Genomic DNA, 53,119 nt, shown 5'->3' with positions numbered 1-53,119 from the left:
GTTGAGAATTCTGCAGCGGACAAGCGGGACGTGACGTACGTCTGCGAGGCGATGAACAGGCAAATCGAAAATGCAATCGTCGTCGTCGCATTGGCGATTTGATGCCAGACACCCATCGATCCCTCTCGTTCCAGACAGTCCCGCATTCAGAAGCGGCAGGGAGGCCATTCGTTCCTTCGTTCGGGAAAAATCGGCAAGGGGTGCGGCGGACCTTTTCGGCGGCCAGCGTGTTTGTATGCGGCAGGGACAAACAACGCTGAGGAGCTGAGCCATGAACGGAATTATCTATCTCGTCGGTCTCGTGGTCGTGGTTGGCGTAATTCTGTCATTCCTGGGATTGCGTTGATCCGGCGGATAGCGACCTGCCGAAGCGGGACGCGCCTCGCGGCCTAGTTGAGACGTGCCACCACGATCACCACCACCGGCAACGTCACCGCCGCCAACAACGTCCCCAGCGCCACCGCGCCCGACACCGGGTTCACCAGCCGCTGATACTGAACCGCGAAGATGTACGCATTCGCGCCGGTCGGCATCGCCGCGAACAGCACGACGACGCCGGCCGCGAGCGGCGGCAGGCCGAGCAGCTTTGCCAGCACGAAGGCGGCCGCCGGCATCGCCAGCAGTTTCAGCGCGCTCATCACGACGACGCTCAACATCTCGCCCTTGACTTCGAACCGGAACAGGTTGATGCCGAGCGCGATCAGCGCCGCCGGCGATCCCGCCTGCGCCAGCAACTCGACGGTCCTGTCGACGACGGGATGGAGGCCGAGGCCGGTGAAACGCCAGACCACGCCGAACCCGATCCCCAGCATCAGCGGATTGCGCGCGAGATCCGTGAGCACGGGCCGGATCACCGATAGCGCCGAGCCGGTCTGCTTGCGGCCGACCCATTCCATTTGCAGGATGCCGCTGAGCCAGAGCAGCGGCGTGTTCACCGAGAGGATCAGCGCCATCGGGCCTGCCGCCTCGTTGCCCAGCGCCGAGAGCGTGAGGGGAATGCCGAGCATCACGATGTTGCCGTAGACCGAGCCGATCGCGAACACGACGCCGTCCTCGCGATCCTCGCGCCGCTTCCGCAGCAACGCCGAGAGGATGAGCGCCGCGATCCAGGTGAGCGCGAGCGCGCCGTAATAGGAGCCCCACATCCTGTAGGGGCTGACGCCGGAAAATTCCGAGACGACGATGGTGCGGAACAGCAGAGCGGGGATCGCGATGCTGAAGGCGAACTCGCTGATGCCCTTGTGCGAGGTCTCGGAGACGAAGCGAAACAGCACGGCGGCATAGCCGGCCGCGATCAGCGCAAACACCGGCGCGACGATCAGCACGGTGGCCATGCGCCGCTACGACCCCATCTCGATGATCCGGCGCGCCATCCGCACATTGGCATAGTCGATCATCTTGCCGTCGAGGGTCACCGCGCCCTGGCCCTGCGCCTCGGCCTGCTCCATGGCCTCGACCACCCGCCGCGCGTGCGCGAGCTCAGTGTCGGACGGGACGAACGCCCGCAGCGTCGGTTCGATCTGGTCGGGATGGATCACCTGCTTGCCGTCAAAACCCATCGCGGCCGCCTTGAGCGCGCTGCTTTCGGTCAGCTTGCCATCCCGAAACGCGCCGCACGGCCCGTCGATGGCGCGCAGGCCGAAGGCGCGCGCGGCCACCAGCAGGCGCATCATCGGATAGGCGAACAGATCGAGCGGGGCGGAGGCATAGCCGCTCTGGGCGGAGCCCACGTGGCGGTAGCCGTCCGGCGAGGCGCCGATTTCGGAGGAGCGGGCGCCGATCGAGGCGGCGAAATCGCCGACACCGAGATGAAGGGCGCCGACGCTGTCGTGCGCGGCGGCGAGCGCATCGACATTGACGAGACCCAGCGCCGTCTCGATCAGCAGTTCGAGCGTCACGGGCGAGGGGCGATCCGGCGCGGCCGCGCGCAGCTGATCGGCAATGGCGGCGATGTCGCTCGGGCGTTCCGCCTTCGGCACGATCACCGAATCCAGCCTGGGCAGCGCAGCGAGCTTGCGGATTTCCTGCGCGATGAAGGGGCTGTCGACGGCGTTGAGCCTGACCGCGACGACCTTGCTGCCCCAGTCCAGCGAGGACAGCGCCCCCGCGGCTTCTTCCAGTGCCACGCTCTTCTCGGACGGCGGCACCGCGTCCTCGAGGTCCATGAACACCGCATCCGCCGCCGAGGCAGCCGCCTTGGCGACGAGACGGGAGCGATGCGCGGGAACGGCCAGATAGACCCGCGTCGGCCGCTGAGGAGCCATCGTCATGTCTCCTTTGCGAGACCGAGTTCGCTGAGGATGGATGGGTTGTGCTGCCCGACGCCAGGCACCGGATCCATTCTGGGCGACAGGCCGGGAATGGTGAGGGCCGGCAGGAAGCTCATCACCGGTCCGCACGGAGTGCCAACCGTCTGCACGCGGTCGCGGGAGCGGAGCTGCTCGTGCTCCAGGAAAGCCTCGACCGAATTCAGATGCGCGTTGGCGATCGAGGCCTCGTCGAGCAGCCGCAGCACCTGTTCACTGGTCATCGCTGCAAAACGCTGCTCGATATGGACCTGCAAATCGTCCCTGTTCTGCATGCGCAGCGGATTGGTGCGGAAGCGGGGATGGTCGGCAAAGGCCGCATCGCCAAGCACGACGGCGCACAGCGATCGCCATTCCCGGTCGTTCTGGATGCCGAAGAAGATCGTATTGCCGTCGCCGACGCGGAAAGGGCCATACGGCGCTATCGTTGCATGCCTTGCCCCGGTGCGCGGCAGCGGCCGGCCCGTACTCTGCGTGTAGAAGGCGGGATAGCTCATCCAGTCCGTGATGGAATCGAACAGCGAGGCCTGGAAGGCGGTGCCCTTGCCGGTCCGCTCGCGGCGATACAGCGCCATCAGGACGCCGTTGAGGATGTACATGCCGGTGGCGATATCGACCACGGAAAGCCCGACCTTGGCGGGCTCCGCCTCGGTGCCGTTGATGGCGAGCACGCCGGCCTCGCACTGGACCAGGAGATCGTAGGCCTTCTTGTCGCTGTAGGGTCCGCCCGCGCCATAGCCCGACACGTCGCAGGCGATGATCCGGGGAAACTTCCGCAGCAGCGATGCGGCATCGAGGCCGAGCCGTTCCGCCGCGCCGGGCGCCAGGTTCTGGATGAAGACGTCGGCCTGCGGCAGCAAGGCCTCGAGCACCTTCTGGCCATCAGGGCTCTTGATGTCGATGGCGAGGCTCTCCTTCGACCTGTTGGTCCAGACGAACTGGCTCGACATCCCGTTCATCACGTGATCGTAGTCGCGGCAGAAATCGCCATCGCCCGGCCGCTCGATCTTGATGACGCGCGCGCCCCAGTCCGCAAGATGCCGGCTGGCAAGAGGAGCCGCAATCGCCTGCTCGAGCGAGACCACCGTCACGCCCGACAGTGGCAGCTCCGCCTCATTTCGCTCCATGCAATCGTCTCCGCTCCCGCTTACGCTTTCGACCAGCGCAGGAGACAAGCCGACCACCCCACGCACATCCTGTGATGATGGCATGATGCTCCTGTTTTGCCCGACGAGTCAAATCTCATTTCGTAAAATCCGCAAATTGCGATCCGCAAAGTTCAATGCCACCATGGACTTGGCTACTGTGCATGGGGTTGTTTTCGCGTTTTTGTTTGAGAGGCACCCTGTTGCCGAGACCGCACAGGTCCGGCCTTTCGCATTTCCCCTCGTTGCCAACGAACCCCCGTTCACCCACTATCCGCTCCGACTCGACATTTGGGGGGATCGATGCCGGCGTTCCGCTTTAAGAAATCTCTGGCTGCTGCGATCACGGGGATCGCCCTGGCCGTCCTGATCCATCCGGGTGAAGGCTTTGCCTACTCCCAGGAGGAGCAGCAGGCCTGCACCCCCGATGCGATGCGGCTGTGCGGTGACTTCGTTCCAAACGTCGACGCCATCACCGCCTGCATGATCCAGAAGAAGTCGCAGCTCTCGCCGCAGTGCCGGGTGTTCTTCCGGCCGGGACCGGAGCCGGGCATGGCGGCCGCCCCCCGCGCCGGCAAGCCGACCAGCATCGCGCCCAAAGCCGCGAAGAAGAGCACGAAGACGGCCAAGAAGAAGAAATCCAGCGACGGCTGAACGCGGGCACCGCGTTCCCTTTTCGAAACTCGATCATGCCCGGGCCAAAGCGCGCAGTGCGTTCCAAGTCCCGGGCATTTGCGTGTCCGGCCCCTCGTTCGCTGTGCTTTGAGTCAAACTGAGCGGGGCATCAGCCCCACACCAGCCACCGGACTCGTTTTGTTCGCCTCCGCGTGCGGATGCTTGCGACCACGGGGGATGGAAACGAGTCGCGGAGCGGTTGCGCGGCGAGGTTGCATTCCATTTTTTCCCGCTGGACTGCTCAAAAAACGCACGATTGCTGCTGTGAAGCCGTCGTCGCACGCAGCAGTGTGACTCAAAAGCCAACGCGCTTTGTTATTTCATGGCTCCAGCATGACTTATGATAAATTTTTCTTTCCCGAATCACCGCGGTGATTCATTTTCGCCGCCTGGGGTCAATCTGGAGGCAGAGGTATGAACGTTATTGTTTTTGCATCGCGTAAAGGTGGCTCAGGCAAGAGTACCTTGGCCGCGCATCTCGCCGCGCAGATCAAGGCGACCAAGCCGATCCTGCTCGTCGATGCGGATCCGCAGGGCTCGCTCACGCTGTGGCACAAGCTGCGTGGCACCAACGAGCCGCCGATCAAGTCCGCGGTGAACTCGGTCAGCGGCATCGTCTCCGCTGCCAAGCGCGACGGTTATGAATGGGTGTTGATCGACACGCCGCCGAACCTGTCGGCCGTCGTCGACGACGCCATCCGCAATGCCACCATGGTGGTGATTCCCGCCCGTCCCGGCGTGTTCGACGTCAACGCGGTGCAGGAAACGATCCAGATGTGTCGTGCGGCGCGCAAGCCCTACGCGGTCGTGCTCAACGGTGCGCCGGCGCGCCGCGACGAGTCCGAAAGCCCGATCGTCACCATCGCCCGCGAGGCGCTGGCGAAATTCCGTGCTCCGGTGTGGGGCGGCCAGATCACCAACCGTTCGGATCTGCTGATGGCGCTCAGCCACGGCGAGGGCGCGCGGGAATATCAGGCCGAGAGCCGTGCGGCGCAGGAAATCGCAAGGCTGTGGGCGGCGATCGAACGTTCGGTGAAGGCTATTCGCGGCACGGCGTCGGCTTCCGGCGCAATGCACAAGCAGGCGGCGTAATTTTCTTAAATCATTCCCCGGACGAAAAACGCGCGGACATCCGCGCGTTTTGCGTTTTTGGGCGAGCACGATCCGGAAAAGTGTGAAGCGGTTTTCCGATAAGATCGTGCTCTAAAGAGTGGCTGGAAAGTTACGCCACCATCAGCATGTAGAACACGATCACCGGCGACAGGGTGAGGATCACCGACCAGATGCCGGCGGCCCAGAGAATGTCCTCGGTGGTAAAGCCCTGCTGTCCAGCGTCGTAATGCGACGCCACTTCGTTATGACTATTCACAAACGCCCCCGCGATTTCTTCGCTTATGGGCATGAACGCTACGTGAGATATTTTAAAATTCCGCGTCGCAGTTTCGCGCGCTTTCGAACACAGCTGCTACCACGGATTAACCATCCGGACGTGCTTGCGTCAGGCCAGCCAGACCCGAAATACCAGCACCGGCATCAGGCCGAGCGTCACCGCCCAGAAGCCGAACGACGACACCACCAGAATTCCCCGCATGAAATCGGCCGACGCGAACATGTCTGCCGCCGTCGGGCGGATGCGTTGCCCCATGATCATTCCCCCATTTGAAAAGTCTTTGAACGAAGACGATAGGCGCGTTTGCGTAAACGAGCCGTGGATGCGCCATGCGGCAGCAGCGAAGGCCGTTGGGGCGCGGTTAACCACGCACTCCGCTCTCTCGCTCCCTCTCCCCGTTCTTACGGGGAGAGGGTGGGGTGAGGGGCTATCGCTACGCCGCGACTTCCATCCGCCGCTCGATCTCGCGGTCGAGCTGGACTGCGAGTTCGCTGCCGATCTCGACCATCGGCAGACGCACTTCGGGGCTGTCGATCAGGCCCGTGCGCCACAGCCAGTATTTTGCCGGCGCGGGACTGGGCTCGGTGAACAACAGGCGCGTCAGGTCCGCGACCTCCTGCCAGCGCGCCAGCGCCGCATCAGGGTTGCCGCGCTTCAGCTCGGCATGGACAGCCGCAAACGTCGCGGTCTCGAGATGGGCTGACAGCACGATGCCGCCGTCGGCGCCGTCGCTGATCGCCTCGAAATAATTCGCATCCTCGCCGGTCAGCACGCGAAAGTCCGCAGGCCTGTCGCGCAGCAGCGCGATGGATTGCTCGCGGCTCGCGCCGCAATCCTTCAGGCCGATGATGTTCGGATGCTCGGCAAGTCGCAGCAGCGTCTGGTTGGTGATGTTGACCGAGGTGCGATAGGGGATGTTGTAGAGCGCGAGCGGCCAGGCGGCGTGATCGGCGAGCGCCTCGAAATGCGCCAGCAGCCCGCGCTGCGACGGCCGCACATAATACGGGCTCGCGATCAGATAGCCGTCGATCGGCCAGTCCGCGGTCTCGTCGAGACGCTCCTTCAGCCGCGAGGTATCCGCGCCTGAAAGTCCGAGGCAGACCGGAGTCTTGCTATGGGCGGTGGTCAGCTCGTCGCGCACGATTGCGACGAGGCGTTCGAGCTCGGCGTCGCGCAGCGTCATGCCTTCACCGGAGGTCGCCCCCAGGATGAAGCCGTCAACGGCCTGTCCGCCGTAATGCCGGGTGAGCCGGCGCAGCGACCTCTCGTCGAGCGCGCCGTCGCGAAATGGCGTTATCAGCGGCAGCCAGAGCCCGTGTAAATGTTCCTGTAGTCCGGTCATGTTCCATCTCCTTCTCGGGAAAAATCCTGAGACGAGGGCACATGAAAAAACCCCGTCCAGGCGGCGGGGTTTTCGAAGTTTCGGCTCGCGATGACGAAGGCTGTTAGCGCGTGCAAAAATCCGAGGTCCCCAGATGGGGGCCTTTTTTCGAGGCGATTGCCTTCGACGAGATTGCGCACGACTTCGTGATCATTAGCAAATGATGCGGGGTAAGCATGGAACTGTCAATACACGCGGAAGGCGACGGCCTTATCAGCCAAAAAAAAGCCGGGCTCGATCGAGCCCGGCTTAAGGTATTGGCCACGTGAGGCCGACACAATCACCTTCCAAGAGGGATTACTGAACTCCCGCGCCACTGGAGGAGGGGGACAAATGCGCAACGCGAAGGCTCAGCGTGAAGAGATTATGGGCTAGCTTCGCGCCATGCATCAAGCGTCCAAGCCGCATGTCAGACATGCGGAAATCAGGACGGCCAGCGCTGCGCCTTGCTCACCACGAAGTCGCGGAACACTTGCACGCGCGCGACCGTCTTCAGCTCTTCCGGATAAACAAAATACGTGTCGAGCTGGATCGAATCCGATTCGCCGAACAGCTGAACGAGGCGACTCTGTTCTTCGATCAGATAGTCCGGCAGCGCGGCGATGCCGAGGCCCTGCTGACAGGCGCGGACGAGGCCGAGAATGTTGTTGACCCTGAAATAGGCTTCGCGCGGACCCGAGCCGTTGCGCCCCGCTTCGACCAGCCAGTTGCGGTTCTGAAGATGCGGCGCGAAGTTGCCGTCGGAGAGCGTGATGATGCGGTGGGAGTCGAGCTCCTCCAGCGTGCGCGGCGTGCCGAAGCGCTTGATGTAGTCGGGCGAGCAATAGGCGTGGAAGCCCATCGCAAACAGCTTGCGCTGGATGAGATCCGGCTGTGTCGGCTTGCGCGTGCGGATCGCGACGTCGGCCTCGCGCATCGACAGATCAAGCTCCTCGTCGGTGACGATCAGCGAGATCCGGATTTCCGGATAGAGCGCAGTGAATTCGCCGAGCCTGGGGATCAGCCAGTTGATGCCGACGCCGGGCGTGGTGGTGATCTTGAGATCGCCGCTCGGCCGCTCGCGGCTGTCGGTCAATTTCGCGCGCGCCGCCTGCAGCTGCATGAACACGTCATGGGCGGTGCGGAACAGGAGGTCGCCCTGTTCGGTGAGGATCAGGCCGCGGGCGTGGCGGTGGAACAGCGAGACCGAGAGCTCCTGCTCCAGTGCCGAGACCTGGCGTGACACCGCCGATTGCGACAGGCCGAGCTGCTCGCCTGCGTGCGTGAAGCTGCCCGCTTCCGCCGCGGCGTGAAACACCTTCAGCTTGTCCCAGTCCATATCCGTAAATCCGTCGCGTGTTCGTGCCATGATGCCTATTCCGCTGCCGCGCGCTCGCTGGCGCGCAGGGCCAAAAATCGTTCCGCCTCGAGCGCTGCCATGCAGCCGAGACCGGCCGCCGTGACCGCTTGACGATAGGTTTCGTCGGCGACGTCGCCGGCGGCGAACAAGCCGGGGACCGAGGTGGCGGTCGAGTTCGGGGCGACCTCGACATAGCCCGACGGTTTCAGCTTGATCTGGCCGGCCACGAGTTCGGTCGCCGGGGCATGCCCGATGGCGACAAAGACGCCGTCGGTCGGCACATCGGTCAAGGCGCCGGTCTTGACGTTCTTCAGTCGCACATGGGTGACCTTGTTCGGGTTCTCGGTGCCGCAGATCTCGTCGACGGCTGAGTCCCAGATCACCTTGATCTTCGGGTGCTTGAACAGACGCTCCTGCAGGATGCGTTCGGCGCGGAAGTGATCGCGACGATGCACGATGGTGACCTGCGAGGCATGGTTGGTGAGGTACAGGGCTTCCTCGACCGCGGTATTGCCGCCCCCGACCACCACGACGTCCTTGTTGCGGTAGAAGAAGCCGTCACAGGTGGCACAGGCCGAAACGCCGCCGCCCTGGAATTTCGTTTCGGACGGCAGCCCGAGCCAGCGCGCTTGGGCGCCGGTGGCGAGGATGACGGTGTCGGCGAGATAGACGTCGCCGCTATCGCAGGTCAGGCGAAAGGGGCGCTGCGAGGTGTCGAGCTTGGTCACCAGATCGGTCTTGATCTGGGTGCCCACGTGCAGCGCCTGCTTCTCCATCTGCTCCATCAGCCAGGGGCCCTGGATCACGTCGGCGAAACCCGGATAGTTCTCGACGTCGGTGGTGATGGTGAGCTGGCCGCCCGCCTGGATGCCCTGGATCAGGATCGGCTCGAGCATCGCCCGCGCGGCATAGATCGCCGCCGTGTAGCCGGCGGGGCCGGAGCCGATGATGACGACCTTTGCATGGACAGCGGCGGACATTTCGACAGATGCCTTTCACGGGGGACTGCAGCGCGGGCGCGGAACGTGCCGGGAGGCCTCGCGGAGGCGCTGAAATATCAGAGGTAATCTAAGCCTTCTGGTGAGCTATGCAAGAATTGCATTCCCTGTCGGCGGATTTTTCCAACAGGGAACAAAAGTCGATTGCGCTGCACGCGCAATAAAATTGCGCAGGTCGTGCGGTCTGGGCTATGAGGATTGCGACAGAGCCACCAATACCGCCGAAAAGGCCCAGGAGTTCCAATCACGTGTCGCGGAACCTAGACGAGATCGACCTGAAAATTCTCACCGAGATTCAGGCCGACGGTCGAATCACGAATGTCGAGCTGGCCAAGCGCGTCGGCATTTCGCCACCGCCCTGCCTGCGCCGCGTGCGGGCGCTGGAGGAGGAGGGGTATATCCAAGGCTATCGCGGGCTTCTGGACGCGCGAAAGCTCGGCTTCGACGTCACGGTGTTTGCCGCTGTGCACCTCTCCAGCCAGGCCGAGGCCGATTTGCGGGCCTTCGAGGAGTTCGTCCGCGCCGAGCCGCTGGTGCGCGAGTGCTGGATGTTGTCGGGCGAAGTCGATTTCATCCTGAAATGCGTCGCACCCGACATGGCCACCTTTCAGGATTTCGTCACCCACCTGACCGCAGCCCCGCACGTCCGCAACGTGCGGACCTCGCTGGTGCTGCACAATTCGAAATACGAGGCGGCCGTGCCGCTCGACGTGAGGGGAAGAAGGTAGCGTCTCCTCCGTCATTGCGAGCGGAGCGAAGCAATCCAGGCTGCCTCCGCGGAGAGACTCTGGATTGCTTCGCTGCGCTCGCGATGACGAGGGGTGAGAGATCATCCCGCCTCATTCCCAGCAACACGCAGATACAAAAAAGGCCGCGCAGTGCGCGGCCTTTTTCAGTTCACACGCGACGGCAAATCGCTACCGCCACTCCACCTTGGTGATCTCATAAGCCTTGGCGCCGCCGGGTGCGTTGACCTCGACGGTTGACCCTTTCTTCTTGCCGATCAGCGCGCGCGCGAGCGGCGAGGTGATGGAGATGCGGCCCTTCTTGGCGTCGGCCTCGACCTCGCCGACGATCTGCCACACCGTCTTCTTTTCGGTGTCCTCGTCGACCAGTGTCACGGTCGCGCCGAACTTGATGGTGTCGCCGGACAGCTTCGAGATGTCGATGATGTCGGCGCGGGCGAGCTTGTCCTCGAGCTCGGCGATGCGGCCTTCATTGTGGGACTGCTCTTCCTTCGCGGCGTGGTATTCCGCGTTCTCCGACAGGTCTCCGTGCGAGCGCGCCTCGGCGATATGCTCGATGATCCGCGGACGGTCCTCCGACTGGCGCTTCTTCAGTTCTTCCCCGAGCGCGGCAAAGCCGCCCGCAGTCATCGGTACCTTTTCCATCTCTTCTCTCGTCCTTCGGTCGCGCGCGCCCTGACATGTCAGCGCGCACGCAACTTGATTCGTCAGTCTGTCCGGGGGCTCAACGCGCGTGCCGCCGAACGTTCATATGGGCTTGGCACCGGAACAGAACAACCTTATGGCCGGACAGTTCCTCCGGCCATAGTGGCTTCATCGCCAATCACTTAGCGGTAGGTTGGGGCTCCCGCTCGCGATCAGGTTTCCGAAAAGTAGCTCTGCAGGGTCCGAACCTCAAGGTCCCCGCCCAGATAGGCGCGGATGCCCTGCGCGGCCGCCACGGCCCCGGAAAGAGTGGTGTAATACGGCACTTTATGCAAGAGGGCGGCGCGCCGCAACGAACGGCTGTCGGCGAGCGCCTGCGGGCCTTCGGTGGTGTTGAAGACGAGCTGGATCTCGCCATTGGTAATGGCGTCGACGATGTGCGGCCGCCCCTCCAGCACCTTGTTCACCTTCTCGGTCGGGATGCCCTGGTCGGTCAGGAAGCGGGCCGTGCCAGACGTCGCCAGCACCTTGAAGCCGAGCGAATGCAGCTCGCGAACGGCCTCGGTGATGCGCGTCTTGTCGCTCTCGCGAACCGAGACGAACACCGTGCCCTTGCGCGGCACCCGCGTGCCGCCGCCGAGCTGGCTCTTGGCGAACGCCACCGCGAAGGAGCGGTCGATGCCCATGACCTCTCCGGTCGAGCGCATCTCGGGGCCGAGCACGGTATCGACCCCCGGAAAGCGGGCGAACGGAAACACCGATTCCTTCACGCCGACATGGTCGAACTTCGCCTTCTTCAGCTTGAAATCGGCAAGCTTCTCGCCGGCCATGATGCGCGCCGCGATCTTCGCGACCGGCGTGCCGACCACCTTGGCGACAAAGGGCACCGTGCGCGAGGCGCGCGGATTGACTTCGAGCACGTAGATCTCGCCGTCCTTGATGGCGTATTGCACGTTCATCAGGCCGACGACGTCGAGGCCGAGCGCCAGCTCGCGGGTCTGCCGCTCCAGCTCCTCGATCATCTTGTCGTCCAGCGAGTGCGGCGGCAGCGAGCAGGCGCTGTCGCCGGAATGGATGCCGGCTTCCTCGATGTGCTCCATGATGCCGACGATGAAGGTGTCCTTACCGTCGCAGAGGCAGTCGACGTCGATCTCGGTCGCATCGGACAGATAGCGGTCGAACAGCAGCGGGTTCTTGCCGAGCACGGTGTTGATCTGGCCGGTCTTGTCGTTCGGGTAGCGCGCCTTGACGTCCCCCGGCACCAGCTCCGGCAGCGTGCCCAGCAGGTAATCGCTGAGCTGGTTCTCCTCGCGGATGATTTGCATCGCGCGGCCGCCGAGCACGTAGGACGGGCGCACCACCAGCGGCAGGCCGAGATCGGTCGCGACCAGGCGCGCTTGCTCGACCGAATAGGCGATGCCGTTCTTGGGCTGCTTCAGCCGCAGCTTGTCGAGCACCCGCTTGAAGCGGTCGCGGTCTTCCGCAAGGTCGATGGCATCGGGCGAGGTGCCGAGGATCGGCACTTCGGCGGCTTCCAGCGCGCGCGCGAGCTTGAGCGGGGTCTGGCCGCCGAACTGCACGATCACGCCGTGCAGCGTGCCGTTCGTGCGTTCCTTCGCGATGATCTCCAGCACGTCCTCGGCGGTGAGCGGCTCGAAATAGAGCCGGTCGGCAGTGTCGTAGTCGGTCGACACCGTCTCTGGGTTGCAGTTGACCATGATGGATTCGTAGCCGGCGTCGTGCAGCGCGAAGCAGGCGTGACAGCAGCAATAGTCGAACTCGATGCCCTGGCCGATGCGGTTCGGTCCGCCGCCGAGGATGATGACCTTCTTCTTGTCGGACGGCGAGCTCTCGTCCGCAGGCGCGCCCGCGAATGGCGCCTCATAGGTCGAATACATGTAGGCCGTGGGCGAGGCGAACTCGGCCGCGCAGGTGTCGATGCGCTTGTAGACCGGGCGAACGCCGAGCGCGTGGCGCTTCGCCGTGACCTCCGCCTCCGTCGTCTCCGCGATCACCGCAAGCCGCGCATCGGAGAAGCCCATGGCCTTGAGCGTGCGCATGCCGAAGGCGTTGCCCGGCAGGCCGTTCTTGCGGACCTTCGCTTCCATGTCGACGATGCCGCGCATCTCGCTGAGGAACCACGGATCGATCTTGCAGGAATTGAAGATCTCCTCGTCCGACCAGCCGAGCCGCATCGCCTGCGCGACCTGGAGCAGCCGGTTCGGCGTCGGCGTGCCGAGCGCGGCGCGGATCGCATTCTTGTCGTCGTCGCGGCCGAGACCTTCGATCTCGATTTCGTCGAGGCCGGTGAGGCCGGTCTCGAGCCCGCGCAATGCCTTCTGAAGGCTTTCCTGGAAGGTGCGGCCGATCGCCATGACTTCGCCGACCGACTTCATCGACGTGGTCAGCGTGGTGGAGGCACCCGGGAATTTCTCGAAGGCGAAACGCGGCACCTTGGTGACGACATAGTCGATCGTCGGCTCGAACGAGGCCGGCGTGGCGCCGCCGGTGATGTCGTTGGCGATTTCGTCGAGCGTGTAGCCGACCGCAAGCTTGGCGGCGACCTTTGCGATCGGAAAGCCGGTGGCTTTCGAAGCCAAGGCGGAGGAACGCGACACGCGCGGATTCATCTCGATGACGACCATGCGGCCGTCTTCGGGATTGACGCCGAACTGCACGTTGGAGCCGCCGGTCTCGACGCCGATCTCGCGCAGCACCGCCAGCGAGGCGTCGCGCATGATCTGGTATTCCTTGTCGGTCAGCGTCAGCGCCGGGGCCACCGTGATGGAATCGCCGGTGTGCACGCCCATCGGATCGAGGTTCTCGATCGAGCAGACGATGATGCAATTGTCGTTCTTGTCGCGCACCACCTCCATCTCGTACTCTTTCCAACCGAGCACGGATTCTTCGATCAGCACTTCGTTGGTGGGAGACGCATCCAGGCCGCGCTCGATGATGTCGAGGAACTCTTCCTTGTTGTAGGCAATGCCGCCGCCGGTGCCGCCCATGGTGAAGGAGGGGCGGATGATCGCGGGCAGGCCGATCTCGGACAGAGCCATCAGCGCCTGGCCGAGCGCATATTCCTGGTAGCGCTTGCGGCGGTCGCTCTCGCCGAGCGCCCATTGCCGCTCGAGCTCTTCGAGCGCCGCCCCCGACGCCTTTGCGCGTTCGGCCTGGTACTTGTCGCGGAAGGACTTCTTCAGGGCGGAGGCGTTGGCGAGCCGCGACTTCGGCGTCTCGAGCCCGATCTTGGTCATGGCTTCGCGGAACAGCTGGCGGTCCTCGGCCTTGTCGATCGCGTCCGCGGTGGCGCCGATCATCTCGACGTCGAACTTGTCGAGCGTGCCCTGCTGGCGCAGCGACAGCGCGCAGTTCAGCGCGGTCTGTCCGCCCATGGTCGGCAGCAGCGCGAAGCCGCCGGGAATGACGTGACGTTCCTTCTCGATGATTTTCGCGACGATCTCGGGCGTGATCGGCTCGATATAGGTGGCATCGGCCAATTCCGGGTCGGTCATGATGGTGGCCGGATTGGAATTGACGAGGACGATGCGATAGCCCTCTTCCTTCAGCGTCTTCACCGCCTGGGTGCCCGAATAGTCGAACTCGCAGGCCTGGCCGATCACGATGGGACCGGCGCCGATGATCAGGATGGTGGTGATGTCTGTACGTTTGGGCATCAACTCTCGCCGAAGTGGAATTTGGGCACAAAAAAAGGGCGCGCCTGCTGCGCGTCCCTTTGGCCGAGAGCGCGGTGGTCCCCCCTCGCGCGCGGGGTGGGTCTTAGAACAGTTTTCGGGGCGGCGAAACCCCGAAAAACGCCCATCAACCGGCAATTTTGACCGGTTTTGGCCGGGCCTGCCAGCCCCGGGCGAGATGGACCAGAAGAGCCGCCGAAACGCTCAATCCGCCGACCCAGCCGAGATCGGCCGGGCTCCACGCCGCAAGCACGGCGCCGCCCAGGGCTCCACCGATCGCAAAGCCGAGATACATGGCCGAGGCGTTGAGCGAGAGCGCGATCATCGAGGCCTGCGGCTCGATCCGGATGATGCTGGCGACCTGGGCCGGGTAGAACGCCCATCCCGAGATGCCCCAGAGGAAGATCGCGCCCAGCACCGCATAATGCGCCTGCCCCGGCATCAGCTTCAGGATCAGCGAATCCAGGATCAGCGCGCTGGCCATGCCGGCAAGCCCGAGACCTGCCGTGACGAGCGTGCCGAGCCGGTCGGCCAGGACGCCGCCGAGCATGTTGCCGATCGCGGCGGCGCCGCCGAACACCAACAGCGCGAGGCTGATCTGCGAAGCATCGAATCCAAGGCCGCGCAGCGGGACCGCGAAATAGGTGAATACCGTGAAGCCGCCGAGCGCCCATAAAATCGTGATCAGAAGCGCAACCAGGACATTGCGGTGACGCGCCACCGCCAGCCGATCGCTGAGCGAGGCCGTGTTGCGCGGCAGGCCGCGGGGCAGGCCGAGCAGGAGGCCTGCGAGCGCGACGGCGCCGATCAGGGCGACCATGGCAAAGGTCGCGCGCCAGCCGAGCAGGCTGCCGACGAGATTGCCGAGGGGAACGCCGATGACGGTCGCAACCGTGAGGCCCGAGGTCACCAGCGCCACCGCGCGGCCGCGTCGCTCCGGCGCGGCGACGGCCACGGATACGGCCAGCGCGGTCGGCATGCACAGCCCGGAGCCCAGCGCCATCAGCATGCGCGAGGCCAGCAGCAGGATGTAATTCGATGCCACCATCGCCGCGAGGTTTCCGGCGATGAAGGTCGATAGCGCCAGGGCCAGCACGGTGCGGCGGTCGATATTGTTCAATGTTACCGCCAGGATCGGCGAGCCGACCGCATAGGTGAGGGCGTAGGCCGTGACCAGCTGCCCGGCAGCGGGGACGGAAATCGCCAGGTCGGTTGCGATCGCCGGCAAAAGCCCTGCAATGACAAAGCCTTCCGTGCCGATCGCAAAGGCCGCCAGGGCCAACCAGAACACGCTCATCCGAAAAATCCCTATGTTCAACGTTTGTTGAACTATCAATCGGACCGATTCAGAAGTCAATTGGTTCAAGAACTATTGAACATGGGGGCCATTTCACTATAATCGTCACCATGAGCCGCACGCCTCCCCACCCCACCCGCGAGCAGATCGAACTGCCGATGGTCCTGGATTGCCTGAGCGATCCGATCCGATTGGCGATCGTGTACCAACTTGCTCAGCAGGAACCTGTCAGCAGCGAACTGTGCTGCGGCGACTTCAACGCGCTCAGCGGCAAGTCGAATCTCGCCTATCACTTCGCCAAGCTACGCGAATGCGGCCTGATGCAGACCCGCGTCGCCGGCACCAACCGCTTCATGCGGCTGCGCCGCGAGGATCTGGACGCACGTTTTCCGGGCCTGCTCGATGCCGTCATCACCTCCGCGGCAAAGGACGCCGACCGGCTGCGGCTTGTGTCGGAATGCGAAGTGGTCGATGCAGGTTGAAGCTGAGATTGTTCGCAAATCGCCCGGCTTCGCCCTTCGGGCTTCGCCGCGGCAGCCTTCGCCACGATAGGGCTTGCCGAGCCGAAGCTGGCGGAGCCAGCGAAGGCTGGAGACCCGGCCTGGATTTGAACCAGGATAAAGAGCGATGCATCGCCCTCGCGTAGACACTTCCGCCACCGGGCCGCGGCGATCATTGCCGATCGGGGTGCGACAAGCCACCTCAGGCAGACGTTATGCTTAACGAACCCAGGAAGTTTAGCGAACCCAAGAAGTCTAGCGAACCCAAGAAGTCTAGCGAACCAACGGCGGCCGCGCGATGAACGTCATGCGCCAGCTATTGTGGCCGACATTGCGGTGAGCGCGCTGGACCGCGAAGCCGGCGGCCTTGAGCTTGGCGGTGATCTCCTCCTCGCTGTAGCGCTGCAGCCCGATGCGCGTGCGCAGCTGACGGTAATCCGACAGCGCAGTGCTGATCAGCCCGATCAGCGCATCTTTCAAAAAGCCGTGACGCAGGCCGAAGCTGAGCAGCGCTGTGACGTCCCTGAACATGCCGACATTGGGCTGGAGGATATCGCCCAGCACCAGCTTGCCGGAGGGCTTCAGGATGCGGCGGAAGTTGAGGAGGGCGGCGTCGAGCTCGTCCGGCGTCATGTATTGCGCGACCGAGTTCATCACGACGAGATCGATCGACTGCTCCTGCATCTTGCGGACATCGTCGAGCGAGCGGACGCGGATTTTCGTGTTTGGGGCAAACCGCGCGATCAACCGGCCGCGCACACCGGGCGCGGGCTCGGCGAGGATCAGCTTGCCGCACGCGGCCGCGACTTGGCTCGCCGACAGAGCCTCGCCGCAGGCGTAGTCGAGCACGGTCGCCTCGGGCGAAGAGATGTAGCCGATGATGTCCCGCGCGATGATCTGGAAGTGCAAGTCGCGATGCAGCTTGCTGACATAGATCGTGTGCGTCGAGTCGTAGTAATCGATCCAATCGTCCATGGTCGTCGAGGGCCCCGGCCAAACGGTTCCGGTGAAGGAACCGGCGCTGCCCGCCTGCGTTAGGGGTGCGGCGGCGCGCCGTCAATGTCCGCGTCCTAACAGGAAGGTTTCCCGTGAGCAAAGCCCCACAAAAGGTCTCGCCCGACCTCGACACCCCCACCGATCTGTCGTCCCAGGCGGTCAACAAGGTTTCGGAGGCACTCAACGTGCTCCTAGCCGATGCGTTCGCGCTGTATCTGAAGACCAAGAATTTCCACTGGCACATCAGCGGCCGGCATTTCCGCGACTATCATCTTCTGCTTGACGAGCAGTCCGACCAGATCTTCGCCACCACCGACCAGCTCGCCGAGCGCGTCCGCAAGATCGGCGGCACCACGCTGAAATCGATCGGGCAGATCGCCAAGTTCCAGACCATCAAGGACAACAATGAAGACTATGTCCCGCCGCGCGAGATGCTGCGCGAGTTGATGCAGGACAACAAGCATGTCGCCGCGGCAATGCGCAAAGCACACGAGGTCTGCGACGACGCCGGTGACGTCGCCAGCGCCAGCATCCTCGAAAACTTTATCGACGAGACGGAGCGCCGCACCTGGTTCCTGTTCGAAGCCACGAGACAAGAAGGCGGCAACGAGGCGTAAGGGCACGCTGGATTGCTTCCACGTCGTCGTCCCGGCGAAGGCCGGGACCCATACCCCCAGGGAGAAGTTGTGGCGCGAGATGCGCAATAGCGAATCTTCGCCAAACTACCTTTCGTGGCTATGGGTCCCGGCCTTCGCCGGGACGACTGCGGAGTTTGTTGGACGAGCGCCGCTAGGTCGCCACAACCGCATCAGCGCTCCATCCTTGCCCGTCACCGGATCGGCCGGCGGCAGCGCGACGTTTGGAATCGTCTTCAGCGCTCTGGCGTGGTTTTCCGGCGTTGCGCGGGTGACCTCCATCTTCGCACCCGGCGGATAGGCGCCGATCACGCAGAAATCCTCGCTGGCCTTGATGCGCTGGTGACCTGTCCCGGCGGGCAGGATCGCGACGTCGCCGGCCTTGATCTCCAGCTCCTGGCCATGGTCGCCGCCGAAGCGGACGCGCGCGCTGCCACGCGCAACGCCGAGCACCTCGTGCACCGTCGCGTGGTAATGCAGATAATCGAAGACGCCATTGCGCCACGTGCCGCCCCAGCCGTTCGCTTCGAACAAGCGTTCGATCGTCTCTTCCGGCTGTCTGGAATCGAGCTTCACCGCGGCCTGGTAGACCAGGAAGGGAAGGATATTGTTCGGCACGAGCCCGTCATCCTCGAACACGATGGCGAGCGGCTCGGCATTGTCGCGAACGACGGACATAAAGGGCTCCTGCGTGAGCGTAGCAGGGATCAACGAAGGGAGTTAAGCGGCGTTCCTCGTTCCGCTGTCAGTCCGGGTTCGCGCTGCGCCCCGGAACGACAAAAGCCCGGGAGAAGGCCCGGGCTCGATGTCGTCAAGGCAGTTGCAGGAGAGCGCGTGCCTTACGCGCTCTTGTTCTGCCGCATCAGGTCGGCGAAGCGCTGGAACAAATAGTGCGAGTCGCGCGGACCCGGTGAGGCCTCGGGGTGGTATTGCACCGAGAACACCGGCTTGCCGTCGAGCTGGATGCCGCAATTGGAGCCGTCGAACAGCGAGATGTGGGTCTGCGTCGCGCCCGTCGGCAGGGTGCTCTCGTCCACGGCAAAGCCGTGGTTCATCGAGGTGATCTCGACCTTGCCGGTGGTCTCGTCCTTGACGGGATGATTGGCGCCGTGATGGCCCTGGTGCATCTTCTTGGTCTTGGCGCCGACGGCGAGGCCGAGCATCTGATGGCCGAGACAAATTCCGAATGTCGGCGTGCCCGACTTGATCACGTCCTGGATCACGGGCACGGCATATTTGCCGGTCGCGGCCGGATCGCCGGGACCATTCGACAGGAACACGCCGTCGGGCTTCATCGCCAGGATGTCTTCGGATGACGTCGTTGCCGGCACCACCGTCACCTTGCAGCCGACGCCGGCGAGCAGGCGCAGAATGTTGCGCTTGATGCCGTAGTCGATGGCGACGACGTTGAACTCAGGCTTGTCCTGACGGCCAAAACCCGTGTCCCATAGCCAGGGCGTCTCGTCCCAGGTGAAGCGCTGGCCGGAGGTGACCATCGGCACGAGGTCCATGCCCTCGAGGCCGGGCCATTCGCGCGCTTCTTCCTTCAGGCCGTGCAGGTCGAACTCGCCGTCTTTGGCGTGCGCGATCACGGCGTTGGGCATGCCCTTGTTGCGGATCAGCGCGGTCAGCGCGCGGGTGTCGATGCCGGAAAGGCCGATGATGCCACGGGCCTTCAGCCACTGGTCGAGGTGCTTGGTGGCGCGGTAGTTCGAGGGATTGGTGATCGCGGTGCGCAGGATCACGCCGCGCGCGCCTGGTGTCGCGGCCATGTTCACCGTCTCGATGTCATCGTCGTTGGTGCCGACATTGCCGATATGCGGGAACGTGAAGGTGATGAGCTGGCCGGCATAGGAGGGATCGGTGAGGATCTCCTCATAGCCGGTCATGGCGGTGTTGAAGCAGACCTCGCCGACGGCTTGGCCTTCGGCGCCGAGGCCAAAGCCTTCCAGCACCGTGCCGTCGGCAAGCACCAACAGCGCGGTCGGTTTGTGGTCCGGCCAGGCAGGATCGTTGTCATGTTGTGTCATGAGCCCGGTTCATAGTCTCCGCGGGCGCCGGCGTCAAAGCGGAGATGCGCCGATTCACATGCGTTTTTGCATATTTGACAGGTCGCCTTGGGCCCCTAAGCTCCGCGTCATAATTTCCGGCAAATTCGGGGGCCTGGGAGGCAATAATGGACCAGACGATGCCGATTCTGCTGGTTCCGGGATTGGCCTCCTCGGCCCGGATCTATGCGCCGGTCATCCCGTCGCTCTGGCGGTTCGGCCCCGTGATGGTCGCCAACCATATTCGCGACGACAGCATGGCAGCGATTGCCCGGCGGGTGCTGAGCGAGGCGCCGCGCGCTTCGCGCTCGCCGGTCATTCCATGGGCGGCTACATCGCCCTCGAGATCATACGCCAGGCACCCGAGCGGGTAGCAAAGCTGGCGCTGATCAATACCCAGGCCCGGCCCGACACCGAGGAGGCGACCGCGCGCCGCCGCGGCCTGATGGAGCGGGCCAGGCGTGGCGAGCTGCGTGCCGCGCGCGATGAGATGTTTCCCGAACTGGTGCATCCGTCGCGTCGCGACGATTCCGGCATTCGCCAGCTCGTGCATGTGCAGGGCGAGGACGTCGGCATCGAAGGCTATCTGCGGCAGCAGACCGCGATCATCGCGCGGGTGGATTCACGGCCGACGCTTGCGACGATCAAATGCCCGACGTTGGTACTGACGGGCGATCAGGACAACACGATTCCCAACGCATTCTCGAAGGAGATGGCGGAGGGCATTTCCGGCGCAAGGCTCGTCGTGTTGGAGAATTGCGGACACCTGCCGCAGCCGGAGCAGCCCGCGGCGACGGTGCGGGCGCTGGTCGAATGGCTGGGAACCCCGGTTGTCTCAGGGCCGCGAACGGCCTAGATCAGGCGTCGGATATGCGAAGGGATCACGATCATGTTGCGCGACGACATCAACAATGCGGTCAAGGAGGCCATGAAGGCCAAGGAAGAGCGCAAGCTGTCCACGCTGCGCATGGTCAACTCGACCATCAAGAACGCCGACATCGAGGCGCGCGGTAGCGGCAAGCCGCCGCTCTCGGACGCGGACCTGCTCGGCGTGTTTCAGAAGATGATCAAGCAGCGCCAGGAGTCGGTCGAGCTCTACGAGAAGGGCGGCCGTGCCGAGCTCGCGGCGCAGGAGCGCGAGGAGATCGCGGTGATCTCGGCCTACCTGCCGAAGCAGATGTCGGACGACGACGTCAAGAAGGCGATCTCGGACGCGATCGCCGAGACGGGCGCTGCCGGCATGAAGGACATGGGCAAGGTGATCGCCGTGTTGAAGACGAAGTATGCCGGCCAGATGGATTTCGGCAAGGCTTCCGGTTTGGTGAAGGCTGCCCTGACGGGCTAGGCTGTCATTCCGGGGTGACGCGTAGCGTCGAGCAATCCATCGCGCCGCCGACTCTGTCGATCAATGGATTCCGGGCTCGTGCTCCGCACGCCCCGGAATGACAAGAAAGAATGGGGAGGCCGCCGATGACCGCCATAACACCCTTTCGCATCGCCATCAGCGACGACATCCTCACCGACCTCAAGTCGCGCCTCGCCCGCACACGCTGGCCCGAGGCGGAGCTGGTTTCCGACTGGAGCCAGGGTGCGCCGCTGAAATGGATTCAGGAAATCTGTGGCTATTGGGCCGATGGTTACGACTGGCGGGCGCGCGAAGCAAAACTCAATCGCTTCGAGCAGTTCACCACCGAGATCGACGGGCTCGACATCCACTTCCTGCATGCGCGCTCGAAGGAGCCGTCGGCGCTGCCGCTGATCATCACCCATGGCTGGCCCGGCTCGATCGTCGAATTCCAGAAGGTGATCGCGCCGCTGGTCGATCCTGCCGCGCATGGCGGCAATTCCGCCGATGCCTTCCACGTCGTCTGTCCATCGCTGCCGGGCTTTGGGTTCTCCGGCAAGCCGAAGACCAACGGCTGGGGCGTCGATCGCATCGCCGCGACCTGGGCCGGGCTGATGGACCGGCTCGGTTACGCGCGTTACGGCGCGCAGGGCGGCGACTGGGGCTCGGCGGTGACGACCTCGCTTGGCATGCAGGACGGCGAGCATTGCGCCGGCATCCACATCACGCTCGCCTTCAACGCCGCGCCGAAGGTCGAGGGCGAACCGACGCCGGAAGAGAAACGCGCGCTCGCCGGCCTCAAGCATTACGTCGACCTCGACTCCGGCTATTCGAAGCAGCAATCGACGCGGCCGCAGACACTCGGCTACGGTTTGAGCGATTCACCAAGCGGGCAGGCGGCCTGGATTCTGGAAAAATTCTGGGCCTGGACCGATTGCAACGGTCATCCCGAAAACATCTTCACCAAGGACGAGCTGCTCGACAACGTCATGCTCTACTGGGCGACGGAGACGGCGACCTCATCCGCGCGGCTCTATTGGGAAAGCTTCGGCAAGCGCCGGACCACGCCTGTCGTCAAGGTGCCGACGGGCGTCGCTGTTTTCCCCAAGGAGATCATCACGCCGGTACGGCGCTGGATGGAGCCGAACTTCCACAACATCACGCATTGGAGCGAGATGGAGAAGGGCGGCCATTTCGCCGCATTCGAGCAGCCGGATCTGTATGTCGGCGAGGTCAGAAAGTTCTTCCGGACGGTGCGCTGAGACGCACTCTCCGTCATGCCCGGGCTTGTCCCGGGCATCCACGCCCTTAAACTCAGGCCAAACAAGAACGTGGATGGCCGGGACACGCCCGGCCAAGACGCCGAGACCGTGGAAACGCCCGCAGCCATGCTCACCGAAGCCAAGACCTATGACGAGCTCTATCGCAATTTCCGCTGGGAGATCCCGGCGCGCTTCAACCTGGCGGAGGCCTGCTGCGATCGCCACGCCGACGGCACCGGCCGGCTCGCGCTGGTCTATGTCGACGAGAACGGCGCCATCACGCGCACATCCTTTGACGAGATCGCGGAGATGTCGCGCCGCTTCGCCAATGTGCTGAAGTCAGATGGTCTTGCCCGTGGCGACCGCGTCGCGGTGTTCCTGTCGCAGTCGCTGGAGCTGCCGATCGCGCACATGGCGGCGTTCCGTTCGGCGATGATCTCCATTCCGCTGTTCGCGCTGTTTGGCGAAGACGCGCTGGAATTCCGCCTGTCGAACTCGCAAGCCAAGGCCATCGTCACCGACGCGGGAGGCTGGGAGAAGCTTTCGAAGATACGCGACCGTCTGCCGGAGCTGAAGAATGTCTACATCGTTGGCGAACGAACGCCGGCGGGCACGACATCGTTCTGGAATTCGGTCAAGGCTGCATCGCCCGACTTCACGCTGGTGGACACGTCCGCGGACGATCCCGCGCTGATCATCTATACCTCAGGCACAACGGGCAATCCGAAGGGCGCGCTGCACGCACACCGCGTCGTGCTCGGACATCTCCCTAATGTCGAGATGTGCCACAACTTCCTGCCGCGCCCCGGCGATCTGATGTGGACGCCGGCGGACTGGGCCTGGATCGGCGGCCTTATCAACGGCCTGTTCGCGTTCTGGTATCACGGCATTCCCCTGGTCGGCCACCGCGCGCGAAAGTTCGAGCCGCAAGCGGCGATGCAGATGATGGCCGATCTCGGCGTGCGCAATGTCTTCCTGCCGCCGACCGCGCTGAAGCTGATGCGGCAGGCCGGCGTGACGCATTCCGGCGTCAAGCTGCGCAGCATCTTTACCGGCGGCGAGTCCCTCGGCGGCGAGCTGCTCGGCTGGGTGCGCGAGACTTTCGGCATCGACGCGCATGAGGTGTTTGGCCAGACCGAATGCAATCTCGTGATCGGCAGCAACGCGAATCTGTTTCCGATCCGCCCCGGTTCGATGGGCAAGGCGACGCCGGGTTTCGACGTCCGCATCGTCAACGACAGAGGCGAGGAGCAGCCGCGGGGACAGCGCGGCATCATCGGCGTGCGCCAGCCCTGTCCTTGCACGATGCTCGAATACTGGCGCAATCCGGACGCCACGGCGAAGAAATATGCCGGCGAGTTCCTGCTCACCGGCGATCTCGGCGTGCAGGACGAGGACGGTTACTTCTGGTACGTCAGCCGCGAGGACGACGTCATCACCACCGCCGGCTATCGCGTCGGCCCGTCCGAGATCGAGCACACGCTGATGAAGCACCCGGCGGTGGCGATGGCGGCGGTGGTCGGTATTCCCGATCCCATCCGCACCGAATCGATCAAGGCCTGGATCGTGCTGCGCCCGGGCTTTGCCGCCGGCGACGCACTCGCGCGCGAGATCCAGGAGTTCGTCAAGGTGCAACTCGCCGCACACGAATACCCGCGCTTCGTGGAGTTCGCGGAGACACTGCCAATGACCGCGACCGGAAAGGTGCTGCGGCGCGAGCTGCGGGCGAGGGGTTAGAGCACATCGTCCTCTCACTGCGCCGGCGTCGACAGCGCGGACCGCAGCATCGCAGCGAGGTCTCGGCGCCGGAACGGCTTGGTCAGGATGCGGGCATCGCCGATTCCGTCGGGCGCCTTGACCGGATTTTGGCTGTAGCCGGAGGTGAAGAGCACCTTGAGCCCGGGCCGCAGCTGGCTTGCTTGCCTGGCAAGCTCCGGCCCGAACATGCCGCCGGGCATCACGACGTCGGTGAACAGCAGGTCGATGTCCCCGGACTGGCGCAACAAGTCGAGCGCCGCCGGACCGCTTGCGGCCGTGATGACGCGGTAGCCGAGCGTCTTCAGCTCGCTTTCGACATACGTCCGAACCATGTCGTTGTCCTCGACGACGAGAATGGTCTCGCTTCCTTCGCGCGCGGCGATCCCTTCGGCGGGTGAGATATCCTCGGTCGGCGGCGTTGCCAGGCGGGGAAAGAACAGCCTGACGGTGCTGCCTTGTCTCGGCGCGGACTGCATCTGCACCAGTCCGCCGGACTGTCGCACAAACCCGTAGACCATGCTCAAGCCGAGCCCGGTCCCCTTGCCGACCTCCTTCGTGGTGAAGAACGGCTCGAACGCCCGGCTCGCCACCTCGGCGGTCATGCCGCTGCCGGTGTCGGTCACGGCCACCATGACATAGTCGCCCGGTCGCGGCTCGCCGTTGACGTCAAGGTCGGATTCACCGAGCGAGACGTTGCGCGCCTCGATGGTCAGCCTGCCGCCCAACGGCATGACATCGCGCGCGTTGAGCACGAGATTGAGTAGCGCCGTCGTCAATTGGCCGGGATCGACGCTGGTCAACCCCACATCCGGTTCGAGCGCGAAGGCGCATTCGATGTGCTCGCCCAGGGGCCGGCGCAACAACGCCTCCATCTCCTGAATCTTCCCGCCGATGTCGATGTCCCGCGGCCTCAGGGGCTGCTTGCGCGCGAAGGCGAGCAGGCTCCGCGTCAGGTCGGAGCCGCGCTCGGCAGCTGTCGCGATGTCGCCGGCGATGCGGTGCAACTCCTTGTTTCCCGCCAGCCTGTCGGCAAGGTGCTCCGAATTGCCGAGAATGACGGTGAGGAGGTTGTTGAAATCATGGGCTACGCCGCCGGTGAGCTGGCCCATGGCTTCCATCTTCTGGGACTGGCTGAGCTTCTGGTTGAGGTCCGCGATGGCCGCGCGTTGCTGCTCGAGCGACTCGGCGGTGCCGTTGAGCAGGGTCATCAATCCGCCCAGCTCGCCGCGCGGATGGGGAGGGGGAATTCGGGCGCTGAGATCGCCGAGCCCGAGTCTCTTCGCCATGTTGGCGAGCCGCCCGACCTGGCGCCCGACGCTCACGGTCGCGAGGATCCATACCCCGGCCAGCAGCAGCAGCAAGGCCACTGCGAGGATCGCCATGTCCTCGTAGAGCCGGCGATTCGCCGCAGCGACCAGTCCGTCCTTGGACCGTCCGACCAGGATGTAGAGGCCGGCATCACGGATCGAAGGCGAGTGGGCAACGGCCCAGACCTGCGTGCGGCCCTCGCGATCGGTCACTTCCTGAAACGCCTTTTGACCGGGAGCCGTCGCGAAGCCGAGCAGGTCGGATCCCGCAATCGACGCCCCCACGGGCGCGGTCCAGCCGCCTCCGGAGGGGGCGACAAGAACGGTGCCCTTGCCGTCGATGAGCAGGATATCCTTCTCTGCCAGTAGCCGCTTGTGGTGATACTCGGCGAATTTGCGCAGGTTGAACGAAGCGAGCAGCACCAGCTTCAGCGCGCCCGCCTCCGATCGCACCGGATATGCGATCTGGAGCACCGATATTCCGGTCAGCCGGCCGAATACCGGCTCAACCACGACGCTGCGCGAGACCAGGGCCTGCTTGAAATAGGCGCGATCCCTCAGATCGAGGGTGCGGTTGGTCCGCAGCGAGTCGCAGAACAGGCTGCCGTCAGGGTCGATGGTCAGGATTCCCGTGAACTGAGGGTATTCCTCGCGCACATCCGACAGAAACGCCGAGCATGCCGCCTTGTCGCGCGTGTCGAGATCGCGCGCCCGGGCCAGACCGTAGTGAAGCTGCGCGGTGCCCTGAATCTTTTCGCCCAGATCGCTGGCAATGTCGTCGGCCGAGGCTGCCAGATTGGCCAGGGCGGCGTTGATTTCGCTGCTCCGGTTCTGCACGAAACGCAGCCCGACGAGGCTCGCCGGCACCAGCATGGCCGCGATGACGAGTATCAGTAGCCGGGTACGCAAGCTCATCGGTCGGACGGTCCATCCTGGTCATTGCGCGTGCTCGTTCAAGGACCCAATTTGCGGCACCACCCTCCGCCCAGTCCATAGGCATCGGGCCGAAAAAGTCCTCGACGGCGAAAGATTTCGAGCCGCGTGCAGCACGGATGAGCTTTCCGAAGGAAGCGTCGCCGCCGGCGCGACGGCTTTCCCCGGTCGGCACCGGCGGCGTCGGGATACCGTCGTCCGACGATCAACTCGCGCGTGCGCGCCGGCCGCGGGGACGCTAAGATCGAGGTCAATCCGCGTGCGACGGAGATCGCGCCGGCCAACGAGGAGGAAGCTGATGTCCATTTCGGGCAAGGTCGATCCGGTGGTGCGTCCGGTCGCGGCGAGCGACATCGCCGAGGCGCTGGTCGAGGGCCTGCGTGATTTCCAGGCGCTGCCGCTTTACGGCCTCTGCTTCGGCGCGCTCTACGCCGCCGGCGGCATCGCCATCATGCTGTGCTTCACCGCGTTCGGCATGGTCTATCTGGTCTATCCGCTGGCCGCCGGCTTCGCGCTGCTCGGGCCATTCGTGGCGATCGGGCTCTATGAAGTCAGCCGCCGTCGCGAGCGCGGCGAGCCCGTCTCGCTCGGCGCGATCTGGTCGGCCGTGCGTGCGCGCAGCGAGATCGGCTGGATGGCCTTCGTCACGCTGTTCGTGTTCGTGGTCTGGATGTATCAGGTGCGGCTTCTGATCGCGCTGCTGCTCGGCCTGCATGCCTCGTTCTCGAGCCTTCAGGAGTTCATGACGGTGGTGCTGACGACGAACGAGGGCTTGCTGTTCCTCGGCATCGGCAACGCGGTCGGCGCGGTGCTGTCGCTGATCCTGTTTTCGCTGACCGTGGTGTCGTTTCCGCTGCTGCTCGACCGCGAGGTCGATTTCGTCACGGCGATGGTGACGAGCGTGCGCGCGGTCGTGGCGAGTCCGGTGCCGATGATTGGCTGGGCTGCGGTGATCGTGATGGTCCTGATCGTCTCGGCGCTGCCGTATTTTCTGGGGCTGGTGGTGACGCTGCCCGTGCTCGGGCATGCGACCTGGCATCTTTATCGGCGGATCGTGGTGCCGGTGGCGTAACAGGCAGCCGGACGTAATGGCAGCGAGCTATTCGCCGGTTGCCAGCCGGCGCTCGCCTGATGAGGTCAGTTCGAGCTCACCGAGGCGCCTGATCGCATAACCCAGACTGGTCAGGCGCTCGCCGTGCGCTTGCGGAATTTCGCCTTGCGCCTTGCCCTTGCCGATCTCGGCCAACGACTCAAATTCATCGGCGCTGAGCGCAAAGCTGCTGTCGGTCATCAAGCAACCTCGTCAGTCCATACCTTGAAATTGACCAGGGTATTCGGACCGAAGGTCTGGGTGATCGGGACGTCCGCGGCATCGCGTCCTTGTGCGATCAACACGCGGCCGATCCGTGGCGTGTTGTTGCGGGGATCGAACATGTGCCAGCTTCCGCCGAGATAAGCCTCGAACCAGCCGGCGAAATCTCCCACGGCCCAGGGCTTCGGCGTGCCGATGTCGCTGAGATAGCCGGTGCAGTAGCGCGCCGGGATGTTCATGCAGCGGCAGAACGTGATGGCAAGATGAGCATAGTCGCGGCAAACGCCCTTGCCTTCGTCGTAGACTTCGCGCGCCGTCTTGGTTGCGCGCGCGTGCTCATAGCCGAAAGCGATGTGACGATGAGCGAAATCGCAGATGGCCTGGACCCGCGCCCAGCCTGGCGGCGTGTGCTCGAACAGTTTCCATGCGATATCCGACAGGCGATCGGTCTCGCAATAGCGACTGCCGAGCAGATAGACGAGCGTCTCGGTCGGCAGCGCCTCGACGGCGTGCTGAGCCGCGTTCGGGAACACCGGGTCGGGCAGGCCGCTGTCGCTCACGACGCCATCGCCGGCAAGGCGAAAGGCACCGGCCGGCGCCACGATCCGGCTGCACCAATTGCCGAAGAGGTCGCGATAGGGGGTGATCGGCACCGACGGTCTGGTGGTCAGCAGGTCGGGCACGATGACATCGGAAGCGCGGGTGAAGTGCGTGCCCAACACCATGATCATGGGCGTCGGCTGCGGGAACTCGTACAGCATCTCGTACCCGACGCGGAGCTTCATATGAAATGCTTTCTCTAGGCTGAGCTCTCAACATGGCTACGAAGCGGTCGAACACAAGGCTTCGACGGCCCTATTCGATCGAGAGTGCGATTTGGCGGGTCAAAAGCGCGACACGAGCGAGAAAACGATAGCTAATTGCAGCCATTGCGCGCACGGTGCGCAAATGTCGGAAAGAGCGGTCGTCTCTGCGCATATGCGGCGCCACGACTCTACGCGCGCGACGTGAAATGGTTCATTTCTCGCACCGGCGGAGCCGGCTCGACGCGATGTCGTATCGGTGATCGTTGCGCATATTGCCCGTTCCCGCGGGCCCGACGCGGCAGGCTCGTGCCGCAGATGCCTGAACGACCCCACAACGGTTCGATATGAGATCGAACGCCAACCGAAAGCACCCGATGCAAACCCAACCGATCCAAGCTCTCTCCCCACGGCACGTCAAGACAGAAGAAGCGCTCCGGCTCGGCGTCGAGTCGGGCTGGTACGCGATCAAGGTCAGCGGGACCTTTGTCTCGGGCCCGCACGGCTCGGAAGCGGATTGCAGTCGCAAGATCGACGAAATCAATCCGCCTCCGGTGAAGAAGAAGCGATGACGGCGCGGAGTTCGCCCGCTACGGCGTCTTGATACCCATCGCCTTCAACGCTTCCAGCATCTGCACCGGCGGCGCCATCTTGATCTGCGGCGCCTTGCCCGTTTCCAGCAGGCTCTTCAGCCCCGACAGGATTGCAGGCCAGCCGGTGCGGCCGCCGGAAAGGATGTCGTCGCTGAGCGGACGGTCGTGACGTTCGCTCATGGTGAGGCGGACGGCTTCGCCGGCCTGTTCGATCTCATAAGTGACAAGCGTAGTGCCGAGCTTTGCAACGAGGTCGGGCCAGTTGACGTTCCACGTCACCGTCAGCCTGTTCGGCGGATCGTATTCGAAAACATCGCCCGAGATGTGTTCCGATCCGTCAAGCGCGCGCACGATGAATTTGCCGCCGAGTCTCGGCTCCATCTCCACCGCAAAGCCGGAAAAGTATTTGCGGCTGAACTCGGCGGAGGTCAGCGCCTCCCACACCTTGTCCCGCGTCGCGGCGATGTAAATCGTGTAGACGGTGAGCGGCTTGAACTGATCGAGGTTCATTTTGCATCGAATCCCTTGTTGAGCGCTGTGCGCGGGATGGCGAGCACCTTGCCTCTCTCGAGGAGGCTCTTGAGCCCGGACAGGATCGCCGGCCAGCCATTGGAAACGGCGCCGAGATATTTGCCCCCTTCGACGAATCCGTCATGCAAGACGGTCAAACGCACGAGCGAGCCGAACGGTTCGATGGTGAAGACCACCCGGGAGATCGGTTCGCCGCGCAGCTCTTCGTATTTCTGGTGCTTGAAGCTGTAGGACAACCGCCGCGGCGGATCGGCCTCGAGGATTTCGCCGGAATCGGTGGTCTCGCCGTCCAGCAGCAGCGCGAAAGGGGAGCCGATTTTCCAGTCGGACCTGACCTCGGCGCCGAACCAGTATTGCTTGGTGAACTCGCTTGATGTCAGCGCCTCCCACAGCCTCGTCGGCGTGGTCTCGATGTAGGTGACATAGACGAATTGCGGCTTACTCATCGCGCTTCTCCAACTGGCGTTTCAACTCGCCGAGTGCGGCGAGCTTGCCGCGCTCGAATTTCTTGATCCAGCGTTCGCCGATCTGATGGATCGGAACCGGATTGAGATAGTGCAGCTTCTCGCGGCCGTGCCTGATGGTCGTGACCAGATTGGCCTGTTCCAGAATGGCAAGGTGCTTGGTCACCGCCTGGCGCGTCATCGCGAGACCTTCGCAGAGTTCGTTCAGCGTCTGGCCGTTCCTGGCGTGAAGCCTGTCGAGCAGCGACCGTCGTGACGCATCGGCGAGCGCTTTGAAGACCTCATCCATGGCGGCGATAATAGGCAACCAAATGGTTGCCTGTCAAGATGGTGATGCATCGCGCGGTGCTCGTGTTCCTGCAGGCGCCGGAGATGAAGACGTGGGTGACGGCGGCGCTGGACGGAAACTGAGTGCCATGCATTAATGCCCCAAACCGCTCCCAGCGAGTCCTCCCCATGATGTCTCTGCAAGCCTATCTCGCTTTCCTTGCCGCCTGCATCGCGCTCGCGCTGCTGCCCGGTCCGATCGTCACCCTCGTCATCGCCAACGGGCTGCGCCACGGCACGCGTGCGGCGCTGACCAATGTGGCCGGTGCGCAGGCCGGCCTCGCCATCGTCATCGGCATCGTCGCGGTCGGCCTGACCTCGCTGATGGCGACCATGGGCTATTGGTTCGACTGGGTGCGCTTTGCCGGCGCCGCCTATCTGGTCTGGCTCGGCATCAAGCTGATCTGGGCGCCGGTCGAGGGCGTCAATGTGGACGAGCCGCCGGCGCCGCCGCGCGGCGGATTCTTCCTGCAAGGTTTCCTGGTGCTGCTGTCGAACCCGAAGGTGCTGGTGTTCTTCGGCGCCTTCATCCCGCAGTTCATGGACATGAACCGCGACCACTTCCCGCAGGTCGCGCTGCTGGGCGCAACCTTCATGGTCACTGCGGTGATGACGGACGCGCTCTACGCCATCGCCGCGGGGCGGGCCCGAAAGTTCTTTTCGGCTCGCCGCACGCGCATGATGTCGCGCATCTCCGGCGGCTTCATGATCGGCGGCGGCATCTGGCTGGCGCTGACCAGGGCGAAATAACCGCCATCGGGTCGGTAGCCTTGAACCCTTCGCGCCGGCGATGTGCATCTCGATCGGCGCGGATATCGTCGCGACGCGGGACTAATCGACCAGCCTCTGCGCCCGCAGCTCCACTTCGATCTCCGCAAAAATCCCCGCCAGTCGCTCGGCCCATTGTTGCTGGCCGGACTGATCGGCGATCAGATCCTGGCGGATCTCGATGCCGGTGTTGACGAGGCCGCGGCCCTCGCCGTGGACGGGGATGGTGTAGTCGGTGAGGTCGTCCACCGCGTAGGGCTCGTTGTCGCCGACGACGAGATCGCCCTGGCCGCGCAGATGCTTGAGCAGCAGCTGCGGCAGCACGGTGTCGCGATTATACAGCGCGCCGATGTGCCAGGGCCGCGCAACGCCAGCGTAAACGGGGGTGAAGCTGTGCAGCGACACCAGCACCGTCGGCCGCTTGTCGTGCACGCGGCGGCCGATCGCGGCATCGATACGGCGGTGATAGGGCTCGAAAATCTCGCGCCTGCGCGCTTTGCGCTCCTGCTCCGAAATTCCCTCGTTGCGCGGGATCGCGGTTGCTTCGGAAATCACGGGGATCGAGCTCACAGCGGCGGGCGGGCGGTTGCAGTCGATCACCAGCCGCGAATAGCGCTGGGCGATCAGATGTGCGCCCAGCATCTCTGCCAGCCGGTCGGCGACACCCGCGATGCCGATGTCCCAGGCGATGTGCCGCGTCAGCTCGCCTCCCGCGACGCCGAGATCGCCGAGCGCCCGCGGCAAGACCCGTCCGTAGTGGTCCGAGGTGAGCAAAAAAGGCGATGTCCCTTGCGCATTCACCTCGTGCACCGGGGGGATGTCACCCTCGCCCAGGAGTTGATTGGTCGCCTCGATTGTGTCTAAAGCCATCCTGATTGCCTAATGAAACAGCAGTCACCCCGAAGAATCGGGCGGAATTGCTATAGATTGGTCCGCCCGACCTCACCATGATTGCCTGACGATGCCGCTGCTGACGATTCATCACAAGACCGAATATCGCTACACCCGCCCCGTGGCGTTCGGCGAACACAGGATCATGCTGCGTCCGCGCGACGGGCATGATCTGCGTGTGCTCGACTCCAGGCTCGAGATCTCGCCGGAGCCGATGTCGCTGCACTGGATCCACGACGTGTTCGGCAATTCCGTCGCGATCGCGAATTTCGACGAGCGCGCGGCCGCGCTGGTCTTCGACTGGCACGTCACCGTCGAGCACAATCCGGTCGAGGAGTTCGCGCTGACGCCGGACGACTCGGCCTATTTCTATCCGTTCGCCTATGACGACGAGGAATTTCCCGACCTCGTCCACTACATCACGCCGCAATATACCGATCCCGACGGCGAGATCGCGGAATGGGCGCGCGGCTTTCTCGACGAGGACGCGCCGACGCCGACCTTCAAGATCCTGAGCGGCATGACCCACGGCATCCGCGAACGGTTCAAGTATCGCAAGCGCCACGAGCTCGGCACGCAGCATCCGCTCGACACCTTGCAGTCCGGTAGCGGAACCTGCCGCGACTACGCGCTGTTCATGATCGAGGCGCTGCGCCATCTCGGCTTCGCCGCACGGTTCGTCTCCGGCTACATCTTCCTGCCGGAGGATATTGAGCAGCGCCATGTCGGCGGTGGCTCGACGCATGCCTGGGTGCAGGTCTACCTGCCGAGCGCGGGCTGGATCGAGTTCGATCCGACCAACGGCATTGTCGGCACCCGCGACCTCATCCGCGTCGCGGTCGCCCGCGATCCGCGCCAGGCGATCCCGCTGCACGGCGTCTATATCGGCCCTGCGGGCGCGTTCGACGCCATGGACGTGACCATCAGGGTGGTGTCGGACGAGCAACGCAGCGAGAAACTCGAGGCGGAGGTTTCGTAGATCTGCTGCGATTTGCACGCTGCGGATTGACGGTTATAGAAGGCCATGACCTCCGATCGTCTTTTCGTCTACGGCACGCTGATGCGCGGCTTCGACCATCCGATGGCGCGGCTGCTTGCGGGCCACGCGGATTTTCTCGGTGAAGCGACCTGCCGCGGCCGGCTCGTTCTGGTGAAGCATTACCCGGGGTTGCTGCTCTCCGATGTGCCGTCCGACCGTGTCCACGGCGAACTCTTTCACCTGCGCGTGCCCGACGAGCTCTTGCGCGAGCTCGACATGTACGAGGCCTGCGGCGAGGGTTTTCCGGAGCCGACCGAATATCTGCGCAGACTGGTCGACGTAACAGGCGCGGACGGCGCGACGGCACCGGCCTGGACTTACATTTACAACTGGCCCGTCACCGATCTGCCGCGCATCGAATCCGGCCGCTTTCTCGAGCACTAGGCCGACAGCACTTCCTTCACCGCGCGCACATCGACCTCGCGCTCGACATAGCTCCACTCCTCGGTCCGCCTGAGCATCGCCACCAGCTCCTCGAACAGCGAGGAGTGCGCGGGCGCGAATTCGAACCAGGTGAGGAAATCGAAGGGTCCGCCGAGGTCGCGGCAATGATAGAGCTGGCGCGCAATCGCGGGCAGGAAGCGCAGGCTGCTCGCGATGTGGTGCGATTTGTCCTCGAAGATCCTGCGGCGCTCTTCCTGGGTCAGATCCCACCAGGCCTGCGACTTGCGGATCGGGATCAGCGCCGCGCTGGTCGCTTCCGGCCGGCCGAGGCCGGCCTGCACGGCAGTGAGCTGCTGCTTCTCGGCGCGCTCGGTGTAGCGCAAGCTGCTCGCGACGCCGACCAGGCGCCAGGCATTGCGCGAGGGCACCAGCGGCAGCGCGATGGCCTCACTGTCGGTGACCGACAGCGCAGGCATGAAGGCGAGGGGCTCGCCCGTCACCGGCGAAATCGAGGTGACGCGCCAACCCCCGCTCTGGCCGCCTCGGAAGGTCCTGAACATCGCCCATGGAAGCGTGGAACCGGGGCGGGTTCAAGGCCTCTGTCAGTCCGGGCTCACGCTCCGCGCGCTCCGGAAGAAAGAAGGGCTGTGAACAGCGCGTATAAGCCTGACAAACCTGACTTCTGGACGGGTCGTCCCTATATCCCTGATCCCTTCGCCCGACTCACACGGTTTCGCGTTACACAGAGCCCATGCGCTTCACCCCCCAATTCCTCGACGAGCTGCGTGCCCGGCTTTCGGTCTCCGAAGTCGTGGGCAAGCGCGTCAAGCTGAAGAAGGCGGGGCGGGAGTGGAAGGGGCTGTCGCCGTTCCAGCAGGAAAAGACGCCGTCCTTCTATGTCAACGACCAGAAGGGCTTTTATCACGACTTCTCCTCCGGCAAGCACGGCGATATCATCAGCTTCATGATGGAGACCGACGGCCTGCCGTTCGCGGAGGCCGTGGAGCGGCTCGCCAATATGGCGGGCCTGCCGCTGCCGGCGGTGACGCCGGATGCTGCGCGTCAGGAGCAGCGGCGCCGCTCGCTGCATGACGTTATGGATCTCGCGGCGAAGTTCTTCGCGGAGACGCTGGCCTCGCGCGTCGGCGCCAAGGCGCGCGGCTATCTCGCCGATCGCGCGATCTCGCCGGCGACGCAATTGCAGTTTCGGCTGGGCTATGCGCCGCCCGATCGCTTCGCGCTGAAAGAGCATCTCGGCAAGCTCGGCGTCTCCGTCGACGACATGGTCGAGACCGGCATGCTGGTGGCCGGCAACGACATCCCGGTGCCCTATGATCGCTTCCGCGATCGCGTGATGTTTCCGATCACGGATCTGCGCGGCCGCGTCATCGCCTTCGGCGGCCGCGCGCTGGAGAAGGACGTCCCGGCCAAATACCTGAATTCGCCGGAGACGCCGCTCTTCCACAAGGGCGACAATCTCTACAACCACCAGACCGCGCGCAAAGCCACCCATGACGGCAGCGCGCTGGTCGTGGTCGAAGGCTATGTCGACGTCATCGCCATGGTCACCGCGGGCTTTGCCGGCAGCGTTGCGCCGCTCGGCACCGCGCTCACCGAAAACCAGCTCGCGCTGCTCTGGAAGATGGCGGACGAGCCGATCCTCTGCTTCGACGGCGACCGCGCCGGCCAGAAGGCGGCGTATCGTGCCGCGGACCTCGCCTTGCCCTTCCTCGCGCCCGGCAAGAGTCTTCGTTTCGCGCTGCTGCCGGAAGGGCAGGACCCCGACGATCTCGTGCGCTCCGGCGGTCGCGGCGCGATCGAGGAGGTGATCGCGGCGGCGCGTCCGCTCGCCGAGATGATCTGGTCGCGCGAGCTCGAAGGCGGCAATTTCGCCACGCCCGAGCGCCGCGCCGCGCTGGAGGCGCGCATCAAGGAGCTTTCCAACGGCATTCGCGACGAGGTGGTGCGGCGCTATTACCGGCAGGATCTTGCCGAGCGGCTTCAGCGCGCCTTTGCCCCCGAAGGCGGACGCGGCGGCTTTGGCGGCGGCCGTGGCAATTTCCGCCCCGGCCCGGCCGGTCGCCAGTTCCAGCCCCGTGGCGGGGGCGGCGCGAATCGATTCGGCGGCCAGGGATTTGGTGGCCGCCGCGGCCCGCCCGGTCCGATCCAGCTGCCCTCCGGGCCCTACCAGGCGGCGAGCGCGCAGCTGGCGGCAAGCCCGATCATGCGCGGCCAGCGCAGCGCCATCTCCCGCCGGGAGGCCCTGATCCTGCAAATCCTGATCAACCATCCCTGGCTGCTGCACGATCATCTCGAGGAGGTCGCGGCCCTGGAGCTCGCCCATCCCGAGGTGCATAAGCTCCGGGCCGGCATCATCGCCGCCTTTGCCAACGACCATCACCACTCGCCCGACCCCGGCGAGCTCGCCGAGAAGATGCGCAGCGACCTCGAAAAGGGCGGATTTTTGCAGGCTCTTCAAAGGGTTGAGGGCGGTATCACGACCGCGGCGGTGTGGGGCGCCCGCGAGGGCGCCGCACGGGACGACGTTCTCTCCACCTGGCATCAGCTGGTCGCCTTGCATCGGCAGTACCATTCACTACTTAGAGAGCTGAAAGACGCCGAGCTGGCCTTGGGGGAGGATCCCAGCGAGGCCAACATGGCGTGGCTGCGCGACGTCAAGGCTCGGATAGGCGAAGTCGACGGCACCGAGGCCCTGATCGAGGGTTTTGGCGAGCTGTCGGGCCGGTTCCAGAAGAGCGTGTGATGAAAAGAATCATGCGGACGGCCGGTGCCGGAACCGCTAAAAGACTCGCCAAATCCGAGGTTTGGCGGCAAAAACAGGGTTAATCGAGGCTTAACGGTCTTGTAGCACTTTGGCCACCAGGCGGCCGCAGGCAGAACAGACGCGTCAGGAATGAATCCGCGCAATTGCTGTTGGCACTACACCTGCATCCGCTGCGACAAAGAGGCTCTACGAAGCGTTATGCAAATCCGGCGAGTGAAAGGTCGGGGGTGGCGACAAGAGGTCCGCGCCGCCCTTTCCGTGTCGAGATCTGACGAAGCGAGAGCATCGAGCAACAGGTTCAAGTGATTTCACGCGGGCGCGGCGAACGTCTGTGTGAAACGCGTTTAGGAGCAATGGATGGCCACCAAGGCAAAGACGCTGCAGGCGAAGGACAAGGAAAAAGACGACAAGGCAGCGGACGCGCCGGAGAAGGACTCCCAGGACGCGCCCTCGCCGTTGCTCGATCTGTCCGACGCGGCCGTGAAGAAGATGATCAAGCAGGCCAAGAAGCGCGGCTTCGTGACCTTCGATCAGCTCAACGAAGTTTTGCCGTCCGACCAGACCTCTCCCGAGCAGATCGAGGACATCATGTCGATGCTCTCGGACATGGGCATCAACGTCACCGAAGCCGACGATAGCGAAGGCGAGGAGGACAAGGACGAGGGCGGCGAGGACGAGACCGACAACGAACTCGTCGAAGTCACCCAGAAGGCCGTCACGGAGGTCAAGAAGAGCGAGCCGGGCGAGCGCACCGACGACCCCGTTCGCATGTATCTGCGCGAGATGGGCACCGTCGAGCTGCTGTCGCGCGAAGGCGAAATCGCGATTGCGAAGCGCATCGAGGCCGGCCGCGAGGCGATGATCGCAGGCCTGTGCGAAAGCCCGCTGACCTTCCAGGCCATCATCATCTGGCGCGACGAGCTCAACGAAGGAAAGATCTTCCTTCGTGACATCATTGATCTCGAAGCCACCTATGCCGGGCCCGACGCCAAGGCCGGCATGAACAATGCGATGATCGCCGGTCCGAACGGCGAGACCGGTGAAGCGACGGCCGAAGGCGGCCAGGCCACCGGCGCCGCGCCCGCGCATGTCGCCCCGCCCGCCGCACCGCCGGCGCCGACCCCGTTCCGCGCCGCGCCTGCGCCCGGCAATGCCGGCGAAGCCGCGAAGGATCCCGCGGAGTCCGCCGCCGAAGCCGACATGGACGAGGACGACGAGTTCGAGAACCAGATGTCGCTTGCGGCGATCGAGGCCGAGCTCAAGCCGAAGGTCGTCGAGATCTTCGACAAGATCGCCGACAGCTACAAGAAGCTGCGCAAGCTGCAAGAGCAGGACATTCAGAACCAGCTCGAGAGCACCTCGCACGGTCCCTCGCTCTCGCCGCACCAGGAGCGCAAATACCGCAAGCTCAAGGACGAGATCATCGTCGAGGTGAAGTCGCTGCGCCTGAACCAGGCGCGTATCGACTCACTCGTCGAGCAGCTCTACGACATCAACAAGCGCCTCGTCTCGCATGAGGGCCGCCTGATGCGCCTTGCCGACAGCCACGGCGTCGCGCGCGAGGACTTCCTGCGCAACTACACCGGCTCGGAGCTCGATCCGCGCTGGCTCAACCGTGTCTCGAAGCTTTCGGCCAAGGGCTGGAAGAACTTTGTCCATCACGAGAAGGACCGCATCAAGGACCTCCGCCACGAGGTGCATCAGCTCGCGGCGCTGACCGGCTTGGAGATCATCGAGTTCCGCAAGATCGTGCACTCGGTGCAGAAGGGCGAGCGCGAAGCCCGCCAGGCCAAGAAGGAGATGGTGGAAGCCAACCTCCGTCTCGTGATCTCGATCGCCAAGAAATACACCAATCGCGGCCTGCAGTTCCTCGACCTGATCCAGGAAGGCAACATCGGCCTGATGAAAGCGGTCGACAAGTTCGAGTACCGCCGCGGCTACAAGTTCTCGACCTACGCCACGTGGTGGATCCGGCAGGCGATTACCCGCTCGATCGCCGACCAGGCGCGCACCATCCGCATCCCCGTGCACATGATCGAGACGATCAACAAGATCGTGCGCACCTCGCGCCAGATGCTCAACGAGATCGGCCGCGAGCCCACTCCTGAGGAATTGGCCGAAAAGCTCGGCATGCCGCTGGAGAAAGTGCGGAAAGTCCTCAAGATCGCCAAGGAGCCGCTCTCGCTGGAGACGCCCGTCGGTGACGAGGAGGATTCGCACCTCGGCGATTTCATCGAGGACAAGAACGCGATCCTCCCGATCGACGCCGCGATCCAGTCGAATCTGCGCGAAACCACCACGCGCGTGCTCGCCTCGCTCACCCCGCGCGAAGAGCGCGTGCTGCGCATGCGCTTTGGCATCGGCATGAACACCGACCACACGCTGGAAGAAGTGGGGCAGCAATTCAGCGTGACGCGCGAACGTATTCGTCAGATCGAGGCGAAGGCCCTGCGGAAGTTGAAACATCCGTCGCGGTCGCGGAAGCTGCGGAGCTTCTTGGACAACTGAGCGCGAACATCGATCCTAAGCAAAACGGCGGGCCAAGGCCCGCCGTTTTTGTTTTAGCTTCCGCTCTCGCCCCGTCATTGCGAGCGGAGCGAAGCAATCCATCGCGAAGCATGTGGAGACATGGATTGCTTCGCTCCGCTCGCAATGACGGGGATAGGGCTGAAGCCTATTTCTTCTTCGCGCCGACCCGCTCGAGGTCCTTGATCTCCAGCACCGGGCGGCCGGATTTTTCGGCGATCTCGCGGTCCTGCTCCATGATGTAGGCGCGGGCCGGCTCGTCGCCGTCGAGGCCGCCGAGCAATTCGGCGGGGACGCGCCGGTTGGAGCGTTGGGAGCCGTCTTCATAGAAGACGTTGAAAAAGGCGAATTCGCCCTTCGGATTGGTTCCGGGTTTTTTGGCCATGGCCGGCTTTTCGTCGATAAGGGGGCCATAGTCAAATGACTTTGGCAGGTTTCCGGAGGCTGGCCGCAGGCCCTGCAGAGGCAGAACCGGCTGCGCGATCGATCGACGAACCCGTTTGCGAGGCGTCCGGATGTCGGGCGAAAGCGTCCAGCGCTTCGTAAAACCCGATGCGCTCCTTCGAAGAGACCCTTGCCTCACCCTTGCCTCAACAAACGGCGGGCCGCGAAGCCCGCCGTTTATTTTGGTCTTCAGTGTCGCCCGGGGCTGGCGGGGCGACAACCTAAAATAGAAGGCTATAACCGGCGCCATGCCGTGGCAAGGCAAATCGTTAGCGCTGCGATGTCGCAGCGAGCGCATCAGATATGCAGTGATCGAGATCGCGTTTCGATCAGGTTCAGAGCAATTGCTTGGATGACCAAATCACTTTGTTCATGTTTCCCGCTCTCGCAATGCAGCGACCGGTGCGCGCCTAGTTAGAAAGCGCATTTGCCTGCACGTATTCCCGCATACATGCAGAAGTTGTGATGCCGCCATATGTCAATCCGTTCGCACTTCACGTTGTCCCATCACATCGCGCGCGCCGCACCCACCGTTCTCACGGCGCCACCAGCTCCACCCGCCGGTTGAGCGCGCGGCCGGCGTCCGATGTGTTGGATCCGACCGGCGCCAGCAATCCAACGCCGGCTGTGCGCAATCGCGGCTGCGCGATGCGAAAGTTCTTCACCAGCTCGGCTGCGACTGCATCGGCGCGGCGCTTCGACAGGTCGAGATTGTATTCATAGGCGCCCTGGCTGTCGGTATGGCCGACGATGAAGACGTTGAGCTGCGGCTGGCTCGTCAGCAGCTTTGCGATCTGCTCCAGCGTCGGGCGGCTTTCCGGTTTGAGCACGGCCTTGTCGGTGTCGAAATAGATGCCGTAGAGCGCGATGTGGCCGGTCTCGCCAAGCCCCTTCGCCATCGCGGCGGCGTCCACCATCTTGTTCGCGATGGCGCCTAGCTCGGCGACGGTGACCTGCGCGGTGATGTCCTGATTGTTCTGGCTGACGAGAACGCTGGCGAAGGTCTCGCGCCCGCCTTCGGTCTTGCGGCCGGCGTAGTAACGGTAGTTGAAACCATCGACCCACATCTGTGGGACCGGCAGCGTGTCGATGGATTCGGTAAAGGGAATCGCGCCGCAGGCATCGGTGTCGCAGGCGAGCAGGGTCTCGAAGCCGGCTTTGGCAAGCTGCGTCTCGAAATTGCGCGAGACTTCCAGGATCGAGGGGCCGGGATTGGTGCGATAGGCGATGCGGACAACGCGGCCCTCGAGCCGCCGCGCATCGACGGGCTGGCCGTCCTTGAAGGCCGCGGCCTGCATCCGCGCCGCGTCAAAATCTTTCATCACATAGCCGGTGATGACGCTGCCGGCGAACCGGCCGATGCCGGGATAGTCGCGGCTGCCTGCAACATCGCGCGTCTGCGCGGAAGCGGCCGTCACGGTGAGACAGAGCAAGGCGAGGACGGCGAGCATCCGGCGCGACATGGACATGGGCATGGACATGAGCATGGACATGAGCATCTCGATCGGTTGGGGAGGGCGAGCGCATTTGATTTGTCGCAGCCAGGGTGCGATCGGTTCTGGCGAGGATTTGCCGCTTTGACGCGAATCCGGTTCCCGGGCATGATCGCGCGCCGCTTTCCCGCCCATTCTTCAAAGGATTTTCCCATATGCTGCGATATGCCCTGGCCACCGCCGTCATCGTCTGTCTGGCTGGCGGATCGGCGCAGGCCGCGCGCTGCGGCGGCGACTTCAACAGCTTTGTCGCCAGCATGGCCTCGGAAGCGCAAGGAGCCGGCGTCTCGGCGGGCGTGACCAGCGCGGCGCTCAGCGGCGTGACCCCCGACGGCGCGGTGCTCGCCTTCGACCGGCGCCAGCGCTACACCTTCAACAAGAGCTTCGAGCAGTATGTCTCGACCCGCGTCGGCCCCGGCCGCATCAATGGCGGCAAAGCACTGCTGCAGCGCCACGCCGCGCTGCTCTCGCGCATCGAGCAGCAGTTCGGCGTGCCCCGCCATATCCTGGTCGCGATCTGGGGGCTGGAGAGCGATTTCGGCAAGGGCGACATCGGCAAGATGCCGGTGATCCGCACGCTGGCGACACTTGCGCATGACTGCCGTCGCACGGAGCTGTTCCAGGGCGAGCTGCTCGCGGCGTTGAAGATCGTGCAGCGCGGCGACCTGCCGCTGCGGGACCTCATCGGCGCCTTTGCCGGCGAGATCGGTCAGACCCAGTTCCTGCCCTCCTCCTACATCAAGTACGGCGTCGATTTCGACGGCGACGGCCACGTCGATCTCCGCCACAGCGTCCCCGACGTGCTCGCCTCGACCGCGAACCTGCTCCACACCAGCGGCTTCAAGATGGGCCAGCCCTACGGCGAAGGCACCGCCAATTTCGAGGCCATGCGCGAATGGAACAGGGCGGTGATCTATCGCAAGACCATCGGGTATTTTGCCGATCGGCTGGCGGGGCAGTGAGGGGGAGCTAAAGAGACGGAGCACTCGCGCCACAGTCTCGGTGTCATCGCCCGCGAAGGCGGGCGATCCAGTATTCCGAGACGGCTGTGGTTGAATCGATAGGCCGCGGCGTACTGGATTCCCCGCCTTCGCGGGGAATGACAGCGGAGAGGTTTGTGAACACTCGCCAGGACGACGGCGGCGGGTGTGGCGCGGCGGTGGCGCCTGACATCGTGCCATTCGACGGCATGCCTAGCTCCCCTTCGCCATCCTTTCCAGCTTGCGCTGCAACGGCGCCCAATACGTTCCCGGGCGGAAGCGCTGCAGGAGGTCCATGAAGCGGGCGTCGTTGCCGATCAGGATGCGCGGCTCGTTTCTCTCGATGCCCTTGATGATGCGCAGCGCGGCATCTCTCGGCGTGGTCTTGGCCGCATTCTCGAACCGCTCGATCGATTGTGACCGGCGCGCATTGTCGGTGACGCCGACCCCGGTGCGCGAATTGCGGGCGATGGCGGTCGCGACGCCGCCGGGATGCACGACCGACAGCCTGACGGGGCTGCCCGCCATGGCAAGCTCGTGCCGCACACTCTCGGAAAAGCCACGCACCGCGAATTTCGCCGCGGCATAGGCCGACTGTCCCGGCGGCGCGATGATGCCGAAGATCGAGGACAGGTTGACGATGTGCGCCTCGCCCATCGTCTTCAGATGCGGCAGGAAGGCGCGCGTGCCGTGCACCACGCCCCAGAAATTGATGTCGAACAGCCAGTCCATCTGCGCCTGGTCGATCTCCTCGAACGAGCCCATCAGCGCCACGCCGGCATTGTTGACGACGATGCCGAGCGCGGGATGCGCGGTGGTCGCCTCACGCGCGAACTGCGCGATGTCGTCGGGCGCGCCGACGTCGACGCGATGCAAGCTGACCTTGCATGCGGCTCCGATCTCGGCCGCGAGCGTCTTCAGCCCGGCCTCGTCGCGATCGGCGAGCGCGAGATTGCAGCCGCGTCGCGCAAGCTCGATCGCCAGCGCACGGCCGATCCCGCTTGCCGCTCCGGTGATGGCGGCGGCGCCGCGGATCGCTGTCATGATATCCCCGTCAAGCCTCTCGAGCGGAACTATGATTTACATTTTTTCATATTGGAACCGAACCGCATCGCTGTTCCCACCTTAACCTACGTTACTTGATAGAGACAGGCAGCATTGGGAGCCGCCGATGGGACAAGCACAACCGTTTCGGGCCACCGCACTGATCGTGGAAGACGACCTCATGCAGAGGGAGATGCTCAGTCTTCTTCTCGAAGAAAGCGGCTACGACGTCATTCAGTGCGAGAGCGCCGAGGCGGCCGAGCGTGTGCTCGACAAAAGCGCGGGCGTGCTCTGCTTGATGATGACCGACGTCCAGCTTGCCGGCCGCATGAACGGAGTGGAGCTCGCGCACGTCGCCAAGGACCGCAACCCCAGGCTCGACATCATCGTCACCTCCGGGCGCCCCTTGATGCAGCCCTTGCCTGACGGCGCAAAGTTCTGGGCCAAGCCTTGGGCGCCGCTCGACGTGCTCCGCGAGGCCGAGATCGCGCAGCTGTCCTGACGGTCGATCCCGCTGGGCCGGCTTTTGTGGTCCAGGGCGCGGTGATAAGGTCGGTCCATGACCTTGTCCTTCCTGCTCACTTCGCTGATCGTCGTCGCCTCGCCCGGCACCGGCGTGCTCTACACGCTGGCCGCCGCGCTGACCCGCGGCTCGCGCGCGAGTATCGCGGCCGCGTTCGGCTGCACCCTCGGAATCGTGCCGCACATGACGGCCGCGATGCTGGGGCTCGCCGCCGTGCTCCACACCAGCGCGCTGGCCTTCGCCGCGCTGAAATGGTGCGGCGTCGCCTATCTGCTCTACATGTCCTGGCAGGCTCTGCGCGAGACCGGGGCGCTGGCGGTCGACGGCGAGATCCGCGAGCGTTCGGCTGGCCGGGTGATCGTGACCGGCTTCCTGATCAACATCCTCAATCCGAAGCTGTCGATCTTCTTCCTGGCCTTCCTGCCGCAGTTCATCGCCGCGGACGAAGCCCATGTGCTGGCGCGGATGCTGGAATTGAGCGGCGCCTTCATGGCGATGACGTTTGCGGTGTTCGTGGTCTACGGCCTCTGCGCAGCCTCGGTGCGCGAGCGCGTCATCTCGCGCCCGCGCGTCATGGACTGGCTGCGCCGGAGCTTTGCCGCCGGCTTCGCCGCGCTCGGCGCCAAGCTCGCGTTCGCGGAGCGCTAGCTTCTCCAACCAATAAAAAAGCGGGCCTTGCGCCCGCCACCTTCGATCTCTCGACCTACCCGAAGCCCGGGCGGAGCGAACTCCACCCGGGCAAAAGAATAAGAAGCCTCGTTACTTCTTCTTCGCTGCCTTCTTGGCCTTCTTCTTCGTCGCCTTCTTCGCCTTCTTCGCTTTCTTAGCCATAGGATCCTCTTAAGGGTTAATGGTGAAACGCGACACGAGGGATGCTCGGCGGAGGGCCAGCCTCGCAACATCCTCGATGACAAGCTCAGCAGATTCGCGCGCTTCTGCCCCGCGCTGTCACATCCGTGTCATCGCGTTATCCACAGCTCAGATGCATTTTCGGGTGATTTTGGCCCGCGAATCCGCATTGCCAGCCATGCCTAACGATCCGACAATGCGCCGGCCGTTCATGAATCCAAAACCAAAGGCATGTTTTCGCGGATCGCAGTGAGACTCCGTTAAGCGCGACGGCCGCATTGTCCCCGCAAGAAAACGGGGACGGGGTCATGGACGGACAGCTGGCAGGGACGGAGGGCGCGACGCTGCGCTTGTGGCGCGCGCCATGCTGAACGTGCCGACACTCTGGACCGTGTTCATCGTCAACTTCCTGGCGCTCGGCCTGATCTGGGCCTACGTGACGCGCTCCTATCCGAAATTCGCGGCCGCACGGTTCTGGATGGCGTCGTGCTTCGTCGGCGCGATCGGTACGATGGCGGCGTTGATCCGCCTTTTCGTCGTCTCGCCTGTCCCGCTTCTGCTCGGAGCCGTCGGCATCATCGCGGCGAGCTGCCTTGCCGCTATGGGCATTCAGCGCTTCTACGGTCGGCCGGTGTCATGGCGCCTCATGGCTGCGACGGGAATTCTCAGCCTTGGCGGCGTCGTGTTCTTCATGGTCGCATACGATCACATGCAGCTGCGTATGCTCAGCTACTCGCTCGGCCAGGCGCTGCCGCTGGCGCTGTCGCTGCGTTTGCTGCTCTCGCCGCCGGAAGGCCGTGCCAGCCCGGGAGCCCGGCTCTCCGGCATCGTGATCATCACCATCATCGCGATCTTCGCGGCCCGTGCGATCGGCAATTTGCTCGGCGGCGATTTCTCGTCGGTCGCCGGAGGGCAGTCTCATGCCGTCATGGTGCTGGGTCTCCTGTTCCTGTCGATGACGCTCAATTTCGGCTTCCTGCTGATGGCGATGGACCGCCTGCGCAACGAAGTTGCCGACCTCGCACTGCTCGACGATCTCACCGGTGTCGCCAACCGGCGGCATCTGTTGCAGCGGCTGGGTGAAGAATGCGCCCGCTCGGAGCGCAGCAATGAACCGTTCTCGCTGCTGGTGATCGATCTCGACGGCTTCAAGACCATCAACGACACCCATGGCCATGCCGCGGGCGATGCCTGCCTCCAGCACTTCACCCTGATGGCGCAGACGCGCCTGAGGCCCGGCGACATGCTCGCCCGCACCGGCGGCGACGAATTCTGCGTCGTGCTGCCGTCGTCGACCTTGCGCGAGGCGGCTGCGATCGCCCGTCGCGTGCTCGAGGTTTGCCGCCAGGATGCCGTCAACTGCACCGGCGTCGACATTCCGATCGCGATCTCGATCGGGGTGGCGCAGTGGGACCGCGGCGTCGGCCAGTTTCCGGACCGCCTGATCGCGCATGCCGACCATGCCCTCTATGCGGCCAAGAAGAACGGCAAGAACGACTTTGCCGTCCACGATCCCGCGCCGCCGCTCATGCCCGACCCGATCGGTCCAGGCGAGGCCTTGCGCAAATTCGCGTAAGGGCGTGCTACCGTCAGGTCCGCATTGGACCCGCATGATGATCTCTCGCCTGCTCGCGGCCGTTCTCGCCGCCCTCATTCCGATCGCACCCGCCGCCGCGACCGATGCCGATCTCACGAAGCTCGCGCGCGCCTCCGGCACGCCCGACATTCCCGGCCTGAAGATGGTGTGGCTGGCGCCATGGGGCGACGTCGGTACCGCAAAGCCCTGGCGCAACATCATCGTGCACCAGACCGAGGGGCCGGCGGGCTCGGCCCGTGGCGGCGCGCAGGCGCAATCCAAGAACCCCACGCGTCGCGGTGTCACATTGTGGGTCGAGACCGACGGCACCGTTTATTGGGCGGTCGCGGAAAACCTGGTGCCGACCCATGGCGACGGCGCCAACCGCAACGACAACAAGTACATCGACAACAAGCCTACCTATCGCCAGGTGGTGCGCGACAATTCGATCGGCGTCGAGTTTGCCGGCAACTATCCCGACGTCACGACGGGTCCGACCGACGCGCAGGTCGCGGCGTGGAAGATCCTCGTCCAGATACTGCGCGCGCGCTACGGCATCCCGCTCGACCACGTCTATGCGCACAATTGGATCGACTACAAGGACGCCCGCTATTGCGAAGGCTGCTGGCTCGCGACGCTGGCCAGGACTTGGGGGGAAAGGACTTGGGGAGAGTAGGCGAGGCGCCAGCGGTGCGCTCTTTCCTTCTCCCCTTGCGGGAGAGTGAGGAGGGATAATAGTTCAACAAAATCAATGGATCAGCGCATCGGTTTTAAGCCGGTGTAAAAATCTGAATTATTTTCGACACCGCCAGCGGTAGCCTAGTTGCAGCCGCTTTGCAGCGGGTTTTCGTGCATTCTGCTATCATCGCCGGATGACGAATCCCATCTCGATTTTGCTGGCTCTCGCGCTCCTGGCCGGCGCGGCGTCGGCGCAGTCTCTGCCCCATGGCACCATGGGGCAGCGCACGATCTACGACTCGCGCGGCAATGTCTTCGGCCGGTTAGCGACCAACAGCAGCGGCACGGTGACGACCTATGACGCGCGCGGCAAGGTCATTAGCCGTGAATCGACCAGCGGCAACACGACGACAATCTATGACGCAGGAGGACGCAACGTCGGCAGGGTCACGACGAGGCGCTAATGGGGCCTGCCGCTCGAATCTCGGCCGCATCGCGTGCTGCGCTTCATTTGGTCGATCGGCTTGTCGCTCGCTTCATCAATACGGCTTCTTGGTCCAAGGAAGCAGCGTCGCTGCATGAGGTCGTTGCGCGTCGATGAATCGTTTCCCTCGAAGGTGGTCCCCGAGAGCAACCGAAAGATCATCCAAATAGACCATCAGATCATGACACGCATCCGCCACGCCGCGCACGTCACCAACCTTAAGGTCTCGCGTGAAGCGCTGACGCCCTGATCTAAGTTTCACCCGCAGCAATCGCGTTTTGCGCGCTCCAGCGTCTCGCCACGCCATGCCGAAGTGAACAATAGAGTTGCGATTAGCTCGGCACGTTTCAAAGGACTTTAAGGCGAACTTAACGGCGTCTTCGATCTTCTTCCGATGATGAGATTCCGCCAAGTACGCTTGAATGCCTTCAACTACAGCGGTCGAACTCATCTGCTCGACTACGACAAGGTTGCGCAATATGTTGCCTCTCATGAAGACCAGCAGGATGAAGCGAAGGGCGCACTCGCAGTCATTGAAGGACTCCACAAGGACACCGATTGCGTCGGTCGTTCCGCTGGAGAAGTTTGACCCATAGGGCGGCCAGCTACCGGCTTTCGGCATTCATCAAAGCCTTTGCGAGGATGTGGGCATTCTGAGGCGCATAGCAGGCTGTAAGCAACTGGCGACGACTGTTTATCCACGCGATTCGCCGCAGCCGAAATGTTACGATCATGGCCATGACGACCTACCCCCAGAAGATCACCTTCGGCGAGATGCGCGAGTCCGGCGTCCGCGATGTGCTGATCTATTGCCGCGAACATCGATCTTTGGCGCGAATTAGCAAGTTTTTGGCCAGAGATCCAATGTCCCTTCGGGGCTAAACCGACTAAATTCTAAACGCGGGCGGCAATTTACACACGACACAGCACCGAGCCCCCAGCATTAGCGGCTCGATGGGCGTTACGAGCCCCTTAGCTAAAGGCGCACCTCGTGCGCCGTTAACCCGATCACGAACGCCAGATAGAGACGCGCCCGGCGACAAGTTCATGGCGTTCGCCAAGGCGCTCAAGCTTTCGTTCGCGGTGACGCGGATGGGCGCGCGGCGGCGAGATCCGGAGCGGCGCTTCATGACCATCGTCGAGGGCCGCAACACCTATCGCCGGACGATCGAGGCCGCGAGGGCGGAAGTGCTTGCGCGGAAGGTCGCTTAACCCAACCAAACAGGAGAGCCCTAAATGAACCCCTCGCCTCTTCCTGACATGCCGCCACCGCTGCCGCCGTATCTGTCAGAGCGGCACGCTCTCAAGCGCGCATCCAAGGCGGCTGGAGCGTTGGTCGCGGCACTGATCATCGGCATGCTCAGCGGCGCCGACAAACCCTCTGCACCAACACCGTCCGCTGCTGCGCCTGCGGTTGCTGCGCTCTTTGTGAGCGCAGCGGTGGAAGCGGCAGAGCCGACAGCCAAAGACTGCGACGTTAAGGATTTGCCCATGCGGTTGCGCAAACTGTGCTGGCAAGCAATGGGAGGAAAACCTTCCTCGCCATGCAGCGATTGGGAACACAAGTTGCCGCCGCGCAATCCATCGCACGCGGAGTTTACGGCTTGGCGCTTGGCGCTGACCGCCAAAATGAACGACCCGCAATGGGTCAAGTGCATGAGCGACAAATACGGCGCGCTGCTCGATTCGCCCCGCTGACCCTTCGCCCCCGCGCATCACGGTGCGCAGTACGAAGCGCCATGACGGTGACTTCATCAACAAACAGGAGAAAATGAACCGATGAAGACGTTACTTTCGACCTGCGCCATTCTGCTTTCGCTGGCGGCGCCAGCCCTCGCTAACGATGAGATCGAGCTGCGCGACTACACCAACAAATCCATCACTTGCGACAAGGAGGAGATCAAGGAGCGGCTCGGTCGCATGATCGAGAACTCGGCCTATGGTCGCCTTCGTGGCGTCAAGCTCCTCTACCTTAAGGGCGATGTGGTCGAGGTGGGCCGCAGCAAGGATGAATTGAAGTGCCGCATCGATGCACGGACCACTGATCCCAGCGACCCGTGGAAGGGCATCTTCCGCTATCACAACACTGACGGCCACGCGCTGGTTGGCTTCAAGCCCAGCAATGGTCACTGATGAGCGACGACGAATACAAGAACTGGCTTCGTGAAAACGGCGCGGAGCCCGCCGAGATCGAGGAGCCCGCAATCGTCAGAACGCTCCCGCGCTGGGCTTGGGGCATCGGACTCATGGTGGCAGCCAAGATGATCCATCATGTGTGGGTCGCCCTCGGCGGCTGACGATTCGCCCTGCGCATCACGTTGCGCGGAACGAAGCGCCATGACGGCCTTCATCACCGCAAACAGGAAATGACTATGAACGACAAAGCCATCACGCATGAAAATGCTGTACAGCGCCTACGCGCTGCCGGAGCCGACAAGGTGGCCGATCAAGTTGACGGCTGGCGCAATGTAGACGGCGGACTCGGCGGCTGGGACGGAATGGTCCGGGGCAACTACAGCCGAAAGATCATCGGCATCATCTGGCCAGAGGAAGCCTGACCCTTCGCCCCTGCGCATCACGGTGCGCAGTACGAAGCGCCATGACGGTGACTTCACCAACCAATGGAGACAATGCACTCAATGAAACGCACTATCCTCGCACTTCTCGCCGTCCTCGCCCTCGCTGCCCCGGCATCCGCCACGCCCGGCGCTGTCAATGCGCAAGGCTGTCACGGCGCACGCGGCAAGATGGGCTACCACTGCCACGGTCACAACACGACTTCGAAGTTTCGCACCAGCAACCGACGCTACGTCGCGTTCCGTGGCGGCTGACAAAATGCCTCCATCTCTCGACGAACAATGCATTCTCTACTGGGTACATGACGAGACCTGTCTCGACCCGGCGATGCACGGCTATATCGGTATCACGGCCCATGAGGCAGTGCGCAAAGGTGTCCATCGCCGCAGGCGGCCACGAGCCACCTTCACAATCTTGTTCAGGGGTACGCGGCGCGAGTGCCTCGCCATCGAACATCAACATCGGCCAGAGCGTCTCGTCGGCTGGAATCGCCAACGCGGGGGCGGACGTTTGCGCGGCCAACTTTCACGATCCACTCAAACAGGAGTAACACCAGACCGATGAAACGATCACTACTCGCCGCTGCAGCTTGCCGACAACGCGGCCGACGATGCCGGGACCGATCTCATGGCGCGCCAGCTCGGCGGCGACCTCGCGCAGGAAGTCGCTGCGCTGATGCGGCTGCAGCGGTTTGGCGGCTTCCATGACGGTTCGCAATTCGCAATCGCTGAACGAGACCACTTCTATTTCTCCCTCGGGGAAGATCACTTCGCGGCCCTACGCTGCTCGGCCTCGTCGCATGCACGCGCGGGGTCCGGATGCCAGCGCGAGACGCCGCGGCGCCGCATCCGCTGCGCCAGCTCGCGCTTCGCACCGGGATCGCCATAGGGCTGATCAAGCGCGCTCATGTTGGGATAGCAGGGCGGGCTCATCCACGGCATCAGGCCGAGCGCTTCTATCTCGTCGTCGCCGGTGATCTCTGTTTCGAAGACCCTGCCATCGCCAAATGCCTTGATCACGCAGTGACGAAGAAGGGCGACACCACCGTCGCCGACGTCACGGGCAAGGTCTACAACCGCTCCAAGCGCATGAAGGAGAAGCGCGCAAAGTTGAGGGCGTCCCAGCCGAGCTGCGCCGGATCGTCGGAGCGCCTGTCGCCAATGCCCTGGAGCATCGAGGGCCACGGCTCCTCGCCCGACTGAGCCATTCCGACCAACCCAGAGCACATCATAGCCTTCGCAGGCCAGGCTTCCCCTGCGCGTGAAATGTTCATGCGTAAGTCTTGAGTGTCGTCATTTGTGTCGTGGTCCGACGGCGGACCGATAGCTGTGCATAAATTCTGCGGTGCACGGTCCTGCATCGGTTGCTTGCACCCTGTCTCAGCCCTGCGCTGTAGTTTGTCTTCTCGAGGGTTCGCAGGGACGCGCGCTAATGCGTCTGCGGGTCGCGCGTGTCATTGATGTGCGACGGGGCAGACACACGCCACGGGGTGTCTCTGCGTGTCCGGCGCGACGTTCAAGGAGAATGATCAACTCGATGGCAGTAGCCTAAGGGTGACCCTTCCCACACGGGCGTCGACGGCCCGTATGCTCTACTTCGGAACGCACTTACATTGAAGGCGATGATGATCTGAGCTGGGTCTGCCTTACCCAAGCTCTTCAGATCTTCCAAGCCGCTTCTAAGCTTGGCTCCCGCTTTCTTTCAGGCTGCCCTCAAGTTTGGACTTGGCCATGTTGCAGCGCTCTTCGTTGGAGAACTCTTGAAACACCACCGCGGGAAGAAGCCGCCATTCCGCCCGATCATTTGTTGCGGCTGGGCTGACCGAGTAGGAGAAGACATACATCAAAATCCACATCGGCATGGTCCACTTCTGATGCGGCAATAGCGCCCCGATTTTCGGAGCGGATCGCATCGGCGCCGTTTATTCCGTTGATCTAAACGCTCCCCAGCACGCGGGCGACAATTCAGTCATCTTCTCCTTGAGGCAATTCATAATCCGCTGCCCACCGGGGCGAAGTCCTTTGCACAAAAGCTCGATGTCACTCTTGCATTCTCGCGCGATCTTGACGGGGTCGGTCAAACGGTTCTTGGCAAATGCATTTTGACCAGACAACGCGATTGCAATGCCGAACAAGACACGGAACCAGTTCATTTGCAGCGCTCAGTTGGTTGCACCCGAAGTACAGCGTTGAGACCCGAATTCAGTTGGGTTCTGTGCCGTCGCTACGGATGCAAGAGGTTCCATCCGAGCAAGAACGCCCATTGATCTACATCAAATCTTTTACGCAGGGTGCCGCGCAGTTTCCGTGCCTTGACGTAGGGAGGTTCTTGCCATGCTTCGTTATTTTCTCGCTGTCCTTGGACTAGCTCCGCAATTCTGATCCCCGATGATGCGTATGCTCGCCGTGGCGGCGGTGGTGGCGGCTTCCGAGGCGGCGGTGGCGGCGGCTTCCAACGGCGGTGGCTTCCGGGGCGGCGGCATGCATGCAGGACGCATTCACGGCGGCGCTGGACAGTTTCACGGTGGCGGCGGCCGGTATGCTGGTCGGGTACATCCCTCGCATCCGATTGCAGGTCGGCCCGGATATGGTCGTCCGGGTTACGGTCGTCCAGGATACGGTCGTCCCATAGCTGGCTATCCGGGTCGGTACTACCCATACCTTGGATACGGCGCAGCAGCGGCGGTCGGAGCAGCTGCGGCAGGTGCCGCATACTATGGCAGCGGCTATTACAATAACAGCTGCTACGATGTGTACGGCAATTGGATTTGTGCCGGGTATCCTTATTGAGCCGGGGCGCGAGGGGTAGACTGCTCACCAGCGTCAAACTGCGCCGAGATGCTCTGAAGCGGCTCGATCAGCGAACTCGTGGAAAACGGCTTTGTGAGATAAGCGAGACATCCGGATTGATGCGCAGCGTGGCGAATGGCAGGGGTATCATTCCCAGTCATGAAGATGACCGGCACAGAATTGCCAGCCGCTTTGAGACGGTGTCTCAACTCGATGCCTGACGCATCGCCGAGGTTGATGTCGAGAAGGACGCAGAGCGCTTTATCGAGATCGCCATGTTCTGCGAAGGCTTCCGCTGACGAAAACAGCACGCTGGAGTATCCGAACCGCCCCAGCAGTCGCTTTATGCTTCGCAACATCGAGGTGTCGTCATCGACGACCAAGATAGGGTCGGTTCTGCCCATAGAATGCGCTCCAATGAATGGCGGGAGCGCAACGGTCTCTCAGTCACCGATGGTACCGTTGGCGTCTCGGTGATGATTAACATATGTTAGGTCGGAGACCCTACACAAGTGTCCCTTAGGACAACAGCTTGTGGCTAGGCCATGGGTTGGCCATCGGGCTTATTGCCCACGACCCCAACCCGTTCAGCAACGGTAACGAGTTCAGCTAAGGTCCGAACCTGCATTTTCTCCATCACCCCGTGGCGATGGGCCTTGATCGTCCGCTCGGTCGCCCCCAAGACGCCGCCGATCTGCTTGTTGGTCTTGCCAGCAACGATCAATTCAAATACCTGCCGCTCCCGCGGCGTCAGTTTGGCGATGAGAGCGCGAACAACATCCAGCTTGGTCTGTTGCTCACGGAAGGCTCGACGGCGTGCGAACGCCCGTTCAATTGCCGTAAGAAGGTCGTCGGACG

Annotated in this window: 63 protein-coding genes (1 of these 63 cut by a window edge); 30 read left to right on the top strand and 33 right to left on the bottom strand. The window is 63.6% G+C overall.

The window, feature by feature from the left end:
• From C7G41_RS37270 to C7G41_RS00280, 4 genes are all read right to left on the bottom strand, one after another.
• Positions 1-116, bottom strand: the 5' portion of a protein-coding gene (locus C7G41_RS37270; RefSeq protein WP_158267980.1) for a hypothetical protein. It extends 55 nt beyond the left edge of the window; only the first 116 of its 171 coding nucleotides appear in the window; its start codon is at positions 114-116; the stop codon falls past the left edge of the window.
• Between the two features lie 273 nt (positions 117-389).
• Positions 390-1,334, bottom strand: coding sequence for an AEC family transporter (locus C7G41_RS00290; RefSeq protein WP_106940722.1), 945 nt, complete (start codon positions 1,332-1,334; stop codon positions 390-392).
• A 6-nt stretch (positions 1,335-1,340) separates the two neighbouring features.
• Positions 1,341-2,270, bottom strand: a complete 930-nt coding sequence (locus C7G41_RS00285) for a CoA ester lyase (RefSeq protein WP_245446426.1) — start codon at positions 2,268-2,270, stop codon at positions 1,341-1,343.
• Complete coding sequence (locus C7G41_RS00280; protein ID WP_106940720.1) at positions 2,267-3,433, bottom strand: CaiB/BaiF CoA-transferase family protein; 1,167 nt, start codon at positions 3,431-3,433, stop codon at positions 2,267-2,269. The genes C7G41_RS00285 and C7G41_RS00280 overlap by 4 nt, the downstream gene beginning before the upstream one ends.
• A 321-nt stretch (positions 3,434-3,754) precedes the next feature.
• Between C7G41_RS00280 and C7G41_RS00275 the strand changes: the two genes are divergently transcribed.
• Together C7G41_RS00275 and C7G41_RS00270 are read left to right on the top strand one after the other, a co-directional pair.
• Entirely contained in the window at positions 3,755-4,105 is a 351-nt protein-coding gene (locus C7G41_RS00275; RefSeq protein ID WP_106940719.1) for a hypothetical protein, read from the top strand.
• Positions 4,106-4,540: 435 nt separating this feature from the next.
• On the top strand, positions 4,541-5,218 hold the full coding sequence (locus tag C7G41_RS00270; protein WP_007596685.1) for a ParA family protein: 678 nt from the start codon (positions 4,541-4,543) through the stop codon (positions 5,216-5,218).
• 130 nt (positions 5,219-5,348) lie between these two features.
• On the opposite strand, the gene C7G41_RS00265 is transcribed toward C7G41_RS00270, so the two are convergent.
• The 5 genes from C7G41_RS00265 to trxB form a co-directional block, all read right to left on the bottom strand.
• Entirely contained in the window at positions 5,349-5,528 is a 180-nt protein-coding gene (locus tag C7G41_RS00265; RefSeq protein ID WP_027565323.1) for a hypothetical protein, read from the bottom strand.
• A gap of 96 nt (positions 5,529-5,624) precedes the next feature.
• Positions 5,625-5,771 (bottom strand): hypothetical protein, encoded by a 147-nt coding sequence (locus C7G41_RS37585; RefSeq protein WP_199198046.1) that lies wholly within the window; start codon positions 5,769-5,771, stop codon positions 5,625-5,627.
• Positions 5,772-5,949: 178 nt separating this feature from the next.
• Positions 5,950-6,858, bottom strand: coding sequence for a 4-hydroxy-tetrahydrodipicolinate synthase (locus C7G41_RS00260; RefSeq protein ID WP_106940718.1), 909 nt, complete (start codon positions 6,856-6,858; stop codon positions 5,950-5,952).
• A gap of 463 nt (positions 6,859-7,321) precedes the next feature.
• On the bottom strand, positions 7,322-8,245 hold the full coding sequence (locus C7G41_RS00255; RefSeq protein WP_007614700.1) for a LysR family transcriptional regulator: 924 nt from the start codon (positions 8,243-8,245) through the stop codon (positions 7,322-7,324).
• A gap of 5 nt (positions 8,246-8,250) precedes the next feature.
• A complete protein-coding gene (gene trxB, locus C7G41_RS00250) occupies positions 8,251-9,216 on the bottom strand; it encodes a thioredoxin-disulfide reductase (protein WP_106940717.1) in 966 nt (321 codons plus the stop codon).
• Positions 9,217-9,482: 266 nt separating this feature from the next.
• Between trxB and C7G41_RS00245 the strand changes: the two genes are divergently transcribed.
• On the top strand, positions 9,483-9,962 hold the full coding sequence (locus C7G41_RS00245; RefSeq protein WP_199198045.1) for an Lrp/AsnC family transcriptional regulator: 480 nt from the start codon (positions 9,483-9,485) through the stop codon (positions 9,960-9,962).
• A gap of 189 nt (positions 9,963-10,151) precedes the next feature.
• Here the strand turns inward: C7G41_RS00245 and greA are convergent, their stop codons facing one another.
• From greA to C7G41_RS00230, 3 genes are all read right to left on the bottom strand, one after another.
• Positions 10,152-10,625, bottom strand: coding sequence for a transcription elongation factor GreA (gene greA, locus C7G41_RS00240; RefSeq protein ID WP_007596674.1), 474 nt, complete (start codon positions 10,623-10,625; stop codon positions 10,152-10,154).
• Between the two features lie 212 nt (positions 10,626-10,837).
• A complete protein-coding gene (gene carB, locus C7G41_RS00235; RefSeq protein WP_106940715.1) occupies positions 10,838-14,302 on the bottom strand; it encodes a carbamoyl-phosphate synthase large subunit in 3,465 nt (1,154 codons plus the stop codon).
• Between the two features lie 145 nt (positions 14,303-14,447).
• Positions 14,448-15,617, bottom strand: a complete 1,170-nt coding sequence (locus C7G41_RS00230) for an MFS transporter (RefSeq protein ID WP_106940714.1) — start codon at positions 15,615-15,617, stop codon at positions 14,448-14,450.
• Positions 15,618-15,727: 110 nt separating this feature from the next.
• Here C7G41_RS00230 and C7G41_RS00225 point away from each other — a divergent pair, with 110 nt between their 5' ends.
• Entirely contained in the window at positions 15,728-16,099 is a 372-nt protein-coding gene (locus tag C7G41_RS00225; protein ID WP_199198044.1) for a helix-turn-helix transcriptional regulator, read from the top strand.
• 291 nt (positions 16,100-16,390) lie between these two features.
• Here the strand turns inward: C7G41_RS00225 and C7G41_RS00220 are convergent, their stop codons facing one another.
• Positions 16,391-17,092, bottom strand: coding sequence for a class I SAM-dependent methyltransferase (locus C7G41_RS00220; protein ID WP_106940712.1), 702 nt, complete (start codon positions 17,090-17,092; stop codon positions 16,391-16,393).
• 113 nt (positions 17,093-17,205) lie between these two features.
• On the opposite strand from C7G41_RS00220, the gene C7G41_RS00215 reads away from it, so the two are divergent.
• A complete protein-coding gene (locus C7G41_RS00215; RefSeq protein WP_106940711.1) occupies positions 17,206-17,730 on the top strand; it encodes a Dps family protein in 525 nt (174 codons plus the stop codon).
• A 105-nt stretch (positions 17,731-17,835) separates the two neighbouring features.
• On the opposite strand, the gene C7G41_RS00210 is transcribed toward C7G41_RS00215, so the two are convergent.
• Both C7G41_RS00210 and carA read right to left on the bottom strand, forming a co-directional pair.
• Entirely contained in the window at positions 17,836-18,426 is a 591-nt protein-coding gene (locus C7G41_RS00210) for a hypothetical protein (RefSeq protein ID WP_245446425.1), read from the bottom strand.
• Positions 18,427-18,587: 161 nt separating this feature from the next.
• Positions 18,588-19,778 (bottom strand): glutamine-hydrolyzing carbamoyl-phosphate synthase small subunit, encoded by a 1,191-nt coding sequence (carA, locus tag C7G41_RS00205; protein ID WP_106940710.1) that lies wholly within the window; start codon positions 19,776-19,778, stop codon positions 18,588-18,590.
• Between carA and C7G41_RS00200 the strand changes: the two genes are divergently transcribed.
• The 4 genes from C7G41_RS00200 (at position 19,777) to C7G41_RS00185 (ending at position 24,140) form a co-directional block, all read left to right on the top strand.
• Positions 19,777-20,652: an alpha/beta fold hydrolase gene (locus C7G41_RS00200; RefSeq protein ID WP_373681091.1), complete on the top strand. Its 876-nt coding sequence runs from the start codon at positions 19,777-19,779 to the stop codon at positions 20,650-20,652. The two genes, carA and C7G41_RS00200, sit on opposite strands and share 2 nt — an antisense overlap.
• A 33-nt stretch (positions 20,653-20,685) precedes the next feature.
• A complete protein-coding gene (locus C7G41_RS00195) occupies positions 20,686-21,141 on the top strand; it encodes a GatB/YqeY domain-containing protein (protein ID WP_007614677.1) in 456 nt (151 codons plus the stop codon).
• A 125-nt stretch (positions 21,142-21,266) separates the two neighbouring features.
• The gene (locus C7G41_RS00190) at positions 21,267-22,403 is read left to right on the top strand and encodes an epoxide hydrolase family protein (RefSeq protein WP_106940709.1); all 1,137 of its coding nucleotides are present in this window, start codon (positions 21,267-21,269) and stop codon (positions 22,401-22,403) included.
• A 126-nt stretch (positions 22,404-22,529) separates the two neighbouring features.
• A complete protein-coding gene (locus tag C7G41_RS00185; RefSeq protein WP_106941433.1) occupies positions 22,530-24,140 on the top strand; it encodes an acyl-CoA synthetase in 1,611 nt (536 codons plus the stop codon).
• Between the two features lie 14 nt (positions 24,141-24,154).
• On the opposite strand, the gene C7G41_RS00180 is transcribed toward C7G41_RS00185, so the two are convergent.
• Complete coding sequence (locus C7G41_RS00180) at positions 24,155-26,383, bottom strand: ATP-binding protein (protein WP_106940708.1); 2,229 nt, start codon at positions 26,381-26,383, stop codon at positions 24,155-24,157.
• A gap of 316 nt (positions 26,384-26,699) precedes the next feature.
• On the opposite strand from C7G41_RS00180, the gene C7G41_RS00175 reads away from it, so the two are divergent.
• Positions 26,700-27,473: a DUF2189 domain-containing protein gene (locus tag C7G41_RS00175; RefSeq protein ID WP_199198043.1), complete on the top strand. Its 774-nt coding sequence runs from the start codon at positions 26,700-26,702 to the stop codon at positions 27,471-27,473.
• A gap of 27 nt (positions 27,474-27,500) precedes the next feature.
• On the opposite strand, the gene C7G41_RS00170 is transcribed toward C7G41_RS00175, so the two are convergent.
• Both C7G41_RS00170 and C7G41_RS00165 read right to left on the bottom strand, forming a co-directional pair.
• Positions 27,501-27,692, bottom strand: coding sequence for a hypothetical protein (locus tag C7G41_RS00170; protein WP_106940706.1), 192 nt, complete (start codon positions 27,690-27,692; stop codon positions 27,501-27,503).
• Positions 27,692-28,498 (bottom strand): transglutaminase family protein, encoded by an 807-nt coding sequence (locus C7G41_RS00165; RefSeq protein ID WP_106940705.1) that lies wholly within the window; start codon positions 28,496-28,498, stop codon positions 27,692-27,694. The genes C7G41_RS00170 and C7G41_RS00165 overlap by 1 nt, the downstream gene beginning before the upstream one ends.
• Positions 28,499-28,863: 365 nt before the next feature.
• Between C7G41_RS00165 and C7G41_RS00160 the strand changes: the two genes are divergently transcribed.
• Complete coding sequence (locus C7G41_RS00160; protein ID WP_106940704.1) at positions 28,864-29,088, top strand: hypothetical protein; 225 nt, start codon at positions 28,864-28,866, stop codon at positions 29,086-29,088.
• An 18-nt stretch (positions 29,089-29,106) separates the two neighbouring features.
• Here the strand turns inward: C7G41_RS00160 and C7G41_RS00155 are convergent, their stop codons facing one another.
• Genes C7G41_RS00155 through C7G41_RS00145 form a run of 3 tightly spaced genes read right to left on the bottom strand, consistent with a single transcriptional unit; the run spans position 29,107 to position 30,393 of the window.
• Positions 29,107-29,619, bottom strand: coding sequence for an SRPBCC family protein (locus C7G41_RS00155; RefSeq protein WP_106940703.1), 513 nt, complete (start codon positions 29,617-29,619; stop codon positions 29,107-29,109).
• The gene (locus tag C7G41_RS00150; protein WP_106940702.1) at positions 29,616-30,086 is read right to left on the bottom strand and encodes an SRPBCC family protein; all 471 of its coding nucleotides are present in this window, start codon (positions 30,084-30,086) and stop codon (positions 29,616-29,618) included. The genes C7G41_RS00155 and C7G41_RS00150 overlap by 4 nt, the downstream gene beginning before the upstream one ends.
• Positions 30,079-30,393: a helix-turn-helix transcriptional regulator gene (locus tag C7G41_RS00145; protein ID WP_106940701.1), complete on the bottom strand. Its 315-nt coding sequence runs from the start codon at positions 30,391-30,393 to the stop codon at positions 30,079-30,081. The genes C7G41_RS00150 and C7G41_RS00145 overlap by 8 nt, the downstream gene beginning before the upstream one ends.
• A gap of 167 nt (positions 30,394-30,560) precedes the next feature.
• On the opposite strand from C7G41_RS00145, the gene C7G41_RS00140 reads away from it, so the two are divergent.
• On the top strand, positions 30,561-31,181 hold the full coding sequence (locus C7G41_RS00140) for a LysE family translocator (protein WP_085384410.1): 621 nt from the start codon (positions 30,561-30,563) through the stop codon (positions 31,179-31,181).
• An 81-nt stretch (positions 31,182-31,262) separates the two neighbouring features.
• Here C7G41_RS00140 and C7G41_RS00135 read toward each other — a convergent pair whose 3' ends face one another.
• Positions 31,263-32,069: an N-formylglutamate amidohydrolase gene (locus tag C7G41_RS00135; protein ID WP_106940700.1), complete on the bottom strand. Its 807-nt coding sequence runs from the start codon at positions 32,067-32,069 to the stop codon at positions 31,263-31,265.
• Between the two features lie 91 nt (positions 32,070-32,160).
• Between C7G41_RS00135 and C7G41_RS00130 the strand changes: the two genes are divergently transcribed.
• Positions 32,161-33,069 (top strand): transglutaminase family protein, encoded by a 909-nt coding sequence (locus C7G41_RS00130; protein WP_106940699.1) that lies wholly within the window; start codon positions 32,161-32,163, stop codon positions 33,067-33,069.
• Positions 33,070-33,114: 45 nt separating this feature from the next.
• Positions 33,115-33,513: a gamma-glutamylcyclotransferase gene (locus tag C7G41_RS00125; RefSeq protein WP_106940698.1), complete on the top strand. Its 399-nt coding sequence runs from the start codon at positions 33,115-33,117 to the stop codon at positions 33,511-33,513.
• Here the strand turns inward: C7G41_RS00125 and C7G41_RS00120 are convergent.
• Entirely contained in the window at positions 33,510-34,073 is a 564-nt protein-coding gene (locus C7G41_RS00120; protein ID WP_106940697.1) for a chlorite dismutase family protein, read from the bottom strand. The genes C7G41_RS00125 and C7G41_RS00120 overlap by 4 nt on opposite strands.
• A 191-nt stretch (positions 34,074-34,264) precedes the next feature.
• Between C7G41_RS00120 and dnaG the strand changes: the two genes are divergently transcribed.
• Positions 34,265-36,277 carry a DNA primase gene (dnaG, locus tag C7G41_RS00115; protein ID WP_106940696.1) on the top strand — a complete coding sequence of 671 codons (2,013 nt, stop codon included), beginning with the start codon at positions 34,265-34,267 and terminating at the stop codon, positions 36,275-36,277.
• A gap of 378 nt (positions 36,278-36,655) precedes the next feature.
• Positions 36,656-38,806, top strand: a complete 2,151-nt coding sequence (gene rpoD / locus C7G41_RS00110) for an RNA polymerase sigma factor RpoD (RefSeq protein ID WP_106940695.1) — start codon at positions 36,656-36,658, stop codon at positions 38,804-38,806.
• Positions 38,807-38,972: 166 nt separating this feature from the next.
• Here rpoD and C7G41_RS00105 read toward each other — a convergent pair whose 3' ends face one another.
• Positions 38,973-39,209, bottom strand: a complete 237-nt coding sequence (locus C7G41_RS00105) for a hypothetical protein (protein ID WP_106940694.1) — start codon at positions 39,207-39,209, stop codon at positions 38,973-38,975.
• Between the two features lie 595 nt (positions 39,210-39,804).
• Positions 39,805-40,743 carry an OmpA family protein gene (locus C7G41_RS00100; protein WP_106941432.1) on the bottom strand — a complete coding sequence of 313 codons (939 nt, stop codon included), beginning with the start codon at positions 40,741-40,743 and terminating at the stop codon, positions 39,805-39,807.
• 173 nt (positions 40,744-40,916) lie between these two features.
• Here C7G41_RS00100 and C7G41_RS00095 point away from each other — a divergent pair, with 173 nt between their 5' ends.
• The gene (locus C7G41_RS00095) at positions 40,917-41,723 is read left to right on the top strand and encodes a lytic murein transglycosylase (RefSeq protein WP_106940693.1); all 807 of its coding nucleotides are present in this window, start codon (positions 40,917-40,919) and stop codon (positions 41,721-41,723) included.
• 231 nt (positions 41,724-41,954) lie between these two features.
• Here C7G41_RS00095 and C7G41_RS00090 read toward each other — a convergent pair whose 3' ends face one another.
• Positions 41,955-42,785, bottom strand: coding sequence for an SDR family oxidoreductase (locus C7G41_RS00090; RefSeq protein ID WP_106940692.1), 831 nt, complete (start codon positions 42,783-42,785; stop codon positions 41,955-41,957).
• 127 nt (positions 42,786-42,912) lie between these two features.
• On the opposite strand from C7G41_RS00090, the gene C7G41_RS00085 reads away from it, so the two are divergent.
• The 5 genes from C7G41_RS00085 to C7G41_RS00065 all read left to right on the top strand — a co-directional run bounded on the left by C7G41_RS00085 (position 42,913) and on the right by C7G41_RS00065 (position 46,875).
• A complete protein-coding gene (locus tag C7G41_RS00085) occupies positions 42,913-43,287 on the top strand; it encodes a response regulator (protein WP_106940691.1) in 375 nt (124 codons plus the stop codon).
• Between the two features lie 57 nt (positions 43,288-43,344).
• Positions 43,345-43,956 carry a LysE family translocator gene (locus tag C7G41_RS00080; RefSeq protein WP_106940690.1) on the top strand — a complete coding sequence of 204 codons (612 nt, stop codon included), beginning with the start codon at positions 43,345-43,347 and terminating at the stop codon, positions 43,954-43,956.
• A gap of 565 nt (positions 43,957-44,521) precedes the next feature.
• Positions 44,522-45,733: a GGDEF domain-containing protein gene (locus C7G41_RS00075; protein ID WP_106940689.1), complete on the top strand. Its 1,212-nt coding sequence runs from the start codon at positions 44,522-44,524 to the stop codon at positions 45,731-45,733.
• Positions 45,734-45,767: 34 nt separating this feature from the next.
• Positions 45,768-46,409, top strand: coding sequence for an N-acetylmuramoyl-L-alanine amidase (locus C7G41_RS00070; protein WP_106940688.1), 642 nt, complete (start codon positions 45,768-45,770; stop codon positions 46,407-46,409).
• Positions 46,410-46,605: 196 nt separating this feature from the next.
• Positions 46,606-46,875, top strand: a complete 270-nt coding sequence (locus C7G41_RS00065) for a hypothetical protein (protein WP_106940687.1) — start codon at positions 46,606-46,608, stop codon at positions 46,873-46,875.
• A 75-nt stretch (positions 46,876-46,950) separates the two neighbouring features.
• Here C7G41_RS00065 and C7G41_RS00060 read toward each other — a convergent pair whose 3' ends face one another.
• Complete coding sequence (locus tag C7G41_RS00060) at positions 46,951-47,517, bottom strand: hypothetical protein (RefSeq protein WP_106940686.1); 567 nt, start codon at positions 47,515-47,517, stop codon at positions 46,951-46,953.
• A gap of 425 nt (positions 47,518-47,942) precedes the next feature.
• Here C7G41_RS00060 and C7G41_RS37265 point away from each other — a divergent pair, with 425 nt between their 5' ends.
• From C7G41_RS37265 to C7G41_RS00045, 6 genes are all read left to right on the top strand, one after another.
• Positions 47,943-48,107, top strand: coding sequence for a hypothetical protein (locus C7G41_RS37265; RefSeq protein WP_158267979.1), 165 nt, complete (start codon positions 47,943-47,945; stop codon positions 48,105-48,107).
• 24 nt (positions 48,108-48,131) lie between these two features.
• The gene (locus C7G41_RS36870; protein WP_146159742.1) at positions 48,132-48,593 is read left to right on the top strand and encodes a hypothetical protein; all 462 of its coding nucleotides are present in this window, start codon (positions 48,132-48,134) and stop codon (positions 48,591-48,593) included.
• A gap of 81 nt (positions 48,594-48,674) precedes the next feature.
• Complete coding sequence (locus C7G41_RS00055) at positions 48,675-49,028, top strand: hypothetical protein (RefSeq protein ID WP_106940685.1); 354 nt, start codon at positions 48,675-48,677, stop codon at positions 49,026-49,028.
• Positions 49,028-49,192, top strand: a complete 165-nt coding sequence (locus C7G41_RS37260; RefSeq protein WP_158267978.1) for a hypothetical protein — start codon at positions 49,028-49,030, stop codon at positions 49,190-49,192. The genes C7G41_RS00055 and C7G41_RS37260 overlap by 1 nt, the downstream gene beginning before the upstream one ends.
• A 75-nt stretch (positions 49,193-49,267) precedes the next feature.
• A complete protein-coding gene (locus C7G41_RS00050; RefSeq protein ID WP_106940684.1) occupies positions 49,268-49,453 on the top strand; it encodes a hypothetical protein in 186 nt (61 codons plus the stop codon).
• Between the two features lie 81 nt (positions 49,454-49,534).
• A complete protein-coding gene (locus C7G41_RS00045) occupies positions 49,535-49,726 on the top strand; it encodes a hypothetical protein (RefSeq protein WP_106940683.1) in 192 nt (63 codons plus the stop codon).
• A 271-nt stretch (positions 49,727-49,997) separates the two neighbouring features.
• Here C7G41_RS00045 and C7G41_RS00040 read toward each other — a convergent pair whose 3' ends face one another.
• Together C7G41_RS00040 and C7G41_RS00035 are read right to left on the bottom strand one after the other, a co-directional pair.
• Positions 49,998-50,240: a hypothetical protein gene (locus C7G41_RS00040; RefSeq protein ID WP_146159741.1), complete on the bottom strand. Its 243-nt coding sequence runs from the start codon at positions 50,238-50,240 to the stop codon at positions 49,998-50,000.
• A complete protein-coding gene (locus C7G41_RS00035; protein ID WP_106940681.1) occupies positions 50,237-50,491 on the bottom strand; it encodes a hypothetical protein in 255 nt (84 codons plus the stop codon). The genes C7G41_RS00040 and C7G41_RS00035 overlap by 4 nt, the downstream gene beginning before the upstream one ends.
• Before the next feature lie 3 nt (positions 50,492-50,494).
• Between C7G41_RS00035 and C7G41_RS00030 the strand changes: the two genes are divergently transcribed.
• Positions 50,495-50,674, top strand: a complete 180-nt coding sequence (locus C7G41_RS00030; protein WP_106940680.1) for a hypothetical protein — start codon at positions 50,495-50,497, stop codon at positions 50,672-50,674.
• 476 nt (positions 50,675-51,150) lie between these two features.
• Here the strand turns inward: C7G41_RS00030 and C7G41_RS00025 are convergent, their stop codons facing one another.
• A complete protein-coding gene (locus C7G41_RS00025) occupies positions 51,151-51,333 on the bottom strand; it encodes a hypothetical protein (protein ID WP_245446424.1) in 183 nt (60 codons plus the stop codon).
• Between the two features lie 60 nt (positions 51,334-51,393).
• Positions 51,394-51,624 carry a cysteine rich repeat-containing protein gene (locus C7G41_RS38975; RefSeq protein WP_106940679.1) on the bottom strand — a complete coding sequence of 77 codons (231 nt, stop codon included), beginning with the start codon at positions 51,622-51,624 and terminating at the stop codon, positions 51,394-51,396.
• 332 nt (positions 51,625-51,956) lie between these two features.
• Between C7G41_RS38975 and C7G41_RS37255 the strand changes: the two genes are divergently transcribed.
• Positions 51,957-52,103, top strand: a complete 147-nt coding sequence (locus C7G41_RS37255; protein ID WP_158267977.1) for a hypothetical protein — start codon at positions 51,957-51,959, stop codon at positions 52,101-52,103.
• Positions 52,104-52,254: 151 nt separating this feature from the next.
• Here the strand turns inward: C7G41_RS37255 and C7G41_RS00010 are convergent, their stop codons facing one another.
• Entirely contained in the window at positions 52,255-52,665 is a 411-nt protein-coding gene (locus tag C7G41_RS00010; protein WP_106940678.1) for a response regulator transcription factor, read from the bottom strand.
• 134 nt (positions 52,666-52,799) lie between these two features.
• On the bottom strand, positions 52,800-53,119 hold a 320-nt coding region (locus C7G41_RS00005; RefSeq protein ID WP_245446423.1), incomplete at its 5' end, for a response regulator transcription factor.

The organism is Bradyrhizobium sp. MOS002 (assembly GCF_003020115.1).
In the GTDB taxonomy this organism is placed as follows: domain Bacteria; phylum Pseudomonadota; class Alphaproteobacteria; order Rhizobiales; family Xanthobacteraceae; genus Bradyrhizobium.
The sequence above is the reverse complement of the archived record's forward strand: the minus strand, read 5'-3'. Positions and strand labels throughout refer to the sequence as shown.

Bases quoted from the DNA above. Each gene is read 5' to 3' on its own strand.
- C7G41_RS00290 (WP_106940722.1), bottom strand. From the start codon at position 1,334: ATGGCCACCGTGCTGATCGTCGCGCCGGTGTTTGCGCTGATCGCGGCC.
- C7G41_RS00285 (WP_245446426.1), bottom strand. From the start codon at position 2,270: ATGACGATGGCTCCTCAGCGGCCGACGCGGGTCTATCTGGCCGTTCCC.
- C7G41_RS00280 (WP_106940720.1), bottom strand. From the start codon at position 3,433: ATGGAGCGAAATGAGGCGGAGCTGCCACTGTCGGGCGTGACGGTGGTC.
- C7G41_RS00275 (WP_106940719.1), top strand. From the start codon at position 3,755: ATGCCGGCGTTCCGCTTTAAGAAATCTCTGGCTGCTGCGATCACGGGG.
- C7G41_RS00270 (WP_007596685.1), top strand. From the start codon at position 4,541: ATGAACGTTATTGTTTTTGCATCGCGTAAAGGTGGCTCAGGCAAGAGT.
- C7G41_RS00265 (WP_027565323.1), bottom strand. From the start codon at position 5,528: ATGCCCATAAGCGAAGAAATCGCGGGGGCGTTTGTGAATAGTCATAAC.
- C7G41_RS37585 (WP_199198046.1), bottom strand. From the start codon at position 5,771: ATGGGGCAACGCATCCGCCCGACGGCGGCAGACATGTTCGCGTCGGCC.
- C7G41_RS00260 (WP_106940718.1), bottom strand. From the start codon at position 6,858: ATGACCGGACTACAGGAACATTTACACGGGCTCTGGCTGCCGCTGATA.
- C7G41_RS00255 (WP_007614700.1), bottom strand. From the start codon at position 8,245: ATGGCACGAACACGCGACGGATTTACGGATATGGACTGGGACAAGCTG.
- trxB (WP_106940717.1), bottom strand. From the start codon at position 9,216: ATGTCCGCCGCTGTCCATGCAAAGGTCGTCATCATCGGCTCCGGCCCC.
- greA (WP_007596674.1), bottom strand. From the start codon at position 10,625: ATGGAAAAGGTACCGATGACTGCGGGCGGCTTTGCCGCGCTCGGGGAA.
- carB (WP_106940715.1), bottom strand. From the start codon at position 14,302: ATGCCCAAACGTACAGACATCACCACCATCCTGATCATCGGCGCCGGT.
- C7G41_RS00230 (WP_106940714.1), bottom strand. From the start codon at position 15,617: ATGAGCGTGTTCTGGTTGGCCCTGGCGGCCTTTGCGATCGGCACGGAA.
- C7G41_RS00225 (WP_199198044.1), top strand. From the start codon at position 15,728: ATGAGCCGCACGCCTCCCCACCCCACCCGCGAGCAGATCGAACTGCCG.
- C7G41_RS00220 (WP_106940712.1), bottom strand. From the start codon at position 17,092: ATGGACGATTGGATCGATTACTACGACTCGACGCACACGATCTATGTC.
- C7G41_RS00210 (WP_245446425.1), bottom strand. From the start codon at position 18,426: ATGTCCGTCGTTCGCGACAATGCCGAGCCGCTCGCCATCGTGTTCGAG.
- C7G41_RS00200 (WP_373681091.1), top strand. From the start codon at position 19,777: ATGAGCCCGGTTCATAGTCTCCGCGGGCGCCGGCGTCAAAGCGGAGAT.
- carA (WP_106940710.1), bottom strand. From the start codon at position 19,778: ATGACACAACATGACAACGATCCTGCCTGGCCGGACCACAAACCGACC.
- C7G41_RS00195 (WP_007614677.1), top strand. From the start codon at position 20,686: ATGTTGCGCGACGACATCAACAATGCGGTCAAGGAGGCCATGAAGGCC.
- C7G41_RS00190 (WP_106940709.1), top strand. From the start codon at position 21,267: ATGACCGCCATAACACCCTTTCGCATCGCCATCAGCGACGACATCCTC.
- C7G41_RS00185 (WP_106941433.1), top strand. From the start codon at position 22,530: ATGCTCACCGAAGCCAAGACCTATGACGAGCTCTATCGCAATTTCCGC.
- C7G41_RS00180 (WP_106940708.1), bottom strand. From the start codon at position 26,383: ATGAGCTTGCGTACCCGGCTACTGATACTCGTCATCGCGGCCATGCTG.
- C7G41_RS00175 (WP_199198043.1), top strand. From the start codon at position 26,700: ATGTCCATTTCGGGCAAGGTCGATCCGGTGGTGCGTCCGGTCGCGGCG.
- C7G41_RS00170 (WP_106940706.1), bottom strand. From the start codon at position 27,692: ATGACCGACAGCAGCTTTGCGCTCAGCGCCGATGAATTTGAGTCGTTG.
- C7G41_RS00165 (WP_106940705.1), bottom strand. From the start codon at position 28,498: ATGAAGCTCCGCGTCGGGTACGAGATGCTGTACGAGTTCCCGCAGCCG.
- C7G41_RS00160 (WP_106940704.1), top strand. From the start codon at position 28,864: ATGAGATCGAACGCCAACCGAAAGCACCCGATGCAAACCCAACCGATC.
- C7G41_RS00155 (WP_106940703.1), bottom strand. From the start codon at position 29,619: ATGAACCTCGATCAGTTCAAGCCGCTCACCGTCTACACGATTTACATC.
- C7G41_RS00150 (WP_106940702.1), bottom strand. From the start codon at position 30,086: ATGAGTAAGCCGCAATTCGTCTATGTCACCTACATCGAGACCACGCCG.
- C7G41_RS00145 (WP_106940701.1), bottom strand. From the start codon at position 30,393: ATGGATGAGGTCTTCAAAGCGCTCGCCGATGCGTCACGACGGTCGCTG.
- C7G41_RS00140 (WP_085384410.1), top strand. From the start codon at position 30,561: ATGATGTCTCTGCAAGCCTATCTCGCTTTCCTTGCCGCCTGCATCGCG.
- C7G41_RS00135 (WP_106940700.1), bottom strand. From the start codon at position 32,069: ATGGCTTTAGACACAATCGAGGCGACCAATCAACTCCTGGGCGAGGGT.
- C7G41_RS00130 (WP_106940699.1), top strand. From the start codon at position 32,161: ATGCCGCTGCTGACGATTCATCACAAGACCGAATATCGCTACACCCGC.
- C7G41_RS00125 (WP_106940698.1), top strand. From the start codon at position 33,115: ATGACCTCCGATCGTCTTTTCGTCTACGGCACGCTGATGCGCGGCTTC.
- C7G41_RS00120 (WP_106940697.1), bottom strand. From the start codon at position 34,073: ATGTTCAGGACCTTCCGAGGCGGCCAGAGCGGGGGTTGGCGCGTCACC.
- dnaG (WP_106940696.1), top strand. From the start codon at position 34,265: ATGCGCTTCACCCCCCAATTCCTCGACGAGCTGCGTGCCCGGCTTTCG.
- rpoD (WP_106940695.1), top strand. From the start codon at position 36,656: ATGGCCACCAAGGCAAAGACGCTGCAGGCGAAGGACAAGGAAAAAGAC.
- C7G41_RS00105 (WP_106940694.1), bottom strand. From the start codon at position 39,209: ATGGCCAAAAAACCCGGAACCAATCCGAAGGGCGAATTCGCCTTTTTC.
- C7G41_RS00100 (WP_106941432.1), bottom strand. From the start codon at position 40,743: ATGCCCATGTCCATGTCGCGCCGGATGCTCGCCGTCCTCGCCTTGCTC.
- C7G41_RS00095 (WP_106940693.1), top strand. From the start codon at position 40,917: ATGCTGCGATATGCCCTGGCCACCGCCGTCATCGTCTGTCTGGCTGGC.
- C7G41_RS00090 (WP_106940692.1), bottom strand. From the start codon at position 42,785: ATGACAGCGATCCGCGGCGCCGCCGCCATCACCGGAGCGGCAAGCGGG.
- C7G41_RS00085 (WP_106940691.1), top strand. From the start codon at position 42,913: ATGGGACAAGCACAACCGTTTCGGGCCACCGCACTGATCGTGGAAGAC.
- C7G41_RS00080 (WP_106940690.1), top strand. From the start codon at position 43,345: ATGACCTTGTCCTTCCTGCTCACTTCGCTGATCGTCGTCGCCTCGCCC.
- C7G41_RS00075 (WP_106940689.1), top strand. From the start codon at position 44,522: ATGCTGAACGTGCCGACACTCTGGACCGTGTTCATCGTCAACTTCCTG.
- C7G41_RS00070 (WP_106940688.1), top strand. From the start codon at position 45,768: ATGATGATCTCTCGCCTGCTCGCGGCCGTTCTCGCCGCCCTCATTCCG.
- C7G41_RS00065 (WP_106940687.1), top strand. From the start codon at position 46,606: ATGACGAATCCCATCTCGATTTTGCTGGCTCTCGCGCTCCTGGCCGGC.
- C7G41_RS00060 (WP_106940686.1), bottom strand. From the start codon at position 47,517: ATGCCGAAAGCCGGTAGCTGGCCGCCCTATGGGTCAAACTTCTCCAGC.
- C7G41_RS37265 (WP_158267979.1), top strand. From the start codon at position 47,943: ATGGCGTTCGCCAAGGCGCTCAAGCTTTCGTTCGCGGTGACGCGGATG.
- C7G41_RS36870 (WP_146159742.1), top strand. From the start codon at position 48,132: ATGAACCCCTCGCCTCTTCCTGACATGCCGCCACCGCTGCCGCCGTAT.
- C7G41_RS00055 (WP_106940685.1), top strand. From the start codon at position 48,675: ATGAAGACGTTACTTTCGACCTGCGCCATTCTGCTTTCGCTGGCGGCG.
- C7G41_RS37260 (WP_158267978.1), top strand. From the start codon at position 49,028: ATGAGCGACGACGAATACAAGAACTGGCTTCGTGAAAACGGCGCGGAG.
- C7G41_RS00050 (WP_106940684.1), top strand. From the start codon at position 49,268: ATGAACGACAAAGCCATCACGCATGAAAATGCTGTACAGCGCCTACGC.
- C7G41_RS00045 (WP_106940683.1), top strand. From the start codon at position 49,535: ATGAAACGCACTATCCTCGCACTTCTCGCCGTCCTCGCCCTCGCTGCC.
- C7G41_RS00025 (WP_245446424.1), bottom strand. From the start codon at position 51,333: ATGCCGATGTGGATTTTGATGTATGTCTTCTCCTACTCGGTCAGCCCA.
- C7G41_RS38975 (WP_106940679.1), bottom strand. From the start codon at position 51,624: ATGAACTGGTTCCGTGTCTTGTTCGGCATTGCAATCGCGTTGTCTGGT.
- C7G41_RS37255 (WP_158267977.1), top strand. From the start codon at position 51,957: ATGCAGGACGCATTCACGGCGGCGCTGGACAGTTTCACGGTGGCGGCG.
- C7G41_RS00010 (WP_106940678.1), bottom strand. From the start codon at position 52,665: ATGGGCAGAACCGACCCTATCTTGGTCGTCGATGACGACACCTCGATG.